This is a genomic window from Magnetovibrio sp. PR-2 (assembly GCF_036689815.1).
In the GTDB taxonomy this organism is placed as follows: domain Bacteria; phylum Pseudomonadota; class Alphaproteobacteria; order Rhodospirillales; family Magnetovibrionaceae; genus Magnetovibrio.
In genome coordinates this window covers 171,755-229,425 of the sequence record NZ_JBAHUR010000003.1, presented here as the reverse complement: position 1 = coordinate 229,425, position 57,671 = coordinate 171,755, and the positions used below count along the sequence as shown (strand labels likewise).

Annotated in this window: 54 protein-coding genes (2 of these 54 running past the window's edge); 31 read left to right on the top strand and 23 right to left on the bottom strand. The window is 54.1% G+C overall.

Translation table 11 applies throughout. The features are described 5' to 3' along the window. Positions 1 to 145: the final stretch of a bacteriohemerythrin gene (locus V5T82_RS05920; protein ID WP_332894690.1), read on the top strand. Its footprint begins 251 nt before the window's first position; the window shows 145 of its 396 coding nt (coding positions 252-396); the start codon falls outside the window, past its left edge; it ends in the stop codon at positions 143 to 145. A 2-nt stretch (positions 146 to 147) separates the two neighbouring features. Here V5T82_RS05920 and V5T82_RS05915 read toward each other — a convergent pair whose 3' ends face one another. Both V5T82_RS05915 and V5T82_RS05910 read right to left on the bottom strand, forming a co-directional pair. Next, positions 148 to 1,083, bottom strand: a complete 936-nt coding sequence (locus V5T82_RS05915; protein ID WP_332894689.1) for a zinc metalloprotease HtpX — start codon at positions 1,081 to 1,083, stop codon at positions 148 to 150. A 46-nt stretch (positions 1,084 to 1,129) separates the two neighbouring features. Continuing rightward, complete coding sequence (locus V5T82_RS05910; protein WP_332894688.1) at positions 1,130 to 1,633, bottom strand: KdsC family phosphatase; 504 nt, start codon at positions 1,631 to 1,633, stop codon at positions 1,130 to 1,132. Between the two features lie 127 nt (positions 1,634 to 1,760). Here V5T82_RS05910 and V5T82_RS05905 point away from each other — a divergent pair, with 127 nt between their 5' ends. The 12 genes from V5T82_RS05905 to V5T82_RS05850 all read left to right on the top strand — a co-directional run bounded on the left by V5T82_RS05905 (position 1,761) and on the right by V5T82_RS05850 (position 14,691). Then, the gene (locus tag V5T82_RS05905) at positions 1,761 to 3,200 is read left to right on the top strand and encodes a sensor domain-containing diguanylate cyclase (RefSeq protein WP_332894687.1); all 1,440 of its coding nucleotides are present in this window, start codon (positions 1,761 to 1,763) and stop codon (positions 3,198 to 3,200) included. Then, on the top strand, positions 3,197 to 3,625 hold the full coding sequence (locus V5T82_RS05900) for a thioesterase family protein (RefSeq protein ID WP_332894686.1): 429 nt from the start codon (positions 3,197 to 3,199) through the stop codon (positions 3,623 to 3,625). The genes V5T82_RS05905 and V5T82_RS05900 overlap by 4 nt, the downstream gene beginning before the upstream one ends. A gap of 38 nt (positions 3,626 to 3,663) precedes the next feature. Next, complete coding sequence (gene pabB / locus V5T82_RS05895) at positions 3,664 to 5,415, top strand: aminodeoxychorismate synthase component I (protein ID WP_332894685.1); 1,752 nt, start codon at positions 3,664 to 3,666, stop codon at positions 5,413 to 5,415. A 92-nt stretch (positions 5,416 to 5,507) separates the two neighbouring features. Then, positions 5,508 to 6,296 (top strand): hypothetical protein, encoded by a 789-nt coding sequence (locus tag V5T82_RS05890; RefSeq protein WP_332894684.1) that lies wholly within the window; start codon positions 5,508 to 5,510, stop codon positions 6,294 to 6,296. Between the two features lie 134 nt (positions 6,297 to 6,430). Beyond that, positions 6,431 to 7,609: an acyl-CoA dehydrogenase gene (locus tag V5T82_RS05885; RefSeq protein WP_332894683.1), complete on the top strand. Its 1,179-nt coding sequence runs from the start codon at positions 6,431 to 6,433 to the stop codon at positions 7,607 to 7,609. Between the two features lie 158 nt (positions 7,610 to 7,767). After that, entirely contained in the window at positions 7,768 to 9,015 is a 1,248-nt protein-coding gene (locus V5T82_RS05880) for a hypothetical protein (protein WP_332894682.1), read from the top strand. Positions 9,016 to 9,142: 127 nt separating this feature from the next. Beyond that, on the top strand, positions 9,143 to 9,541 hold the full coding sequence (locus tag V5T82_RS05875) for a hypothetical protein (RefSeq protein ID WP_332894681.1): 399 nt from the start codon (positions 9,143 to 9,145) through the stop codon (positions 9,539 to 9,541). A 237-nt stretch (positions 9,542 to 9,778) separates the two neighbouring features. Next, positions 9,779 to 10,792 carry a quinolinate synthase NadA gene (gene nadA / locus V5T82_RS05870; RefSeq protein WP_332894680.1) on the top strand — a complete coding sequence of 338 codons (1,014 nt, stop codon included), beginning with the start codon at positions 9,779 to 9,781 and terminating at the stop codon, positions 10,790 to 10,792. Between the two features lie 3 nt (positions 10,793 to 10,795). Next, entirely contained in the window at positions 10,796 to 11,656 is an 861-nt protein-coding gene (gene nadC / locus V5T82_RS05865; protein WP_332894679.1) for a carboxylating nicotinate-nucleotide diphosphorylase, read from the top strand. Between the two features lie 40 nt (positions 11,657 to 11,696). Then, positions 11,697 to 13,334, top strand: a complete 1,638-nt coding sequence (nadB, locus tag V5T82_RS05860) for an L-aspartate oxidase (protein WP_332894678.1) — start codon at positions 11,697 to 11,699, stop codon at positions 13,332 to 13,334. 14 nt (positions 13,335 to 13,348) lie between these two features. Next, positions 13,349 to 14,017, top strand: a complete 669-nt coding sequence (locus V5T82_RS05855) for an SDR family NAD(P)-dependent oxidoreductase (protein ID WP_332894677.1) — start codon at positions 13,349 to 13,351, stop codon at positions 14,015 to 14,017. Further along, the gene (locus tag V5T82_RS05850; protein ID WP_332894676.1) at positions 14,014 to 14,691 is read left to right on the top strand and encodes a D-glycero-alpha-D-manno-heptose-1,7-bisphosphate 7-phosphatase; all 678 of its coding nucleotides are present in this window, start codon (positions 14,014 to 14,016) and stop codon (positions 14,689 to 14,691) included. The genes V5T82_RS05855 and V5T82_RS05850 overlap by 4 nt, the downstream gene beginning before the upstream one ends. On the opposite strand, the gene V5T82_RS18210 is transcribed toward V5T82_RS05850, so the two are convergent. The 5 genes from V5T82_RS18210 to V5T82_RS05830 form a co-directional block, all read right to left on the bottom strand. Next, positions 14,688 to 14,906 carry a DUF2325 domain-containing protein gene (locus V5T82_RS18210; protein WP_503629697.1) on the bottom strand — a complete coding sequence of 73 codons (219 nt, stop codon included), beginning with the start codon at positions 14,904 to 14,906 and terminating at the stop codon, positions 14,688 to 14,690. The two genes, V5T82_RS05850 and V5T82_RS18210, sit on opposite strands and share 4 nt — an antisense overlap. Beyond that, positions 14,864 to 15,367 carry a hypothetical protein gene (locus tag V5T82_RS05845; RefSeq protein WP_332894675.1) on the bottom strand — a complete coding sequence of 168 codons (504 nt, stop codon included), beginning with the start codon at positions 15,365 to 15,367 and terminating at the stop codon, positions 14,864 to 14,866. Before V5T82_RS05845 ends, V5T82_RS18210 begins: the two co-directional genes overlap by 43 nt. A gap of 336 nt (positions 15,368 to 15,703) precedes the next feature. Further along, positions 15,704 to 17,437, bottom strand: coding sequence for a diguanylate cyclase (locus tag V5T82_RS05840; protein WP_332894674.1), 1,734 nt, complete (start codon positions 17,435 to 17,437; stop codon positions 15,704 to 15,706). After that, positions 17,430 to 17,822, bottom strand: coding sequence for a response regulator (locus V5T82_RS05835; protein WP_332894673.1), 393 nt, complete (start codon positions 17,820 to 17,822; stop codon positions 17,430 to 17,432). Before V5T82_RS05835 ends, V5T82_RS05840 begins: the two co-directional genes overlap by 8 nt. A gap of 81 nt (positions 17,823 to 17,903) precedes the next feature. Continuing rightward, positions 17,904 to 20,510, bottom strand: a complete 2,607-nt coding sequence (locus V5T82_RS05830; protein ID WP_332894672.1) for a PAS domain S-box protein — start codon at positions 20,508 to 20,510, stop codon at positions 17,904 to 17,906. A gap of 79 nt (positions 20,511 to 20,589) precedes the next feature. Here V5T82_RS05830 and V5T82_RS05825 point away from each other — a divergent pair, with 79 nt between their 5' ends. Further along, positions 20,590 to 22,518, top strand: coding sequence for a hypothetical protein (locus V5T82_RS05825; protein WP_332894671.1), 1,929 nt, complete (start codon positions 20,590 to 20,592; stop codon positions 22,516 to 22,518). Here V5T82_RS05825 and V5T82_RS05820 read toward each other — a convergent pair. Further along, complete coding sequence (locus V5T82_RS05820; protein ID WP_332894670.1) at positions 22,515 to 22,859, bottom strand: DUF6166 domain-containing protein; 345 nt, start codon at positions 22,857 to 22,859, stop codon at positions 22,515 to 22,517. The genes V5T82_RS05825 and V5T82_RS05820 overlap by 4 nt on opposite strands. A gap of 366 nt (positions 22,860 to 23,225) precedes the next feature. Here V5T82_RS05820 and cpaB point away from each other — a divergent pair, with 366 nt between their 5' ends. From cpaB to V5T82_RS05785, 7 genes are read left to right on the top strand one after another with little or no spacing between them, the layout of a single operon-like run. Then, positions 23,226 to 24,269 (top strand): Flp pilus assembly protein CpaB, encoded by a 1,044-nt coding sequence (gene cpaB / locus V5T82_RS05815; RefSeq protein WP_332894669.1) that lies wholly within the window; start codon positions 23,226 to 23,228, stop codon positions 24,267 to 24,269. Next, positions 24,266 to 25,747: a type II and III secretion system protein family protein gene (locus V5T82_RS05810; RefSeq protein ID WP_332894668.1), complete on the top strand. Its 1,482-nt coding sequence runs from the start codon at positions 24,266 to 24,268 to the stop codon at positions 25,745 to 25,747. The genes cpaB and V5T82_RS05810 overlap by 4 nt, the downstream gene beginning before the upstream one ends. Before the next feature lie 6 nt (positions 25,748 to 25,753). Further along, positions 25,754 to 26,380: a CpaD family pilus assembly lipoprotein gene (locus V5T82_RS05805; RefSeq protein WP_332894667.1), complete on the top strand. Its 627-nt coding sequence runs from the start codon at positions 25,754 to 25,756 to the stop codon at positions 26,378 to 26,380. An 18-nt stretch (positions 26,381 to 26,398) separates the two neighbouring features. Beyond that, entirely contained in the window at positions 26,399 to 27,598 is a 1,200-nt protein-coding gene (locus V5T82_RS05800; RefSeq protein ID WP_332894666.1) for a CpaE/TadZ family protein, read from the top strand. A gap of 55 nt (positions 27,599 to 27,653) precedes the next feature. Continuing rightward, positions 27,654 to 29,189, top strand: coding sequence for a TadA family conjugal transfer-associated ATPase (locus V5T82_RS05795; protein ID WP_332894665.1), 1,536 nt, complete (start codon positions 27,654 to 27,656; stop codon positions 29,187 to 29,189). A gap of 2 nt (positions 29,190 to 29,191) precedes the next feature. Next, positions 29,192 to 30,178 (top strand): type II secretion system F family protein, encoded by a 987-nt coding sequence (locus tag V5T82_RS05790; RefSeq protein WP_332894664.1) that lies wholly within the window; start codon positions 29,192 to 29,194, stop codon positions 30,176 to 30,178. Positions 30,179 to 30,182: 4 nt separating this feature from the next. Beyond that, entirely contained in the window at positions 30,183 to 31,148 is a 966-nt protein-coding gene (locus tag V5T82_RS05785) for a type II secretion system F family protein (protein ID WP_332894663.1), read from the top strand. On the opposite strand, the gene V5T82_RS05780 is transcribed toward V5T82_RS05785, so the two are convergent. From V5T82_RS05780 to V5T82_RS05740, 9 genes are all read right to left on the bottom strand, one after another. Then, positions 31,126 to 32,340 carry a glycosyltransferase family 87 protein gene (locus V5T82_RS05780; RefSeq protein WP_332894662.1) on the bottom strand — a complete coding sequence of 405 codons (1,215 nt, stop codon included), beginning with the start codon at positions 32,338 to 32,340 and terminating at the stop codon, positions 31,126 to 31,128. The two genes, V5T82_RS05785 and V5T82_RS05780, sit on opposite strands and share 23 nt — an antisense overlap. Further along, positions 32,341 to 32,868 (bottom strand): A24 family peptidase, encoded by a 528-nt coding sequence (locus V5T82_RS05775; RefSeq protein ID WP_332894661.1) that lies wholly within the window; start codon positions 32,866 to 32,868, stop codon positions 32,341 to 32,343. A 130-nt stretch (positions 32,869 to 32,998) separates the two neighbouring features. Continuing rightward, complete coding sequence (locus tag V5T82_RS05770; RefSeq protein WP_332894660.1) at positions 32,999 to 33,172, bottom strand: Flp family type IVb pilin; 174 nt, start codon at positions 33,170 to 33,172, stop codon at positions 32,999 to 33,001. 321 nt (positions 33,173 to 33,493) lie between these two features. After that, positions 33,494 to 34,201: a Crp/Fnr family transcriptional regulator gene (locus V5T82_RS05765; RefSeq protein ID WP_332894659.1), complete on the bottom strand. Its 708-nt coding sequence runs from the start codon at positions 34,199 to 34,201 to the stop codon at positions 33,494 to 33,496. An 80-nt stretch (positions 34,202 to 34,281) separates the two neighbouring features. Next, positions 34,282 to 34,692: a PilZ domain-containing protein gene (locus V5T82_RS05760; protein WP_332894658.1), complete on the bottom strand. Its 411-nt coding sequence runs from the start codon at positions 34,690 to 34,692 to the stop codon at positions 34,282 to 34,284. Then, positions 34,689 to 35,477, bottom strand: a complete 789-nt coding sequence (locus V5T82_RS05755) for a tetratricopeptide repeat protein (RefSeq protein ID WP_332894657.1) — start codon at positions 35,475 to 35,477, stop codon at positions 34,689 to 34,691. The genes V5T82_RS05760 and V5T82_RS05755 overlap by 4 nt, the downstream gene beginning before the upstream one ends. A gap of 89 nt (positions 35,478 to 35,566) precedes the next feature. Continuing rightward, positions 35,567 to 36,910 (bottom strand): vWA domain-containing protein, encoded by a 1,344-nt coding sequence (locus V5T82_RS05750; RefSeq protein ID WP_332894656.1) that lies wholly within the window; start codon positions 36,908 to 36,910, stop codon positions 35,567 to 35,569. Positions 36,911 to 36,937: 27 nt separating this feature from the next. After that, a complete protein-coding gene (locus V5T82_RS05745) occupies positions 36,938 to 37,465 on the bottom strand; it encodes a TadE/TadG family type IV pilus assembly protein (RefSeq protein ID WP_332894655.1) in 528 nt (175 codons plus the stop codon). Between the two features lie 2 nt (positions 37,466 to 37,467). Next, complete coding sequence (locus V5T82_RS05740; protein ID WP_332894654.1) at positions 37,468 to 38,022, bottom strand: TadE/TadG family type IV pilus assembly protein; 555 nt, start codon at positions 38,020 to 38,022, stop codon at positions 37,468 to 37,470. Between the two features lie 279 nt (positions 38,023 to 38,301). Here V5T82_RS05740 and V5T82_RS05735 point away from each other — a divergent pair, with 279 nt between their 5' ends. The 4 genes from V5T82_RS05735 to hemN all read left to right on the top strand — a co-directional run bounded on the left by V5T82_RS05735 (position 38,302) and on the right by hemN (position 42,005). Beyond that, entirely contained in the window at positions 38,302 to 38,763 is a 462-nt protein-coding gene (locus tag V5T82_RS05735; protein WP_332894653.1) for a TadE/TadG family type IV pilus assembly protein, read from the top strand. 54 nt (positions 38,764 to 38,817) lie between these two features. Then, positions 38,818 to 39,222: a TadE/TadG family type IV pilus assembly protein gene (locus V5T82_RS05730; RefSeq protein WP_332894652.1), complete on the top strand. Its 405-nt coding sequence runs from the start codon at positions 38,818 to 38,820 to the stop codon at positions 39,220 to 39,222. 24 nt (positions 39,223 to 39,246) lie between these two features. Beyond that, complete coding sequence (locus tag V5T82_RS05725) at positions 39,247 to 40,542, top strand: pilus assembly protein TadG-related protein (protein WP_332894651.1); 1,296 nt, start codon at positions 39,247 to 39,249, stop codon at positions 40,540 to 40,542. 116 nt (positions 40,543 to 40,658) lie between these two features. Then, complete coding sequence (gene hemN, locus V5T82_RS05720) at positions 40,659 to 42,005, top strand: oxygen-independent coproporphyrinogen III oxidase (RefSeq protein WP_332894650.1); 1,347 nt, start codon at positions 40,659 to 40,661, stop codon at positions 42,003 to 42,005. 439 nt (positions 42,006 to 42,444) lie between these two features. Here hemN and V5T82_RS05715 read toward each other — a convergent pair whose 3' ends face one another. The 3 genes from V5T82_RS05715 to V5T82_RS05705 form a co-directional block, all read right to left on the bottom strand. Next, positions 42,445 to 46,332, bottom strand: coding sequence for a type ISP restriction/modification enzyme (locus tag V5T82_RS05715; RefSeq protein ID WP_332894649.1), 3,888 nt, complete (start codon positions 46,330 to 46,332; stop codon positions 42,445 to 42,447). Further along, entirely contained in the window at positions 46,329 to 47,039 is a 711-nt protein-coding gene (locus V5T82_RS05710) for a hypothetical protein (RefSeq protein WP_332894648.1), read from the bottom strand. The genes V5T82_RS05715 and V5T82_RS05710 overlap by 4 nt, the downstream gene beginning before the upstream one ends. Before the next feature lie 87 nt (positions 47,040 to 47,126). After that, the gene (locus V5T82_RS05705) at positions 47,127 to 48,083 is read right to left on the bottom strand and encodes a diguanylate cyclase (RefSeq protein WP_332894647.1); all 957 of its coding nucleotides are present in this window, start codon (positions 48,081 to 48,083) and stop codon (positions 47,127 to 47,129) included. A 183-nt stretch (positions 48,084 to 48,266) separates the two neighbouring features. Between V5T82_RS05705 and V5T82_RS05700 the strand changes: the two genes are divergently transcribed. Further along, positions 48,267 to 49,511: a NupC/NupG family nucleoside CNT transporter gene (locus V5T82_RS05700; protein WP_332894646.1), complete on the top strand. Its 1,245-nt coding sequence runs from the start codon at positions 48,267 to 48,269 to the stop codon at positions 49,509 to 49,511. A gap of 3 nt (positions 49,512 to 49,514) precedes the next feature. Here V5T82_RS05700 and V5T82_RS05695 read toward each other — a convergent pair whose 3' ends face one another. From V5T82_RS05695 to V5T82_RS05685, 3 genes are read right to left on the bottom strand one after another with little or no spacing between them, the layout of a single operon-like run. Further along, positions 49,515 to 50,000: a type III secretion system chaperone family protein gene (locus tag V5T82_RS05695; RefSeq protein ID WP_332894645.1), complete on the bottom strand. Its 486-nt coding sequence runs from the start codon at positions 49,998 to 50,000 to the stop codon at positions 49,515 to 49,517. 25 nt (positions 50,001 to 50,025) lie between these two features. Continuing rightward, positions 50,026 to 51,027, bottom strand: coding sequence for a mitochondrial fission ELM1 family protein (locus tag V5T82_RS05690; RefSeq protein ID WP_332894644.1), 1,002 nt, complete (start codon positions 51,025 to 51,027; stop codon positions 50,026 to 50,028). Positions 51,028 to 51,047: 20 nt separating this feature from the next. Beyond that, positions 51,048 to 52,739 carry a thiamine pyrophosphate-dependent enzyme gene (locus V5T82_RS05685; RefSeq protein ID WP_332894643.1) on the bottom strand — a complete coding sequence of 564 codons (1,692 nt, stop codon included), beginning with the start codon at positions 52,737 to 52,739 and terminating at the stop codon, positions 51,048 to 51,050. Positions 52,740 to 52,860: 121 nt separating this feature from the next. Between V5T82_RS05685 and hspQ the strand changes: the two genes are divergently transcribed. From hspQ to V5T82_RS05660, 5 genes are all read left to right on the top strand, one after another. Next, the gene (gene hspQ / locus V5T82_RS05680) at positions 52,861 to 53,217 is read left to right on the top strand and encodes a heat shock protein HspQ (RefSeq protein ID WP_332894642.1); all 357 of its coding nucleotides are present in this window, start codon (positions 52,861 to 52,863) and stop codon (positions 53,215 to 53,217) included. An 83-nt stretch (positions 53,218 to 53,300) separates the two neighbouring features. Beyond that, positions 53,301 to 53,978: an orotate phosphoribosyltransferase gene (locus tag V5T82_RS05675; protein ID WP_332894641.1), complete on the top strand. Its 678-nt coding sequence runs from the start codon at positions 53,301 to 53,303 to the stop codon at positions 53,976 to 53,978. Positions 53,979 to 54,157: 179 nt separating this feature from the next. Further along, entirely contained in the window at positions 54,158 to 55,144 is a 987-nt protein-coding gene (locus V5T82_RS05670) for a cytochrome-c peroxidase (RefSeq protein WP_332894640.1), read from the top strand. Then, positions 55,144 to 57,480: a DAHL domain-containing protein gene (locus V5T82_RS05665; protein ID WP_332894639.1), complete on the top strand. Its 2,337-nt coding sequence runs from the start codon at positions 55,144 to 55,146 to the stop codon at positions 57,478 to 57,480. Before V5T82_RS05670 ends, V5T82_RS05665 begins: the two co-directional genes overlap by 1 nt. Before the next feature lie 74 nt (positions 57,481 to 57,554). Next, on the top strand, positions 57,555 to 57,671 hold the start of the coding sequence (locus V5T82_RS05660; RefSeq protein WP_332894638.1) for an aspartate aminotransferase family protein. 1,275 nt of this gene lie beyond the right edge of the window; 117 of the gene's 1,392 nt are visible here — the first part of the coding sequence; the start codon lies at positions 57,555 to 57,557; its stop codon lies off the right edge, out of view.

Genomic DNA, 57,671 nt, shown 5'->3' with positions numbered 1-57,671 from the left:
AGAGTTCAAAGACAAGCTCGATGCCAAAGACCTAGACGCCGTGCGCCACTACGTCGAAGTCACGGTGCCCAACTGGTTCATAGATCACTTAAATTCCATGGACACCATCACCGCACAATTTGCGCTGCAAGCCGGCGAGAAATAGCTCTATCGCCACCACCTCAACAACCAGCGGATCGGCACGCCTAGGCCGTAGTCTTGGCTGCCCGGGTAACCGTGTTGGGTGCCGATGAGGGTGCTTGGCAACGGCTCAACACCGGGCTCAAGTTCTGCGATGCGCCGCACGCGTTCGACCGTCATGGGGTGAGACCTCAACAGCGAGGGTTCCGTTTCCGGGTGGCTTGGCACGTAGGCGTGGCGCAAAAAGCCTGTGTTTTGGATTTCCAGCTTCTCCAACGCACCAATGAGCCCCTCTGGGTCGCCAGAGAGACCTATGGCCCCTTCGTCGGCTTCGAATTCACGTAAGCGCGACAAGGTCATCTGCATCACGTAACTGATCAAGGGGGCGGATGCGAGCAAGATCACCACGCCCCACGGCACCTGTGCCCCCACCGTTGCCGCCATGGGCACGTTGAAGATCAGAAAGAATAAGCCCAACAAAGACAGGGTTCGGGTCATGCGCGTCAGCGTGTCCGCCATGGCCATAACCGCCAGGTCGCCCGAGGCGATGTGGCTGATTTCGTGCGCCATCACGCTTGCGATCTCGCGTGCATTCAATCTCTGAACCAAAGACGAGCTCAAGACGATTGAAGCATCATGGGACGACGTCCCCGTTGAAAAGCCCAACATGGTGCTCGCTTCGACCAAATGCAGTGTGGGCGCGCGCTCAATCCCTGCCCGGCGGCTGAGTTCTGCCAGTATTTCATGGAGCACCGGTGCTTGGTCGGGGCGCAGTTTGACCGCACCGATGGCGTGCAGCATCCACTTGGTGGACTGGCTGCGCCCAAACATCATGAACGTCGCCGCAACAAAGGCCGCGATCAACAAGCCTTCGCGCCCAGCCAAAATAAAGCCGATGGTCGCCAAGAGCACCGTCATGGCGAACAACATGAACATGGACTGAAAGAGATTGTGATATTTCATCAGCGCGGCCTCTCTATTTTAGAGATGCGCACTCACAGGCCGGAACTCAAGCGTTCGCCTTCACGATCAGATCGCAGATCTCGCGAACAGCCCCTTTGCCCCCGCCTTTTTGGGTGACATAGTCAGCAGCCTCCAAGGCTTCCTCAACCGCGTCGCAAACCGTCAGGGCAAGCCCCACGGCCTCCATCACAGGCACGTCGGTCAAATCGTCCCCCATGTGTGCAACTTCGTCCAAACTCGCCCCCAAGGTGGAGATGATGTCTTCCAGCTCTTTGATTTTGTCTTCGGCGCCGATGCGCACGTGCTGAATGCCCAAGTGCGCCGCCCGGATGTAGGTCGACGTCTGCTTGGACGCTGAAATGATGCAAATCTGCATGCCAGCCTTCATCGCACGCTTGATGCCCAAGCCGTCTTTGACGTTGAATTTACGAAACTGAACGCCCTCGTCCGTGTAGTACAGCCCGCCGTCCGTCATCACCCCGTCCACATCCAATGACAGCAGTTTGATCCGGCCCAGGCGGTCCTGAACGTCAGCTTTCGAAAGTTTCATTTTCATCGCATCCTTCTGATTCGTCGGATGAATTTAGCATCCCTCCCCCACAAGTGAAAGGGTGACAGATGCAAACCTTAAGCCTATTCTAAACAAGTACTCTGAAAAACTGGGGGCCCAAATGGGCATGCTGACACTGCGTACGAAGCTGATTTCGTTGGTCACGCTGATCTTGATCGTCGGCTTCGGCGCAACCAACTTTTTGAACTATGAAGTCTCCAAAGGGGCGCTGCGCACCTCAATTTTGGAAAATGAATTACCGTTGTCCAGCAACAACGTCTATTCCGAAATCCAAGCCGATTTGTTGCGCCCAATCTTCATTTCTTCGCTGATGGCGAACGACACTTTCGTGCACGACTGGGTCGATGGCGGTGAAAGCAATCCCGAGCAAATCGTGCGCTACCTCTCCCAAATCAAAACCCGCTACAACGCCACCACCTCATACTTTATTTCGGCGCGCACGTTGCGCTATTACCACTTCGGCGGCATTGGCCGGGAGCTGCGCCGGGGCGATCCCGATGATGAGTGGTTCTTTCGTGCCCGCGATCTGCGCGCACCTTATGAAGTCAATGTCGACAACAACTATCAAGTCGATGACAACATCACGATTTTCATCAACTACCGGGTGGAAAACCGTTTCGGTGAATTTATCGGTGTGACGGGTGTCGGCTTGGGCTTGGGCTCTGTCTCGGACTTGGTCAAAACGTATGAGGACCAATTCAGGCGCACCGTTTATTTTGTCGATGAAGACGGCGTGATCCAAGTGCACGGCGACCCAAAAATCAGTGGACAAACCAACGTGCACGAGCTCCCGGGCTTGAGCGAAATCGCTGAAAATGTCATGACCAACAAGCGTGGATCGTACACTTACGAAGCTGCTGACGGTCGTATGCTGCTCACCACACGCTTCATACCCGAGCTCAACTGGTATTTATTCATTGAGCTGCCCGAAGCCCAGGCCTTGACCAAGGTTAAAGTCGGGTTCTTGCGCAACTTGATCATTGGGCCTTTGGTGATTTTGCTGACACTGGCGTTGATCATCTACACCATCAATATCTTCCAGCGCCGTCTGGAAACCCTGGCGATTACGGACAAGCTGACAAGGCTCAACAATCGTCAGCACTTCGATGCGCTGTTGGACCAGGCCATTAAACGCTTTAAGCGCGACAAAGAAGCTTTTTCCCTGTTGATCATGGACCTTGATCATTTCAAAACCATCAATGACACCTACGGACACCTCTCAGGCGATCAGGCCATTCGCCATGTGGCAGACATTATCCGTGAACACACCCGCGACAGCGACGTGCAATGTCGTTGGGGCGGTGAGGAGTTCATGATGATGGCCATGGCCTGCAAGCAAGACGACGGCCGTCGTCTGGCTGATATCATCCGCGAAGCCTTGCAAAACAGCCAGCCGTTCCCCGACAATCCCGACTTCAAAATGACCATGAGCATCGGTGTCAGTGAAATCAATGAGGGCGACACCAAAGATTCATTGATCGGCCGGGCCGACAGGGCCATGTACCAGGCCAAGCAAAACGGTCGCAACCGCACGGACGTCCTATGAAAGACAGCTTAAAACCCGGTATCCGCTACACCCACACCTACCCCGTCCCTTCGGACAAAACCGTTCCGGCTCTTTACCGCGAAGCCCCCGAATTGCAAGAAATGCCCGAAGTCTTCGCCACCGCATTTTGGATAGGCTTCATGGAATGGGCCTGCGTCAAAGCCATTGAGCCGCACTTGGATTGGCCCGAAGAGATGACCGTCGGCACCCACGTGGACGTCAGCCACGAAGCCGCAACACCGCCCGGCATGACCGTCAGTGTGGAGGTCGAACTCATCGAAGTCAGCGGTCGCAAGCTGGTGTTCACCATTGAAGGACACGACGGTGAAGACGTAATCGGCCGAGGGCGACATGAACGTTTCGTCATCAATCGCGACAAATTCAACGCCAAAGTCAGTGAAAAAGGTGCGCGTGCCGCGTCTTGATCCTTTTCATTTACACCTAAGAGCGCTAAATCCAAGGCATGACCTTAAAGCCCCCCTTCGTGCTGATTGACGACGCCCAAACACCGGGCGGCGCAACTGTGTTCACGCAGCCCGTTGATATTATCATCTGTCGGTCTCCTGGCGAGATCACAGAAACATTTGATCGCATTGAAGCTGCTCTTGCTGGGGGGCATTTCGTCGCGGGTTATATGGCTTATGAACTGGGCTTGGCCTTGGAAGACAAGCTCGCCCCGCTTTTAGCTAAAGACCTGGATACCCCGCTGATTTGGATGGGCGTATTTGACAAGCCCCACCCCTTGGACGCAGAGACCTTCAACACCTGGGCTGAAGATGACTATGCCGTCAATAACCTGCATCACTTGTTGTCACGAGAAGACTATATCGATCAGATCGAACGCATCCGCGACCACATCCGCGCGGGCGATGTGTATCAGATCAACCACACCTTCAAACAACGCTTTGACTTTTCAGGCAGCCCATTGGCTCTCTTTGCCCATTTGCGCAAAACCCAACGGGCAAAGTACGGCGCGCTTATAGCAACGGGGGAAGACCACATTTTGTCCTTGTCCCCGGAACTGTTCTTTGAAAGTGACGGTCGTTCTGTACGCACGCGCCCGATGAAAGGGACGGCGCCCCGTCTTGCCAACCCTGAGCGCGATGCCCAGCAAGTGACGTGGCTCAAGACGGATGAAAAATCGCGCGCCGAAAATTTGATGATCGTCGATTTGTTGCGCAACGACTTAGGCCGCATATCACTTGTCGGTTCTGTTCATGTCACTGATTTGTTTGATGTCGAAACCTTCCCCACCGTTCATCAAATGACGTCAAGTATTGAAGCAAAGCCGAAACCCGGAACGACGTTTCGCCATATCACCCAAGCCCTCTTCCCGTGCGGGTCCGTCACCGGCGCGCCTAAGGTCAAAGCCATGGAACTGATCAGCGGGTTGGAGCCAGATCAACGTGGCGTGTATACCGGCGGCGTTGGTTATTCGGGCCCCGGTGGAACGCATCGCTATAACGTCGCCATTCGCACCCTGCATATACGCAATGACACGGGAGAGATCGGCATCGGTGGTGGCATCGTTTACGATTCCGATCCCGCTTCGGAGTGGGAAGAATGCCACATCAAAGCCCGTTTTCTCACCGGGCAGCATGAACCGTTTGATTTGCTGGAAACACTAAAGTGGGACCCGCAAACCGGCTTTGTGTTATTGGACCACCACATGGCGCGCATGAAGGCGTCGGCAAAATCATTTGGCTATCCGTTCGACGAAGACGCCGTCCGACAGGGTTTGGACGAGGCGCTCAATGGCCTGAAGAGAGATCAACGCGTGCGGCTTTTGCTCAACGCGAACGGCTCTGCGCAGGTGGAGACAGAGGATTTAACCGACATCACCAGCCTCACCTTCGAACTTGCCTCGACGCGGATCGACCGCTCCTCACCATTTGTCTATCACAAGACCACCAACAGAGATTTTTACGACAAGCCCCGCGCGGCCTCAAAATGTGATGAAGTCGTTTTCCTAAACGACGCTGGGGAACTCACCGAGGGCTCGTTTACCAACCTTTTTGTAGAAATCGATGGACAATTGGTGACCCCTCCCGTGCAATCAGGAGTACTTGCCGGAACGCTCCGCCAAGAGCTTCTCGAAACCGGGCAATGTACTGAAATGGTATTATTTATCAAAGACCTAGAACGCGCCAACCAAATCTTTTTGGGCAACTCTGTGCGCGGTCTTGTGGTGGCGGAATTCAAAAATGGCGCGTAGTGTGACCGAGGACACAGTCAACCTAACCCAAAGGGCGTAATTTTAGACTTAAACAACACAGAATCTTGCATCTTTGAGGAAAGATCACCGTTATGTCCCCGTCACACGGAAATACGTCAAAAGGATACACATCCGCCAACAAAATCCACAAGGACACGTCTCCACCCGATCTCGATTACGGGGACGATATTCTGTATTACAAATCTGAAGAAGAAAACGCCGCGCCGGCGTGGGTCAAACGCCGCAAAAAGCGCCGCCAACAAGGCAAAGACAACGATTTGACCATGTTGTTAATGTTGTGCCTGTTTGCCTTTTTGATGTTGGGTGGCTTTGTCTTCGTCAAAGTAACACCGGGCGTGGATTTCAATTTTGCCGCCTTGTTTTCCATGGCGGGCGTCAAAAACGATCCGGCTTATCAACTGGGTAACGTCCGCTTGGGCACGACGCTCGATATCCTGCGCAAAGACTTCCCAAATGCCTACAAAGCCATGTCGGCCAATGGCTCCGTCACCATGTCTTTCAGTGACGACGACGGCGATTACACGGTTTGGTACGGTGAAGATGGGCCGATGCACATGGCTTACAAAGTGCGCCAAAACTACAATGCTCAGTCTGTTAGCGAAGATGAACTGGTCAACACAGTCGCCAAACGCTATGGACGGCCTTCGGTATCGGAATGTTCGAAGCGGTCCACCGATGGCGTCCGCGAATGTCGCTACAGCTGGTGGCTGCGCGGAGAGCTTCGCCTGGACATGGTAACACGGTTAAGCCAGCGCGAAGCCCCGGGCATCACCCAAGTCACCATGATGGCGACGGACACAAACATGGAAACCCAAGTCCGCCGTGCAAACTTGGGCACCAATGTGCGCAAACAAAACTAAGGGGTGGCGCAATAGAAAAGCCCGACTTCTTGCTCACCACGGTGGCCACATCGACCACCTACAATAAACTCTCCAAAGGCTAGTCTTCGTCTGGTATCAATGAAACTTACACAGGCCTTGTGGGAGTTTCCTCCATGTCATCAAAACCGCATTTTCGCTGGGAAGATCCGCTGTTGCTGGACGCACAACTAAGCGAAGACGAACGCTTGATCCAAAACACGGCACGCGACTACGCAAACGACAAACTGCTGCCCCGTATTGTCGAGGCCAACCGCAATGAAAGCTTCGATCCCGACATCATGACCGAAATGGGTGCCTTGGGACTGCTGGGCCCCACCCTGCCCGAAGACTACGGCTGCGCCAACACGTCCCACGTGGCTTATGGCTTGGTCGCGCGCGAAATTGAACGTGTCGACAGCGGCTATCGCTCCGCCATGAGCGTTCAGTCCTCTCTGGTCATGTATCCGATCTTTGCCTTCGGCTCGCAAGAGCTGCGCCTAGCTTACCTGCCCAAGCTCGCCACAGGGGAACTCATCGGCTGCTTTGGCTTGACCGAGCCGGACGCGGGCTCAGACCCCGCGTCCATGCGCACACGCGCGAAAAAAGTCGACGGCGGCTATGTGCTCACAGGTGCAAAGATGTGGATTACCAACTCACCCATCGCCGACATCGCGGTTGTATGGGCGAAACTGGACGGTGAAATCCGGGGCTTTGTTGTGGAACGCGACGCCAAAGGCTTCTCCACGCCCAAAATCGAAGGCAAATTTTCGCTCAGAGCGTCCATAACGGGTGAGATTGTGCTGGACGGTGTGTTCGTCCCCGACAGCCACATCTTCCCCGACGTCAAAGGCCTGAAAGGTCCGTTTTCTTGCCTCAACAAAGCGCGTTACGGCATCAGTTGGGGAGCGTTGGGGGCGGCGGAGTTCTGCTGGCTGGCAGCGCGCAACTATACCCTGGAACGCCAACAATTCGGCCGCCCTTTAGCCGCCACGCAACTGGTGCAAAAGAAGTTGGCCGACATGCAGACCGAAATTGCGTTGGGTCTCAATGCCTGCCTGACATTGGGGCGCATGATTGATGATGGAAAAGGTGCCCCCGAAGCCATTTCCATGCTGAAACGCAACTCTTGCGGCAAGGCCTTGGACATCGCGCGCCAAGCCCGCGACATGCACGGTGGCAACGGCATTTCCGATGAGTTCCATGTCATTCGCCACGCCATGAACTTAGAAGCCGTGAACACTTATGAAGGCACTCATGACATCCACGCCTTGATCCTGGGGCGCGCCCAAACGGGGCTCTCAGCCTTTAATTAAACGCCCTCACGGATGCAAAGACCTGCCAGTCAAGCTATCTCTGACGCCGTGCCTAAACGTTCAGCAATAAAGCCATGGAACCAGCTAATAATTTCCGATATCGTATCGTAATATTTAAACCATACGCGTGAAAAATCGATCTGGGAGAAACGGCTGAAATGGGCAAAGCCCCCCTCTTGTCTGTCTTTCTTGGCTTGGTGGCTTTCGTCTCCATTATGGCTTGGAATGTTTGGGTTGGCTTCCAAAATACGCAAACCGCGCTCAAGGCCAATCTGAACCTCATTTTGCGCGACAACAACCTTGCAAATCACGCGGTCCTGCAAGGCAATGTACAAAGCCTTCGGGATCTTTCATTTTGGGCTCAAGACCCAAATCATATGGCTTCGTATAGAGAGCACTGCGCAACAAGCCCTGACAAACATTGCCTGCCCGGGTTGATGACCAGCGCCGAACAGCGCGATGGAGCGAGCGCCCCCGAAGGTCTCAACTGTGGTCAGGGGGAACTTCTGGCCCAGTTATCGAATGCTGATCAAGAAACCTACAAAATTGGCCCCACCAAATGGATGGCGTCTGAAAAAACGATGGCCCCCATTGCCCATACCTTACCGGAGGGCGCGGGTTGGGTTTCCGCTTGTTTTGAGATGGATGCGATCCGCGAAATTTGGCGAAGCCTGGAATTGCCTCAAAAATCTTCAATGGCATTGGTCAGAGCGTCTGATTACCACCTTTGGATCCGCGAACCCTTTAAGCCAGAGCTTTTGGGCCGGGATCTTTCCGACGGTCCTTTGGTTGCTGCGATGATTGACCAAGCGCCGTCTGTGCATGGCATTGCAGATATCATCGCCACAAAAACAGATTTTGTTGCCCGAACCGTTGAGTGGAGCCCCATTGGGGTTGACGACTTGGTTTTGGTTGCGGGATATCCAAAGGATCATTTTATAACGACCTGGATAGACAGAGAGCAGATGAACCTCGTGACCCTTGGGGTCTTAATGCTCTCCCTGTTCGGTTTGGCCGGTTTGTCATGGGTGCTTCTCCAGCGCAGGTTTGAAGAAATTCAACATCTCAACAATCAACTGGAAAATTTGAACGCTGAATTGGAGCACCAAAACGTAGATCTGGAAACCGTCGTATCTCAACGCACCGAAGAACTCGCTACCCTCAACCAGGACCTTCGCGACAACTTGCGATCCTTGGAAGAAAAACTACGCGAAGCAGAGAAGAAACGTCGTGAGTTGGTCGTCACAATGTCTAACAAAGCCCAAAAAAGTGCGGATATGGCGCAGTTCAATGCGCAACTGGTCCATCAACTCCAATCCAATAGTGAAGAAATGGACGTGCTACGCGATCAAATTCGGTATTTTTCCGAAATGTTGGGACAAGACATAAAAACCCTCCACGATTAATCCGTTCAGTCACCTAATACTTTATTTCCAAGGCACTATTCTTTCGCACGATGGACGGAAATGAACGAACGCGCGAACATAAAGGTATGAAGAATTCTCCTCCGCCCCCATAGCTTTAGGACGAGACATGTTAAGCCAATACCCCACCCCCGCGCCCCAAACTGACGCCATTCAAGCTACCTTCCATAATGAAGACGCGCGCGATTTTGTCATCTCCACCGACACAGGAAACCTGTGCTTCAAAATCACGCGCAAAGCCCTGCGTGAGTTTGAAAAAGAAGGCCTTCACGCGATGGATGAGTGCTTAATTGAGTTAAGCGAACGGCTCACCCCCGCAAACGAACCGGAAAGACGCCCCGATCCGCTCACGTTGTTGAGCCAAATCATGATGGATAGCTTCAATACAGCAGACTCCCAAACCATGATGATCTGCGTCTTATGGCTTGGTCACCACTATCCGGCCGTTTGTGGGCTTAAAAAATACAATGATATGTACGAATTCTCTTGGGATAACCCTAAAGTATAATATGCTTTCGTTATGACCCCTTGGGGAAATGTGCCAATGAGCACACTGCCAGACGAACGAGAGCTCCTTGTGGGCTCTCGTTTTTCATTGAAAATCCCCGTTTTTTGCCGTTTTCACTTGCTGCAGTTGCGCACACCCCCTTCCCCAACCATATTGAGAAGGGTAAGATGGCCGTAAAATAAGATTCCCCCACATCACACAAATTCAACAGAAAACGGGTAAACCCCGCAAAACTTAATGACCGATACCGTAATATTGCCGGACAGCACGGCCAAGACCCTTGACGACATTGACCCGCACCTGGATTTGGAAGCGGAGATTGATCGCCTGCGCAAAGAAAAGAACGCCGTGATCTTAGCCCACTACTACCAAGACGGTGAAATCCAGGACTTGGCCGATTTCGTCGGCGACAGCCTGGATTTATCGCGCAAAGCCGCTGCCACTGACGCGGACATGATCGTCTTTTCCGGTGTGCGCTTCATGGCTGAAGTCGCAAAAGTCCTAAGCCCGGAAAAAACCGTTGTCATTCCCGATGCCGAAGCCGGCTGTTCGCTTGAAGACAGCTGTCAGGCCGAAGCGTTCAAAACATGGCGCGATGCCCACCCTGGACACATCTCCCTCACCTACATCAATTGTTCGGCTGAGGTCAAAGCCCTGTCCGACGTGATTGTCACGTCATCCAGCGCCGAGCACATCATCAAGAACCTGCCCGAAGACCAGCCCGTCCTGTTCGCACCGGACCGCCACTTAGGCGCATACTTGGAACGCAAGACGGGGCGCAAGATGGTTCTGTGGCCGGGCACCTGCATTGTGCACGAACAATTCTCGGCGCGCGAAATTTCACGGCTCAAGACCCAAAACCCGGGCGCCCTGGTTGCCGCGCACCCGGAATGCCCCGAAAGCATTTTGGAGGTGTCCGACCACGTCGGCTCTACCAGCCAAATCCTGAACTTCGTCGACACCAACCCGGCCAAACAATTCATCGTCGCGACGGAAACGCACATCATCCACCAAATGGAAAAAGCCAATCCGGATAAGACCTTCTTGCCCGCGCCTGGTGCCGACGGCGGATGCGACTGCGGGAATTGTCCGTACATGGAGCTGAACACGCTGGAAAAAATCTATCTGGCGATGGTCAATGAAACACCCGCCATCACCATGGACGAAGACCTGCGTGCACGGGCGCAAAAACCGCTCGACCGCATGCTCGAACTGGCGCCTGCCGCAAACCCCTCTCAGAGTGCTGCCTAAACCATGATTCAAAGCGACCTCCCCGACACCATCAACGCGGTGCAAGTCACTCAGTTGATCGAAATGGCCTTGTCCGAAGACTTAGGGACGGACGGCGACATCACGTCAAGCTCCACCGTGCCCGAAGACATGCAGTTCACCGGCGTCATGGCAGCACGCCACGAAATGGTCGTCGCGGGTCTGTGGCTGACTGAACGCGTCTTCCATGCCGTTGATACGGCCATCATGTGGACCCCCGACGTCAAAGACGGCGACTTTGTCAAAGCCGGAACTGTTTTGGGCCGGGTGCGTGGCCCTGGTCGCGCGCTTTTGACGGCGGAACGCACAGCCCTGAACTTCCTGCAAAACTTGTGCGGCATAGCGACACTGTCAAAGACCTATGTAGACGCTGTGGACGGCACGGGCGCAACCATTTTGGACACCCGCAAAACCCAGCCCGGGTATCGCGATTTGGCGAAATACGCCACCCGCATGGGCGGCGCCACCAACCATCGCATGCGCTTGGACGATCTGGTCTTGATCAAAGACAACCACGTGGCTGTGGCGGGCTCTATTGAGGCCGCCGTGAACAGCGCCAAAGCCGCCGGACACACCAAGATCGAGGTCGAATGCGACACCCTTGAACAGGTCTGCGAAGCCGTGGCCTTGGACGTGGATGCGATCTTGTTGGACAATATGGGCCTGCGCGAACTGCGCGAAGCGGTCACCATCATATCGGGCCGCGCGCGCTCCGAAGCGTCGGGCGGCGTGACTCTAGACACCGTGCGCGCCATTGCCGAAACGGGTGTGGACAGCATCTCCATCGGACGCCTCACCCAATCCGCCCCAGCGTGCGACATCGGTCTGGACTGGAATGCAGACTGAGAAACCCTTATAACCTTCTGCAGGAATAAGGGACCAAGCGGTGAGTGTAGAAAACCAATTTGATGTGCTGGTTGTCGGAAGCGGGGCTTCGGGGCTGAATTTAGCCTTGGAAATGGCGGATTTTGCTCGTGTGGCGGTGATCACCAAGGCCGCCCTTCACGAAAGCAACACCTACTACGCCCAAGGCGGTATTGCCGCCGTGCTGGACGAACACGACAGCATCGAAAGCCATATTGCGGACACTTTGGACGCAGGCGCAGGCCTGTGCGACGAAGACGTGGTCCGCTTTATTGTCGAACATGGCCGCGAAGCCATCGAAACTTTGGCAAATTACGGCGTTGAGTTCACCACCCGCGACGACGACAAACACGCCGACGAATACCACCTCACCCGCGAAGGCGGCCACAGCCACCGTCGCGTGGTTCACGCCGCCGACGCCACGGGGCAAGCCATCGAGCTGACCATGGAAGAGCGTTGCCGCGAACATGCCAATATCTCTATCTTTGAACACCACAACGCGGTTGATCTGTGGTGCGAGCGCGATTTTCACGGCCGCACAAAGCGCGTCACGGGCCTGCATGCGCTCAACACCCAATCGGGCGAAGTCCGGGCGTTCTCAGCCCCCTTTGTGGTGCTGGCGACGGGTGGTGTGTCGAAAGTCTATCTCTATACCTCCAACCCAGACATCTGCACCGGCGACGGCATTGCCATGGCATGGCGTGCGGGGTGTCGTGTGGCGAACCTGGAATTTACCCAGTTTCACCCGACGTGCCTCTATCATCACAAAGCCAAGTCCTTTTTGGTCTCCGAAGCCGTGCGCGGTGAAGGCGGCAAGCTCAAACGCGCCGATGGCTCGCGCTTTATGGACAGCTTCGACGAGCGCGGCGAACTGGCTCCGCGCGACATCGTGGCCCGCGCAATTGACTATGAGATGAAGCGTCTGGGTGAAGATTGCATGTATCTGGACATCAGCCACAAGGGCGAGGACTTCATCAAAGAGCACTTCCCGATGATCTCCGGCACGGTCGCCGACTATGGCTTCGACATGGCAGCCGAGGCCCTGCCGGTGGTGCCTGCCGCCCACTACACCTGTGGCGGTGTGATGGTGGACCAACGCGGACGCACGGACGTCAAGGGTTTGTACGCCATCGGCGAAGTCACCTACACCGGGCTCCATGGCGCGAACCGCATGGCGTCGAATTCGTTGTTGGAATGTTTTGTCTATTCCACAGCTGCAGCCGATGACATCAAAGAACGCCTGCATCGCGCCAAAGTGGATGAAGAAACCCTGCCCCCCGCGACACCGCCTTGGGATGAAAGCAAAGTCACAGGGTCGGATGAACAAGTCATCATTTCCCACAACTGGGACGAGCTGCGCCGCTTCATGTGGGACTACGTCGGCATCGTGCGCACGGACAAACGTTTGGCCCGCGCACAAAACCGCATCGATATGCTTCAAGCTGAAATCGTCGAATACTATGGCAACACCCGGGTGAACGGCGATTTGTTGGAGCTGCGCAACTTGGCTGTGTGTTCAGAGCTGATTATCCGCGCAGCCCAATCGCGCAAAGAAAGCCGGGGCCTGCATTATACGTTGGACTATCCTGAAATGGATACGACCAAGCCACCCACGCCCACCGTTTTGGTGCCGAAGCGCTATCCCGGCCCGTCGAATTGAGGAACAAGACAAACATGCAAGGACCATTGGACGGAAAATCCGCCCTGATCACCGGGGCCGTCGGCGGCATTGGATTGATTGCCGCGCGCGCGTTGGCGCAAACCGGATGCGAATTGCATTTGGTTGGGCAAAACTTTTCCAAGCTGTACGAAGCCGCCCAAGACATCCGCGAAACCTTTGGCGTCACCGTGGAACAACGCATGGGCAACCCCGCCAGCCCCGTTGACGCCGAAGCCATCGGCATGGCCAGTGCCGATGCCGATATTTTCCTCAGCTGCACCGGCAATTTGCCGCGCGGCACGTTGGAAGACATCGAAGACGGCCAGTGGCGCAAAAGTTGGGAACAAGCCGTTTTCGCACCGCTGAACATGGCGCGTGAAATGACCGGGCACATGAACGATGAAGAACGCGGCCTGATCGTGCTGGTGATTGACGCCCCTGCAAAAACCGACAACGCCGACATTTGCGCATCCGTTGCGGGGGCGGCTCTGAAAACCTTAATCGAAGGCCTTGCACAAGAATTGGTGAAGGGCGTGCGCATCGTGGGTCTGCTGACTGAACGCCGTGTTGACGCGCGCAAGCTGGCTGAAACGTTCACACGCTTGACCCTGAACCAAGAAGACATCGCCACTGGATCCGTGCTGACCTGCGAAGACATTCTCAAAAGCGAAGAAGAAGAATGACCGCTTTCCCAGAACCAAACCGCTTTCCTGAAGGCGCAAGTCTGACCGACGGCGTGTGGACACAAATTTTCACCCCGCGTGCCCAGACCCAAAGCCGCCCGGCCCTGTTTTTAGACCGCGACGGCGTGGTGGTTGAAGAAGCCCACTACCTGCACAAAGTCGAAGACGTGCAGCTCACACCCAACGCCGCAGACGTGATCAAAACGGCCAATGCTAAAAACATCCCCGTCGTGCTTGTGACGAACCAAGCGGGCATTGGCTATCGCATGTTTGAATGGGATGATTTTGTTAACGTGCAAGAGCGAATTATGGTGGACCTCGCCGAAGGTGGAGCTCATTTGGACGGCGTGTTTGCTTGCCCGTTTTCCGCCAAAGGCCAGGACATCTATTTCCACGAAGACCACCCCGCGCGCAAACCCAACGCAGGCATGCTCAACTTCGCCCGCGATTTGATGGGCATTGAACTGTCGAAATCCTGGATTGTCGGTGATCGCGACTTGGATTTGTTGGCCGGCAAAAATGCCGGCTGTGCGGGCGGCGTTCATGTGTTGACGGGCCACGGAAACAAAGACGGCGCGCGCGAAAGTGCCCTCGCCGTCGGTGATGAAACGTTTCAGGCCTTAAGTGCTCAAAACTTGTCTGAAGCGAAGGAACTTCTGAAGGTTCTGGCTTAATTCACCTGGGCTATACCTTGCAAACCGCTCATAAACGCGCCTAAACCTGAAGAACGCACAGGTTTCATAGGTTTACCACTTAGCCGGCATTGGCTTTTGATGTGGTCTACAGCAGCGTGACTGACACAATCGGACGGGAACACCACCACATCGGCCTGCTCCAACAACCCGCCTAAGCGTTCAAAACTTTGTTGTTTTCCGCCATCATGGTGCAGCTTTGCCCAACGAACGTGGGAACTGCGTTTTCCAAGATGAGAGTTTCGCTTTCCAAGTCCTCGAGATCACGTTTCAGGCTTTCGCGCTCGAACTCCAACTGTTCAATCCGCTTGGCTTTACGCGCTAAGGAATCTTGCAAGCCACGATTGATCTTGTCGATATCAGCCAGTGCCTCACGCAGGCCTTCAACGACCGCCTCTATGTTGGAAAAGCTCTTTGCATCACCCCCGTTCGCTTCGAACAGGCTATTTCGGTTTTGACGCTGAAGTTCATCACTTTCGGTCCGCAACCCGGCAATGATGCGGTCACGTGAACAGACATCACACCGCGCGTGTTCCAGATCATCTTTTAAGCTATCAATGGCAACTTCGTTCTTACGCATGGTTTTGAGATCAGAGCGGTACGTTGCGCCAACCAAATGCGACAACATGTGCACCTCACCAAAAGCTTGATCACTCAATTCTTCCGTCAAGTTGGGGGGCGCAAGAACAGCCCAATACGGATTTAAGTCTATAAATTTATTGGGTTTTGTACGGGACAGGGCGAACAGCCCCTTGTGTTGCGAATCGTTCGCATAATCATTTTGACACGCGTTAGGGCAATCTTCACACATAGGCCTGACCTTTATACAAACACGTCATATGAAGTTGACATTTTCGACTAATTATTGCGAATGATTTGCATTTGCATATTTGATCAAGCGTATCCGTTTGTCAAAACCAGGCGTTCGGACACGCCCCGTCCGCACCTCACACAGTTGTGAAGAGCTTCACGCACCAGCTATGGGGAAATGTTTTTAGTCCGCTTTCAGGACCATGTTGCGACCGCCATGTTTGGCGGCATAAAGCGCTTTATCCGCAGCATCGGACAGCTCAGTTGCCGTGTCGCAATGTGGGAACGCCGAAATACCGCAACTGATAGTGACGGAGAACGAAGTTTCTTCCGTGTGGAACACAATTTCGGAAAAGGCTTTGCGGATTTGTTCGAAGACTTTGGCCGCTTCTTCCATTCCACTATCGGGCAAAATCGCGGCAAATTCCTCACCACCCATGCGACCGATAATATCTGCCCCGCGCAAGCGTTGGCGCAGCAATCGCGCCAAGGCCTTGATCACGCGATCGCCAACAGCGTGACCATGTGTGTCGTTGACGTTTTTGAAATGGTCAATGTCCAGCGCCGCCAAAGCCAGTTTGCCGTTGACCCGCTGGGTACGGGAAATTTCAGTTTCCAAGAGCTGCTTGGTGGTGGTGTGGTTGAACAGCCCCGTCATGCTGTCGCGCACCATGAAAGAGCGCAACTTGCGAAACCGGGCGGCGCGTATACGCACGGACGTCACCAAGTGGGTCGCGCGAATGGGTTTGGTGAGGAAATCGTCCCCGCCCAACTCCATAGCAGAGAGTTGCTTATCCTTATCGGCTTCACCCGACAGGAAGACAATGGGGATCCCTGCATATTCTTCGCGTTGACGCACAATGGCCGCGATTTCGTGACCGCTGCAATCGGGCATGTAGAGGTCCAACAGCACCAGCTCGGGCGAAAAGTCGTCCAGTACGTTGTAAATCTTCATCGGGTTGGTGACGATGCGCGTTTCCATGCTGGCACTTTGCAACACCACCTGGGTGTGCATCGCGAGGCCTTCATCGTCATCGACAATGACGACGCGAAACGGGTCTTCTTCATGGCGTTCTGTGACCCGGTCCAAAACATTGACCAAATCCGCCATATCCACGGGTTTGAGGATATAGGCTTTGACATCGGCCCGCACGGCACCCAAACGGGCCTTCATGTTGTCGACTTCCGTGTAGACAACCACGGGAATGTCTTGAAAGTCTGGATGGGCGCGTAAATTTTCCAAGGCATCAAACGCCGCTGTCTCAGCACCGTCAAAGTCCACCCCGGTGACAATGACGTCTAGCGCACCCTTTTCGCGCAGACAGCCCAACATCTTGGACGGATGATCAACAATTTCCACATCAAAGCCAAAATGTTCCAGTTCGATGCAGGCCTGTTTTCGCTGTTCTTCGGTATATTCCATCACGATTAGCAGGCTCATACGCGAACTGTCGTGCAAATCAGGCTGGGGTTCACGCAGCCGATCCTCGCCTTCGCCCTCTTCTGGTTCTTCTGGCTCTTCCGGCTGGGCAGGCTCATCGTGCACACCAACGATGTGTTGGTCGGCTTCATCCACGCCTTTGACTGCTTTGCGAATGCCTTCACATTCCTCCAAAAGCTGTTTAGTGAAGCTTTCGGGCACATGCAGGTCTTGGCCTTCTAAAATGGCAATGCACTTGTGCTCCATATCCCGCGCCAAAGTCGTGACGTCCGGAAAGCCAAAGGTCGCCCCGGAGCCCGCAAGCTTATGCGTCGCGTGCTTCATTTCGGCAATGATTTCGCGCTGTTGTTCGCCGCTGACTTGGGTCATGCGTTTAACGATAGCAATCAGCTCATCGACACGCTCGTCGATTTTGCCGGCATATTGCGCGCGCAGCGCCGCCAGTTTTTCTTCCATGGAAGACTGGCGATCAGCCATCGCATGTGCTCCAAATTTCTTGAATGCGGCCAGCCAAGGTCATGGGATCAAAGGGTTTTGCAATGACGTCAACGGCACCAAGCTCGCGGTATCGCTCAACATCCGACGGCATCACTTTCGCCGTCATGAAAACCGCTGGGGTTTCAGCCAACGCAGCAATATCGCGCAGGTTCACCAATGTGGTGGGGCCATCCATTTCCGGCATCATCACATCCAGCAAGATCAAATCAGGTGCAAAATCAGACGCTTGATCCAAGGCATCTTGCCCGGAACTGCACACACACAGGGTAAATCCCCCCACGGTTTCCAGTGCCATTTGAGCCACGACTTGGATGTCGGGATCGTCTTCAACGTAAAGAATTTTGCTGAGTTCGCCTTCGGCCATCACCAAATCCCATATTCAAAAATCATACAAACAGCATACACATTAACAAGGACTTAGGGCTCTGTCGCCCCCATTTTCACCTTAACTGACGACCAAATTCTTTCGATCAAAATCGAAATAAAAGGTTGTGCCGTTTCCATCTTCAGTCAAGAAATCAATTTCACCCTGCATTTTTTCAACAATCGCCTTGGTAATGCTCAAACCCAGGCCTGTTCCGCCTTTTTGGCGGGTATCGGAGGCATCGGCCTGGGTGAAATGCTTGAAAATCCGGCTTTGAAAGGTTGTCGGAATACCGGGACCGTTATCCGTCACGCTCACACGGATACGATTGTTGAATTCTTCCACTTTAATCATCACCTCCCCGCCCTTTGGTGAGAATTTCACCGCGTTAGAGATCAAATTCGCCATCACCTGCGCAAACCGGACCGAATCGACCTCGATGAAGGCATTGGGGACCGCCCCTTTGCAGATCAGACGGACATCATAGGTATCGGCATAAGCTTTGTTCACCTCCAAGGCCTGAAGCACCAACTCATCAACCACATGAGGATGCATGTCGAACACCATACGACCGGCTTCGAGCTTTTCCACATCCAAGATATCGTCAATCAAGTGCACCAAACGGTCTGAATTTTTCAGCGCGACGCTCAGCAGTGCCGAACACTGTTGGGACAATTCACCCACCGCCCCGCTGACCAATAAACCCAGCGATCCATGAATGGAGGTGAGAGGTGTGCGCAGTTCATGAGAAACGGTAGAAACAAACTCACTTTTTAAATGCTCAGCCGCCTTGCGGTCCGTGATGTCATGGACAATGCCGTTCAAGCGCACGGCCTTGCCCTCAGAATTATAAGTCAACTCGCCTTGGCCCATAACAATGCGCACGCTTCCATCGCCTAAGACAATGCGGTGTTCCAGCATATAGGAAGACTTTGTCGCCATGCTGACTTCGATGGTTTGACGGACATCTTCACGGTCGTCGGGGTGTACGGTTTTGATAAAGGCATCGATGTTATTTTCAAAACTTTTGGGGGAGCGCCCTAAGATGTTGAACAGTTCTTCCGTCCAATAAATATCGTTCGTTTCCAAATTCCAGCTCCACCCACCAATTTTGGCGATGCGTTGAGCGGATTTCAGATCTTCTTCTGAGCGGCGCAATTCTTCTTCGGCTTGCTTGCGATCGGTGATGTCGCGGGTGATGCCGAGAAACATTTTGCGGTCGCGGATTTGCATCTCCGTCACCGCCAAATCCAACGGGAAAAGCGTCCCGTCCTTGCGCACACCCGTAACTTCCCGGCTCACCCCAACTGCAGATCGTGTTTTCTGTGTCAGGTATGTCTGCAAGTATCTATCGTGATCCCCCTTGTCTGGGTCGGGCATCAACATCGAAATGTTATGGCCTTCAATTTCAGTGACATCATAACCAAAGATACGCGCCGCTGAGGCGTTGTAGCTTTCAATCACGCCTGTTTCATTGATGACGATGATGCCGTCCATCACGTTGTCGAGAATGGACTGCAACCGCCGTGCACTTTCGCTCAACCGGGCGCGACCGAAGTTGAACAAGACCGCAAGGCCCACCAACAAGACGGCTGCCAAGATGCTTGCCGCCATCATTTGCCAACTCACGGCAAGGTAAGTCGCATAGGCCTCTGCGTAGAGCATCTCCGTTGCGAGACCGAGCCCCATTTCCTCCACCCATAGCCAGGCCCCCACCACGCGGTGGCCCATGTAGCTTTGATAGCCTTCGATATTGTAGCCGCCTTCCCCTTGAATAACGCCACTGGCCATCAGAGTGAGCCCCCCCTGGTGGTTTGGCGCAATGCGCGCATTCGTTTGGCGGAGGTCTTGCCCCGGGTCGGTAATCTTGAGGTTCAAAATCGAATGGTCACTCTCAGAAATCATGCCGATTTGAACCAAATCGGCATTAAAACGGCTTTCGCTCAACAATGTGCCGTCCACATCGATGGCAAATGTTTCCAAACTGCTGCGTGCACGTCCGCTGGCCAAAATATTCGAAAAATCCTGAACGGGGTCCAGTTCGAACACCAAGATCGCAATAACATTACCGCCGTCCGCCCTGACCGGAGCCGCGACATACTGAGCCAAGTGCTCACGCCCCGCAAATGCAGCGGGGCGGTCCTCATGCAGATCGGAGACCGAACGATACATCGGTTTGGAAATCCGGCTTTTGTCCTCCAAAACACGTGTGACAAATCCTGGAATGGTAAATATGGGGCTGTGGGTGCCAATTTCACGGCTCTGAGAAGACGTCAGCACCCGTCCGTCCAGGCTCACGACAGAATACGCCTGTCCATCCCACCCTTGTAAGGCCGGCGTCAGCAGGTCGCTTGCTTCGCGGTGCAAAAGGTCAGGTGCATTTTCGCCATAGGCGATGAAGGTGCCGATGACGCCGACAATTTCAGAATCCAACGCCCAATGTTCAACGCTACGCCGGCGCAAACGTTCCCATTCAAGCATGCGCGCATGGGTCGCGTTTAAGGTGTCGAGCAACAAGCTCTTGAGCTCATTGCGGGCCGATTTTTGAACCTGTGTGGTGGTATAGCCGCTGATGACCAAAACCAGCAGGGCCGCGATGCTGGCTGCGACAATGTACCATTTTGGTTCGCCAACGCGCCGCGCACGCTCATTTTGTTTCGTTCGCACTGAGGTTTGTTGATCACCCATATGGACAGTCGCCGAAGGCTTCCCCCGCTCTTGAATTTCCAAGTTAGTTTACGGCATCAAACCAAAAGTGCACCAGTTTTTGAAATTGTCAGCATTCGCCCTTCTCGAAGCCATTGAATTCCGTCATGATCCGCCCATGCACGAGCCGATTCCAACCGCTCAACCCTCTTTATTCCTGCGTTTAGGCATCCTGTTCAGCGCGGGCCTGTTTGCCTTTCTGATCATCGCCTTGCGCGCCTATATGAACGAAACCCCGCCACCTTGGGTGGCCGAATGGTTCGTCGGCCCCGACGCTTATATGCGCATGGTGCGCGTACTGGACTGGTGGCAAAACGGCACGTGGTACGAAACCCAATCCCTGCGCAGCAACTGGCCCTATGGCGAAGTACAGCATTGGACCCGGCCTTTGGATGTGGTGATGGTGGCCCTTGCCACACCGCTGTCTTGGGTGCTCGGCGTTGCCAAAGCCCTCTTTTGGGTGGGTGTGGTCATCAGCCCCCTGATCGCGTGCCTGTCTATGGCTGTATTGGTTTGGGGCACACGCGGCGTCTTGGATTTGCGCGGCCAAGCCTTGTTTTTAGTTTTGTTTGCTTTCCAGCCCATCACACGGGCGTATTTTCTCGCGGCTCGCCCGGATCATCACAGCCTCATATTGCTGGGCTATTGTATCGTCTTGGCCATGTTGCTGCGCTTTGCCCTCGCGCCTTCTGCCAATCAACGCCTCATGGCTTGGGCGGGTGCCAGTTCTGCTTTTGGTGTTTGGGTCAGCATCGAAGGCCTCACAACCGAGCTTTTCGCCCTGTTTACATTGGCCCTGCCGTGGTTGCTCCAAGGGCGCGTGGATTGGCTGAAGGGTCTGCGCACCTTCACCTTCAGCAGCGCCGTCTTGTTAACCGTCATGCTGGCCGTCGAACGCCCACCGTCTGACTGGCTCGTGGCTGAAGAATACGACCGTCTGTCCATGGTCCATGTGTGGCTGTTTTGGCTGATTGCAGCGGGCGTGGAATTGATCTGGCGCTTGCAAGCCGCCTGCACCCAAAACAGCGCCAAAAGATGGGGCATATCAGCTTTAAGTGCTGCATTAGCATCACTGTTTATGTATTTGTCTTTTCATGATTTTTTCAAGGGCCCATTTGGCGCAGCTATGGACCAGCGCCTCGATCATATGTGGCTGGAAAAAATCGGCGAACTGCAGCCCCTGGTGGGCCACGATTGGGCCACAAATGTCGGTGGCGTCTTGGTGCTGCTGCCGGTGGTTTGGCTGATCGTTTGGGCGGTCAAAACCCAGCGCGAACGCACGCCCGGCACATGGCTTGACGAGCGCGTCATGATCGTCGCCCTGCCCAGCCTGTTATTCTTCCCCATGGCGATTTTTCAGATGCGTTGGGGGGCGTATTTTGGCGTGACCGTGTCCTTAGCTTGGGCCGCGCTGTTTCAGCGTCTCTTGGACTGGAACGGCGGCCCGAAAATCGGATCTGATCCAGGCACGCCGATTTTGCGCATCCCGGCTGTTTTGGGTTTGGTTATGGGACATGTGGCTGTCGCCATCGCCCTCGCGTTGATTGCCCCCGAGGCCGAAGACGACGGGCCAAGTGCCTGCCAATGGCGAGACCTCGCCCCGCACCTCAACAGCCAAGCCTTCAGTAACGGCAAACCACAAGTCATCCTCAGTCACATTCACCAGGGGCCGGAGATCCTGTACCGCACCCCCCACCGCGTGATCGGCAGCCCCTACCACCGAAACACCCAGGGCATTCTTGACGCCTATCGGGCTGTCACCGTGACCGATCCAGAAACCGTCCGCAACATCCTCGATGCGCGGAAGGTTAACTATTTGATTTTATGTGTTAATTCTGGTGAAGAACGCCACGCCTTGAAGGTGGAAGGCGACATCATGATGCGGCGCTATAGGGAAGGTCGGGAGCCCAGCTGGCTGGTCAAGCAAAGCCTCCAGGATCCTGAGCTGGACCAAGCATTTCGCATTTATCGATACCAGCCGAGCCCTTAAGAGACACCGCGCACTTTGTTCAAAAGCTCTTCCAAGGTCATGTCGACCTCCACCACGCCTTGCAAGGAAAGCTCGATTTGGTCCCCCTCCAGGGTCCAAAAGTCATTTTTCAAGCGCGCTATGGTGTTTTCACAAAATGATCGGTAATTGGCCAGGGCATGGCGCTCGTCCAATTGGTGGGCCAATATATCCAAAGCCAATTGATACGGGCCACTGCCAACATAACCCCATTCATAACCGTCTTCCGACAAACAGCGGATATCCAAACGGGGTTGAAGTGGCACGTCGTCAACAGTGACCTCGATCACATCACCATGCCTCGAACCTATGTACGTTGGCAAAAGCGCTCCTCCATCTTCGCATCGCAAAAGTCAAATTATCACGATTTATTCACCATTTAGAGGCCATCATACAATTTAATGATGAATTTTCGAAATTTGACCTTGTCAGGAAAGTTACAGTTGTTCGGGTGAAAGCTGGTGGTATACTCTGAAGCACATGATTTCACAGCACTTTCGGCTCTCAGAGCCCTGTGGAACTCGGGACCTAATGTGAGGGGGAACTGTTTGAACGCTAAGACGATACGCCTTGATTTTTCCCTTATGCAACAAGACCTTAGTTGCGTAATGGGTTTGTTGCGTCTTGGCGCTGGCGAAGTCGAAACGGCGTTCCCTACGGTCTCCAAAGATGGCAAAGGGTTCTAGAGCATGAGAATCGTCGTCATCGCTTTGGTCTTCGCGGCTATTATTTTGGCTGGTGGAACAGCGTATTTGCTGAACAATTATCTGTCTTCGCGTGAGGCCGATTTTGCGTCCATGGTGCCCAAGGCACCCACAAAAAGCGTTCTTGTCGCCAAAGCTGACCTGTCCATCGGCACCGTGCTCAATGACGGCAATACAGAATGGGTGCCTTGGCCCAACGACGCCGTTCGTCCGCTCTACTTCGTGAAGACCAAAAGCAGCGACCCCTTAAAAGACATGATGAAGGAAAAGACCCTAATCCGCCATTCGGTGTCCAAGGGCGATCCCATCACCAAGGCCAAAGTTTATAAATCCGAAGACCCCGGCTTCTTGCGCGGGGCTCTCGCTGCGGGCATGCGCGCTGTGGCGGTGAAGGCCAATCCCGAAACCACTTCGGCGGGCTTTATCTTGCCGGGCGACCATGTGGATATGCTGCTGACTCACAAGTTGGTGCGCAAAGCCATGGAACAAAGCGAAGAAACCGAAACGCAGCCCATCGCTTTGGACGTCACCACCGAAACGATTTTGGAAAACCTGCTTGTGATCGCCATCGATCAAAAGGTCAACGAGTTTGAAACCGGTGCTGTTTTGGGGAAAACCGTGTTGTTGGAAGTGACCCCAAAACAAGCGGAAATCATCAGCACGGCGAAAGATATGGGCAAGCTATCTTTGGTGCTGCGCGCTGCCGAAGCCGGTGAGCCCCGCACGGAACATCTGTACACAACCGACATCGAGGTGAGCCCCCTGCTCAGTTCCTTTGATGGCATGACCGCCGCAGGCAACACCGCCGGGGACTACGAAGAAGATATTGACGGCATTTCCCCTCCCGGTGTATCCGCCTTACCTGTTGCGCCGAGACCCAAAACTTTGAAGACGCCAGCCGTGGCCCCAGCCCCTGCCCCAATCCCGGCCCCGGCAGCACCACAGCGTAAAATCAAAGTTTATCGTGGAACGGCCCTTCCTGCGGCCGATGAAGCCGAAGACACAGGCGATGAGGAGGTGATCGAATGAGCGCACAATTGCTCTCGCGTCTCTCCAAATCTTTCATCTCCAAGTCCGTTCTGGCTGGGGTTTCTCTGGCGATGCTGGGCAGCGTGTCCAGCGCGCAGCAGTTGCCGGGCACTTCGGGCGGTAATGGCAGTCAAACGCTGGGCACCATCTCAGCGCAAAACACAAATGCCACGCAAAACCAAGATGCTGAGTGGCAGATGCACGGCACCAGCGAAGTCGTTCGCGTGCCCTTGGACAAAGTCGTATCGGTGCGCCTGCCCGCGCAAATCCAAAACGTCGTCGTCGCCAATCCTTTGGTCGCGGACATCATCTTGCCCCAAGACGGCACTGGGGCTCACGCCTACATTTTGGCACGGCAAGTGGGTTCGACTTCGATCATCTTCGAAGACATTGACGGCAACATCTTGTTCCAAGGCGACATCCAAGTCGACGTCGATGTGGCAGGCATTCAATCAGCATTGAAAGAGCTGCTGCCCGATGAACTGATCGAAGTCAGTTCACAGCGCAACGGTGTGTTCCTCAAAGGCTTTGTGCGCGATGCAAGCACCTCTGCGCATGCCGTCAATATTGCCCGTCGTTTTGTGCCCGACAGCTTGAACATCATCAACAATATGGAAGTGCTGGGCAGCCGTCAGGTGATTTTGCAGGTCCGTGTCGCGGAAATGAAGCGCACCGCCATCAAAAAGCTGGGCCTGGATTTGACGGCGACACTGGAATTTGGTCCTTTGTCGTCCATTTCCTTTACCCCCGCCTACGCGGCGACTGCGGTTGATTCCGCCTTTGCGACCGGCACGGTCGTGCCGGGCATTACCGGGTTGGGCGATATTTCCTACCGCGTGATGGAACAAACGGGTCTTGCCAAAACGTTGGCCGAACCGACATTGACCGCCATTTCCGGTGAAACCGCGACTTTCTTGGCCGGTGGTTCGTTCCCCATGCCAACCGCGGTGGACGACAACGGCACGGTGACCTACGAACAACAAGAATACGGCGTGCGCCTCAGCTTCACCCCGACGGTCATGGGCGAAGGCCAAATCAGCCTGCACTTGGCAACCGAGGTTTCTGACCAAGACACCACGGTTGCGGTCAACGGTTTCCCGGGGCTGTCCATGAAGCGCACCGAAACCATCATTGATTTACCGTCTGGCGGTTCCATGATGATTTCCGGCCTGATCCAAAACGATGTCAGCAACACCATCAACGGTGTCCCCGGTTTCAAAGAACTGCCGATTTTGGGGCAATTGTTCCGCAGTGAAAACTTCCAAAACGAAGAAACGGAACTGATTGTGACCGTCACGGCCTACTTAGCAAAATCCGTTGGCAATGATTCACGTCTTGCCTTGCCCACGGACGGTTTTGTTCCGGCCAGCGATTTGGATATGTATCTGTTGGGTCACTTGCACAAGCAATACACCCACACCAACCTGCCCCCCTACGCCGCGCCTTTGGCGGGGACGTTTGGCTACATTATGGAGTAAGCGGTTATGACACCATCAATCGCAAAAGGCTTTCGCCGGTTCACACTCCTGAGCGCTTGCACACTCGCAATCGCAGCCTGCACCTATGGACCGGATGCCGGTAAGGGCGGCGACTATCGCCAAAACCACCCGATTAAAGTCGGCAGTGAGCCCGTGGCCTTAACCATTGCCCTGCCCGTCAATGGCGGTCGCTTGAGCCCTGGCGATAAAGCGAAGTTTCACGAGTTCTTGCGCACCTTCGTGAGCCGCGCGGCGACCGCAGTCAGTGTCGAAACCACCCAACCGGACGTGGCCCGCAAAACCCTGTTGCAAAACGGCCTGCGCGAAGGCGAGTTTATTGTGATTGAAAGCGATGCCATCAAAGCCCCCAACGCCGTGATGAGCTTTAAGGCCGCAAAAGTCGTGACCCCGGAATGCGGTGATTTTAGCAGCCAATCGGGTTTTACCGGGTCCAACAAGCTGCACGCAAACTTCGGCTGCTCGCTCCAACGCAACACGGGTGAAATGATTGACGACCCCAATCGTTTGATCACCTCTTCACCGCGCACAGGCGGCAGTTCCAGCCGGATCGATGCCGGTATCTTCACCCACCAATCCGGCACGGTGAAACCACGCCTGCTCGACGGCAATTAAGGATAGGGAGAGGGTGACTTGATTCTCAGGATCAACATAGGCGCTTTTGTTCTGACCGATGCCGTTCGTGACGCCGTTGACGAGCTGGGTGCGGATCGTGCGTTTTTGCGTTCCAGCGTCAACGTGACCGAAGGCGGCATGGCGGCTGCGCTTGATTTTTTGTCGCAACGCTCCACGCCTGAACTGCTGATCATCGAAACCACTGCCGAAGACCAAGCTCTGTTTGATGAGCTCAACGCCCTGGCCGACGTGTGCCAGCCGGGCACGCGCGTGATCTTGATCGGCGCTGAAAACGACATCAACCTGTTCAAGACCTTGATCGACCAAGGCATCAGCCAATACTTCCTGCGTACCGTTTCGGGTGAAGAACTGATTGCGTCCGTTATCGATGCATTTGCAGAAAAATCGGCTGCGGACAAAAGCCGCACCATTGCCTTTTATGGTATGCGCGGCGGGGTCGGCAGCTCTGAAATCGCCCACAACGTGGCCTTGGAACTGGCCACCAAATACGACGAAGATGTGATCTTGGTTGATTTGGACATCCCCTTTGGCACGGCTGCGTTAAGTTACAACATCCAACCGGCCCAAACCGTTGCCGACGCCGTCGCCCAAGCCGGATCCATCGACGAGCCGTTGATGATGCGCTACCTGGAAAACGGCGGCAAAAACGTGTCTTTGCTGTGTGCGCCGGGTCATTTCAACAGCGGCATTGAAATCAGCTCCCAAGCGTTGGAAATGGTGCTTAAAGTCGTCAAGCAAATGGCCAGCTACGTGATCTTGGACGTTCCCCACGATTGGAACCCTTGGATCCAAGAAGTGCTGGTCGACGCCGATGACACAGTCATTATCGGCACCCCTGATCTCTATAACTTACGTGATGGCAAAAACCTGTTTGAATTCTTGGCCCCGAACCGGGGGCTAGAGGCACCGACGCGCTTGGTCTTAAACAAAACGGGAATGATCAAAAAAGGTGAGCTCAGCGAAAAAGAATTCACAGAAGTTCTGGGCACAAAACCCAACCTGTCCATCCCGTTCGATGGCGAAGCGTTTGCTGCGGCCATGAACAATGGCGAACTGTTAAACACCGTCGCCCCCAAAGGGGAAGCGACGGCTGCGGTTCAAAACTTGGCCCGTATGGTCAGCGGTAAAGAAAGCCGCACCAGTTTGGAAAAAGAATCCAAAAGCGGCGGCCTGCTATCGTCGCTGTTTAAGAAATAGAGCCATCTGGCTTTAAACACATAAACACTACATCTGACGGACAAAAGACCGAAACATGTTTGGACGACGCGGATCATCAGGAGGAGGCTCCCCCCCACCCAAGTTAGGCGGTGGGGAAAAGAAAGAGGCCGCGCCTCAACCCAAACCTGCGCCTGCACCTGCGCCAGAGCCTGCGCAAAAAGCTGACCAGGCACCTGAACCTGCACCCGCACCGGAGCCCAAAGCAGAAGCTGCGCCCAAGCCGCAGCCCAAACCCATCGGCAAGCCTGCAGAGCCGGAACCGCAAGCCAAAGAAGACGCCAGCCTGAGCGCCGAAGCCAAAGAGAAGCTCGACGAAATCAAGGTCAACGTCTTCAACGATTTGATGGAAGCCGTCGACCTGTCTGAGCTGAGCTCCCTCACGCCCGATCAGGTGCGCGAAGAAATCAACGATATGGTCAGCGAGATCATTTCCATGCGGGGCTTGGTGCTGTCGTTACAAGAACAGCAAACCGTCATTCAAGACATCTGCAACGACATCTTAGGTCTTGGCCCGTTGGAACCCTTGCTGATCCGCGACGACATCGCCGACTTGATGGTCAACGGCCCCGACGTGACCTATATCGAGGTCAACGGCAAGATGGAAATGACGGACGTAAAATTCCGCGACCAAGCGCAATTGATGAACATCTGTCAGCGCATCGTGTCCGCTGTGGGTCGTCGTGTGGACGAAGCCAGCCCCATTTGTGATGCGCGCTTGGCGGACGGTTCTCGTGTCAACGTCATCGCGCCGCCACTGGCCATTGACGGCACCGCACTCACCATTCGTAAGTTTAAGAAAGACAAACTGACGCTGGAAAACTTGCTGCAGTTTGGTTCCATCACCCCGGAATTGAAAGCGGTGTTGGAGGTGATCTCCGCCATTCGCATGAACTGCTTGATTTCCGGGGGTACGGGTTCGGGCAAAACCACCCTGCTCAACTGTATGACGGGTCACATCGATCCGGCGGAACGCATCATCACGTGTGAGGATTCCGCCGAGCTGCAATTGCAACAGCCCCACGTGGTGCGTCTGGAAACCCGCCCGCCAAACTTGGAAGGCAAGGGTGAAATTTCCATGCGCGACTTGGTCAAGAACTGCCTGCGTATGCGCCCGGAACGCATTATCGTGGGTGAGGTTCGCGGACCCGAAGCGTTCGATTTGCTGCAAGCCATGAACACGGGCCACGACGGTTCCATGGGCACCGTCCACGCCAACAACCCGCGCGAAGCGATTTCGCGTGTGGAAAACATGATCATGATGGGCGGCTATAACCTGCCGTCCAAAGCCATGCGCGAACAAATTTCCGGCGCGGTTCACATCATTGTCCAGGCCGCCCGCCTGCGTGATGGCTCGCGTAAAATTACCCACCTTACCGAAGTGGTCGGTATGGAAGGCGACGTGGTCACGTTGCAAGATCTCTGCGTCTATGAAATTGAAGGCGAGGACGAAAACGGCAAACTGGTCGGTCGCCACAAGTTCACAGGCATGCGCCCCAGTTTTTGGGACAAAGCCAAGTACTATGGACAAGAACCGAAGCTCGCCGAAGCGATGCAGTTCACAGGGATCTAACCATGCCGTTCGGATTGGACATCTCAACCTTATTGATGATCTTGGCCGGGGGCATCGGGGTGATCGTCTTGGGTGTCGGCATCACCATGTCCATCGTCATGAAGCCCAAGGTCCGCCTGAAACAACGCATGGAATCCATCGGCTCCGTCACGTCCAGCGGCAGCGTCTCGGCCAAGGCTGAAAGCCGCCGCCAAAAACGCATTCAAGACAAACTCAAAAACATCGGCGATGACCAAAAGAAACAAGGCGTTGGCGACAAGATCAAAGCCGCACTATTGCAAGCCGGCCTGCAGGTCGAAGTGCCCATGTTCATCATGATTTGCATCGCGTCCGGCATTGCGGGCTTTGTCGGCGCATTTCTGGTCGGCGCCCCGCCTCTTGCCATACCGGCAGCCGGCATTGTTGGGGGCGCGGGTCTGCCCAAGCTGGTCTTGGGGCGCATGGCATCGCGCCGCCAAAATGCGTTTACGTCAAACTTCGCCGAAGCCATTGACGTGATCACACGCGGCATTCGGTCCGGTCTTCCCGTCGGCGAATGTTTGAACGTGATTGCCCGTGAATTTGAAGGCCCCGTGGGCGAAGAGTTTACCATGATCGTCGAAGGTCAACGTCTGGGCATGTCGTTGGAAGACATCATGTCCCGCGCACTTCAACGCATCCCCACGGCTGAATTCAAATTCTTCGCCATTGTTTTGCAAATTCAAAAACAAACCGGCGGCAACTTGGCCGACACATTGGAAAATCTGTCTGAAGTTCTGCGCGATCGCAAACGTATGAAAGACAAGGTTAAGTCTCTCAGTTCCGAAGCAAAGTCTTCCGCCGGCATCATCGCAAGCTTGCCGTTTTTGGTGTTGGGCATGCTGTCAATCGTCAACGCCGAGTACGTTCACACACTGTTCACCGAAGGCCTTCATCTGGTCTTTATCGGCTTGGGCATGATGGGTGTCGGCGTGTTTGTGATGGCACAAATGATTGATTTTGAGGTGTAAGACGATGTTTGGAATCCCGACACCAACACTCATTGTTTGGATGGCCGTGCTGGCAACCATCGCCACTGTGATCGGTCTTGCCCTGCCCTTTATGGTCGGCGGAGGGTCGAACAAACGTGTAAAGCAAGTTGCTAATCGCCGTCAGGAATTGTCGCGCCAACAAATGGCCGAAATGGAATCCAAAGGCAGCGCCATCCGCAACCGTCGCGACCAAAGCAAGACCGACTTGATGAAGAAAGTTCTTCATTCTCTCAAGTTGGACGAAGCCCTTTCGAGCAAAGAGCTGAAAGAAAAGTTGGCGCAAGCGGGCTATCGCAGTCCGAACGCTTTGGTGGTTTTCACCTTCACCCGGCTAGCCTTGGCCGTTGGGGCCTTTGTCGTTGCGTTGATCATTATATCGGCAGCCAAGGACTTTCCCTATCCGGTTCATATCAAGTTTGTGATTATGGGGCTCGCTGCTGTCGCTGGGTTCTACCTTCCCAAACTGTTGGTTTCAAACACAGCCCAAAAACGTCAAACAGAGCTGAACAAGGGCTTTGCCGACGCGTTGGACTTGATGGTGATCTGCGTCGAAGGCGGGCTTTCCGTGGAAGGCGCGTTTGACAGGGTTACGCAAGAAATCGGTGAGAACTTCCCCGCTCTCGCACAAGAGTTCGGCCTCACGTCGGCGGAACTTGCCTATCTGGGCAATCGCCACAAAGCCTATATGAACTTTTCGGATCGTACAGGCTTGCCTGCGATTAAATCCTTGTCGACGACGCTCATCCAGTCGGAAAAATACGGCACGCCCGTGGGCCAAGCCCTGAAAGTCCTGTCCCAAGAACGGCGCGAAGCCCGCATGGCCGCTGCGGAACAAAAAGGTGCTTCGCTGCCTGCCAAATTGACCGTGCCGATGATTTTGTTTTTCCTGCCGCCCTTGTTCATGGTCGTGATCGGCCCCGCTGCCATCAAGATTTCCGGCGGCGGCTGACGGTTGTCGACCGCACATCGTGGCGGGCATGGGCGACAATCAGCACCATCAACACCACCATCGCAATGACCCCAATTGGCAACATGACCGCTTCTGCGGCAACGCGAGAGATAAGCGGCGCCCCCCACACAAACGCCAAAGCCGTTTTCTCCCACGCTAGAAATGACGTTTGCAGGCCATGACGGACCGTCCAGGCAATGGCCAGCGCCAAAAGGACAAAGTCGTAATCCAAAACGTATGGCGAGACCAACAGCGCGGCACACACCAGGCCTGCGGACTTTAAATCTTGGCGCACCGGCTGTTTCCACAGCCACAGTGTCGCAGCCCCAGCAACGACCAACGCGACGGCTTGCGCGGCATATGCGGCCACCATCCCCCCACCCCACAAACGCACAGCACCGAAAATGCTTTGTTGTTTGAACCAAGGCAATGCGCCGCCTTCCAAGACGACTTCCCGGGTGAACGTGGTGCTGTCGAAAAAGGCCGGCCAAACCTGAACGCCAAACAGGGCGGTCACGACTGCGGATAAAACCAACACCGTTACCGTCGCTGCTGAAAACGTCCGCCAGCGACCGCTTAGAGCCAAAACCAGAGGTATCAAAAGGCCAAAGTGGGGCTTATAGGCCAACAGGCCAAAAGCAATTCCCGACAGAACAGGACGACGGTCCAGTTGAATAAGTGCGACCCCAAACAGCCCTGCGGTTATAAAGCCGTTTTGCCCATGAATAACGTTGATGGCAACAGCTGGAAACGCCAAGGCCGACAGGCGCGCCAAGTCATCCGGCAAAATCGCGCGGATGACGGATACGTACAGCGGCAAGCTCAGCGCCATCCAAACGCCCAAAGCCAAGGCGTAGGGCATCAAGGCCAACACGGCGGCGATCATCAAAAAAAATGGGGGGTAATGCCAGCCGAAATACGGAACGTCCGGGTCCTGGAAGACCCGCTTTTGCACGTCATGATGCGCGGTAATATCGTAAGCCCCGGCCCCGTTCCCGCTCAGCGCCAATTCGCCCGCCGACCAAACGTTGGAAAAATCCGAACCGATGGGCCGCCCGCTGAAATCCAGTAAATTGGGCGATGCCGTCAAGATCAGACCGCCGATCCCCACACACCACAGAACGATCAACATCCACGAATAGACGCGGATGCGCTCTTGAGTGATCCATGCGCCGGTACGAAGAATTTGCATCTAACCTACGATCACGTCCCAAAGCTCAAGCCACCCCGGCGCAAACAGGTCGGCGCGCGGGAATACCAACAGCGCCCCGGCGGTGATGGCGATCCCGTAAGGTACGGCGGCGTTGGGTTCGAACAGGCCTTTCAGGTGGCGCACCAGCCAATCGGGCCACAGCCCCAAACCTTTGCGCAACAAGATCACGGCGATGGACAACACACCGCCGATTAAAACCACAGCCGCCAACAACCAAAGGACTTGGTCTATACCCAACCACAGTGCGCACACGGCCAACAACTTGGCATCCCCGCCGCCCAACAATCCGATGGCAAACAAGACAAACCCCGCCACCAGAACGGCTACGCCTGCGCCAAAATGCCACGCAATGGCTTCCATGGGCAAACCAGCCGCCAAAACCGTTGGAAAAAACACCACCAACAAGGTCATGGACAGCCAATTGGGAATTCGCAAAAAGCGCGCATCAGACCACGCTGCGTAGAGCATCAAAACAACAAAGACCAAATCGAAAGCAAATAGCAGCATGAAGTTCCACCCTCTTAAGCCTAAGCACAGTCTACAAAACTTGACGCGTCTTGGACATAAAAGAACCGCCTATGTCCCGAAGAACATAGGCGGTTCAAAGCTCACGCTAATAGCGTGAAGCCAGCGGTGCTTAGTTCAAGCTGTTGCTGACTTCGTTGAACTTGGTTTCCAGGGTCGTACCCAGAAGAGTCAATGCGCTAATGATCACCACAGCGATCAAGGCTGCAATCAAGCCATATTCGATGGCGGTCGCGCCAGATTCGTCATTCTTAAAACGGGTCATCAGCTTAGAAAACTTAGCCATTGTCACAACTCCTACGTCTTGTTCAAGGCCATTAAATAAAAGACCGGACACTCCAATCAAGTTTGGCTAGAGTGGCCTAACGAAACACGGAAGTCAAGCTTCCGTATCCAAATCTTCTTTTGAAACCAAGCCGTTAACTTTTCGTTAGCCGTCAGCCTGGCGTGCTGAATGAAGATTTGGCCTTCCCTCACTGCAAAATGAACGGATTTGCAATCAGTTGGAGTACGGAGACAGCTCCTCGGTACACCCCTCAACCCCTTATGTCAGGATTAATTCTCTTCACAGTTTAACTGCGTCCTTGCGCCTATCATATGACGAACATCACAGATTGAGCAACATCTGTAATCGTCCATGATCCTTAATAATCAAAGATTTGTGCTTGCGCCCCACGATGCCTTCACGCGCCAAGTGGCCGATGGCCATGGCGACATCTTCACGCGATGTGCCGCTCCAGCTCGCAATTTCTTCATGTTTGGGGAGGAAATGGATCAACCAGGTGCCGTCGCCCTGGGCATTGGGCTCGGACATGCGCAAGAGTTCGTAATAGACGCGCTGATGCGGGCTCAACGTACTCAGGGACGTCACCCGGTTGTTCAAGGTCCGGATCAAACCCGCAAAACGCTTCAACAGCATGATGGAAATGCCTGGGCAATCCATCAATAAGCGTTTGAAATCACTAGATGTTAGGGCAGCAAGAACACTTTCTTCCAACGTGCTGACCCGCGCCGATCGCCGCGATGCGTCTATGGCCGACATTTCGCCAAAACTTGACCCTTCTGAGAGCTCTGCCAACAAAATTTCTTGGTCGTTGGCCAAAAAGTCCATGACTTTGACTTGGCCTTTAACAATGAAAAAGACTTCCGTGCTTTCGTCGTCGCGGTCGACAATGACCTCGTTGGCGGGCCGCTTGATCCAGCGGCACTTTTCTTCCAACTCGCGCACAAGTGCAGGCGGGGCTTCGGTTAATAACTCGATGCCTTCCAACTTACGCTCGTGCGGTTCAACGGTTAGCTCTACAGGTTCGCTCATAAGGGCTCGGATTCTGTCTGGACCAGTGTCATCATGGCAAAGAAAGCCTTGCGTATCAACGAACTTGATTGGAAATCACATCAATCGAGAACATCTGAAGGTTCGCCTTCCGTGTCTTCGCGGGCGGCATGTTCGTTGGCAATGCGCCAACGGTTCGGCATGAGGCGCTTCAAAACCACCCGGCGGCGCAATTCCGGATCGGAAAAAGTCATGCCGACGATGTGTTCACCCGGCTGAGACCACGCAATCTCACCGTTTAAGGCTTTGTAATCAGACAATCTTTCAAAAACCAACTGTACCGGCTGATCATGCAAAAGCGCATTGTAATGCGTTGGGTCTTTCACTTTGATCTTTGCCCCGCCCGCAGAGACATCCGAAACCGTGCACGGGTAAGCCTTACCAAATTGGCTGATTCGGCCGCCAAATACGGTCGTTAGCCGCACATTATGACGGCGTTTGGCGAGTTCTTCTTCTGTCGGGCGATCCGTCATCTGGGCGAGCCCTCGAACCGGCGATAGAACGTGAGGTTGGTTTCCAGCTCACCCTTGTCCAAATCCATGGCTGCCAAAGCCTTGGCACGGTCCATATTGCCGTTGATGGCATAGAGCAGCGCTAAATTTTGCCGGATTTGGGTGTTGGAGCGATTGACCACTGCCGCGCGTTCCAACAAATCGATACCGTCGCGCAAACGTCCAACCATGGCATAGGACATGGCCATATTGTTCATCACAACCTCATTGTTGGGCGACAAGCGCAAGGCCGCTTGATAGGAATCGAGCGCTTCGTTAAAGCGTTCCAAAGAATCAAACGTGATGCCCAGCGCAGAATGAACCCGCCAATCGTTGGGCGCTTCATTGCGCAAAGCCGCAAGTTCGTCCAGAGCATCCAAGTGCTGGCCCGCCGCCAACAGGGCTTTTCCCTTCTCAAACCGGACCTCGGGGTCCGTCAAAAGAGAGGCATCCACATTGGTTCGCAAATAGTCCAGCCCCTGGTTTGCATAACCGCTGTAGCGCAAATTGCGCAGAAGGCTCGCCAAAATCTCCGGGTCTTGAGAGCGATGCTCCATCAAGCGGGCATAAGCACTGGCGGCCAAATCGTACTTATTCGTCATCTCCGCTTCGCGGGCTGACTGAAACAAGGTTTGTTGAACCCCGTCCATAGGCTCGTCTTTGGGCTTGGCGGCGCCGGTGGTTTGACAAGCGGCCAACACAAACAGCAAAGCACCGATGATGGCGCTCTGCACGATTGGTGGTTGCGGGTTTGGTTTGTGTTGCATGCTCAGAATCCCAATGGTCGGATCAGTCTACAACAAACGCCCCCGACACTTCCACACAGCTTTGAAAAATAGAGCCATACGGCGCCGCATCAGTTGACGATGTGCAGTTGTTTGAGCTCTGAAGCAATGGAGCGGAACGTGCGTTTCAACTCATCCGTGGTTGGGGAGTCGTAGTATTTGTCTTCATCGGTGGCGCACGCTTCAAAGATGGCTTGCGTTGCGGCATCGTTCGTCCCAAACGTAATGGTATAAACCGTAACGCCGACATTTTTGATGTTGGTGCAGATGGTTTCCAAACGGTCATCGATTTCATCTTCGACCTCGCTCACCGTGTTGATGCCGCTTCCTAACAGCTCATCTGAAGGATAACCAAAGGCATCGTAAACGAAGTCGTAAGCCGTATTTTCCCCATCCGTCAAAATAATAACAGCCTTGTTGTTGTCGCTGGCATTGTAGGCTTGCCCTTCGGCAAACGGTTCGGTAGGTGAAATAACACGCCAGCCCCAAATTGCCCCCAGGTTGATGTGCGTCCCGCCAAAGGCATCCATATTATTGACCGCCGTTTGAAGAACCGACTTGTCATTGGTCAGGGGCGTGATGGCGCTGTCGACGCAGTACTTATTGGGGGAGCGTGACGAGGTGTTATAGTATCTCCCACTGCTATACCAATTGTTGTTTCCGTCATCATCCCACCACATGACATCCCACGGCCCTTCGAAATCATCCTTGGTGTCTTCATCGTTTGTGGTTTTAGCCATGACGCAACCGCCCCAGGACGTAATCCCCCAATTGTAAGCGGTCGGGTCGTTCACATATGCTGTGTTACTGGTGCCGATGTTGACGTTGTTGGAAAACGGCACAAGACCGACAGACACCTGTGACGACACTGTTGATGTGCCAAACAAGATATCCAACAGACTATTGGAGGCGTCCTTCAAAGCCGTCATCCGGCTGCCGTCCATGGAACCGGAATTGTCCAACACCAAAACGACTTCCATCGTGTCTTCAGATCGCGTGACGCTTGAACTTGCTGCAACGTCTAACGAATCAATACTGACGATGGACATAAATGTGGTGTCCACACTGGCCGTGAGCGTCACGTTCACATCTGTGTCCACATAAGAATACGTCCGCGAAGAAATAGAGGTATAAGAATTGCCTTCGTAATTTGCATCCACGAAGTCATTGAGAATCTCTGTGAGTTCTGCATCCGTTGAAAAGTTATCAATCCCCGCCGCAATGGCGAGTGCAGCGGCATCCGTCGTTTGCAGCAAACGCTGCTTAACGATGTAGGCCCGCCCAATATCCATGGAGATTCCAGCTGCCAACATCAAAGGGACCATGGCGAGCGCCACCATAATGGCAACAGCGCCGCGTTCGGCCGTGCGAAACGCGTTGATAACGCGTTGCAGACGGTTTTGGATATGGGACATGGTGAACATCATTTCTATGTGCTCCTGTCAGTACAAGCCGACATAGTCGATATAACGGGGACGTGTTATCGCTGTTTCTTCGAGCGTATACGTGCCCGACATCACCAATGAGAATAGCGGTGTGTAGGTGTAGTGTGCAGTGACAATAATCACACTCTCGCCCGCATCGCCCATGCCCGTCGCCAATGTTGTCGCGCCGGACACGGATCCAGAGTTGTAATTCCCCGTCCAATCCACACTGGGATCGCCTGTGGTGTCATCAAATCGCACGCTGGATACACCAAGTGTCAAATTGGTATCGTCCAGGGGGTGAATGACTTTGCGCGAAGCCAGCAAAAGCTCGCTCAAATTTGAACTGGTGATATCCGTTTCTTGGGCAATCAGGTCGGCTGCTGTGAACGCCGCTGCTGCCGTTTTGCGCGCTGCAGTCATATAATTGTTGAGCTCCGCCACGCCCAACAAGACCACACACATGAACGGGGCCGTCAGTGCAAATTCAATGGCCGCGACGCCGCGGTTGTCAGACCAGAACCGTTTGAAGAACGTGATCATCATCTCTACTCATAAGGCTCGTTACGAAACACGACGGTGGTATACAGCGACATTTGACTATCCGCACCACCCATCAATTCACCGATCAGCGGCGTGACAAAATCCCAGGTGTAAATCACCCGCACGACGCTGATGTCACCTGCCCCACCCGGCGTGTATGACGCGGTGTACAAGACATCGTTATCGTCATCGTTGTCGCCATCGTCATAAACCAAATCACCGTTTCCGTTGATTTTGATGGCGGGGATGGACACGGCGGAAAAACTGGCGAAGGTGGTGACATCCGTAGTGATGTCATCGCAACTGTAGACGTTGGTGAGGCTATCGCACATTTCGGTCAAGAACGCGCCTTCGGAATCGCCCGAAGTCTGCGCGGCACCCGTGCGGATCAAGCGTGCTGCCGATTGGGCTGCACCATCGACGACGGCCGCCGTGAACAAGACGCTTGAGACTTCCAAAATGCCAAACAGAAGATACAAAAAAACGGGCGCAATCAGTGCATATTCCAAAGCAACGGCGCCAGAGCTGCCGCGCCGCTTGGAACTCAAAAATCGACGCAAGATCTGAAGACCCCATGGTCCCATCTGAAAAGGTAGACGTCTAAACATTCTGCTCACCGCACGATAAATCGAACACTATGACCATTCTATAGAAATCATTGGCCTTTTCAGTGATGCGCATCACTCCCAGCCTATACGAAGGAACAGGTCGATACATACTTTCGGAGTATTGCACAAATGGCTGCGAAATTGCGATACAGATATAGGTAAAGTTATTGATATTATTAAATTTTAACATATAATATGACGTTTAAATCAAAGGCCACCGAGGCCCATCAGATGTACGTGCTAAGTCAGCTAAAGAAATATGTTCAAGATGTGCGTGGCGCTGCTGCGGTCGAGTTCGCGTTGATCTCGCCGATTGTCGCCATTGTCATTTTGGGCGTTGCTGATTTTGGCTTCCTGACGTTGAAAACGACACAGGTCAGCTCTGCCACCCGCGCCGGCATTCAATTCGTCATGACGGACCCCGACGACTATGCGGCCAACATTACGACGGTTGTGACCAACTCAACCAATCTTGACGCGGACAACATGACGGTTACGACATCTGAAGGGTGTCGCTGTTTAGGCTCATCCACGGCTGTCGATTGTTCGGCCGACAACTGCAGCGGCAACACCCCGCCGAAATACGTCACGATCACCACGACATACACCCACGACATGATCATGGGATACCCCGGTGTAGACAATCCCTACACCGTGACAAAGTCAGCTGTTATCCGAATTCCCAACAGCTAACACAGCAAAGGAAGGCATTCAGTTTTGAACTGGACGCAAAAGCAAGATTACAACATGTCCCTGAAAAACACCTTCACCAAATGGAGAAGGTGCAAAAAAGGTGCGACCGCTGTTGAAATTGCTTTGCTGGCCCCGGCGCTGTTTTTGATGGTTTACGGTGTCATCGAAACCGGGCGTGCACTTTGGATTTCCAACACCCTGCAACGCGCCGCAGAAAGTGCTACACGTTACGCCGTGGTCAACAGCGACGCCAGTGATGCACAAATCACCACGCAAGCACAAACCGATGCAACGGGTATGAATTCAGGCGATCTGACGGTCAACGTCACCCATGACGCCACGGGCGGCGTCAACTTCGTGACCGTCGAAGTGACGTTTGATTTCTCTGTGATGTCCGGGGTCGTGCCCATTGACGATGTAACCCTATCTGGACGCTCACGCGTGCCGTTCAACAACTGACCTCCCCCATGCTGGAGACATAAAATGCTGACACAACAGATCATCCGCTTTCACAACAACACCCGTGGCGCTGTCGCCATTTTGTGGGGGTTGTTGTTGCCGGTCATCGTCGGATTGTCAGCGTTAGGCGTTGAAGTCGGCTTGTGGTACGGCCAACAACGTGATTACCAAACGGCCGCAGATGCCGCCGTCTTGGCCGCAGCCTACACCGTCAGCGAAGGCGGTGATTCGACCGACATGGCCACCGCCGCCCAGGAAGAAGCCGAAAATAATGGCTTCGCGGTCAGCGGCAACAACACTCTTACGATTTCAACACCGCCAAGCAGTGGCTCGTATGCAGGGAACTCGGACTATATCGAAGTCTCAATGACGGCGCCGTCATCATTGATGTTTGCATCGTTGTTCTTGGACAATGACGTCGAAATCACGGTGCGCGCCGTTGCGGTTGTTTCCGCCTCCGCCGGGAGTGGTGACGCCTGTGTTTTGGCCCTGAACAATTCCATGGAAAAGTCCCTTTTGTTTAGCGGCAATGCCAACATGGATATGTCGGGGTGCGTCGTCGCTTCAAACTCAACGGATTCAAATTCCATTCAAATTTCGGGCAGTGCAACAGTGACAGCCGAAAGCCTGCAAACCGCTGGCGACTACACCACGGTCGGCGCCGCATCTCTGACCACGACGACAGATCCCACAACAGGCGCGGCAGAAGTGACAGACCCTTATGAAGATCTAGAAGTGCCTGCATATGCCGGATGTGATGAGACAGAGTACAAGGTCAAACCAAACCAAAACAAAACCATCTCACCCATAGACTCGAGCACACCCTACGTTCTGTGTGACGGTTTAGACGTCAAGGGCACCCTTACACTGGACCCCGGCATCTACGTCATTGATGGCGGGACCTTTAACGTCAATTCAACAGCATCCCTGTCGGGGAGTGACGTCACCCTCATTCTCACAAGTTCATCGGGAAGCGATCATGCGAAGTACACCATGAACGGGGGCGCTTCCATCGACTTAAGCGCGCCGTCCAGTGGCGACTATGCTGGTGTGTTGATGTATCGCGATCGCGATGCATCCGACGAAGACAACACGATGAATGGGAATTCTTCTGCCGTGTTCAACGGCGCTTTGTACTTCCCGTCTAGCACCATGAAATTCGCAGGCAATAGCGATGCAGGCGGTTCGGCTTGCACCCAATTGATTGCCGACAACGTTCAAATCACAGGCAGCACGTCCATTACGTCTTCGGGGTGCGAAGCCGCTGGGGCGACCCTTGCGACGCTGAGCGGCAGCTCTTCCATTAACCTCGTCGAATAAGGCCACATTTTCACCACACGCGCAGCACAAGATCGTGAAATGCCGCCGCTTGCACTTGGAGCGCGCGCACCTTAGGTTATGCCCACCGGGTAACGAGACGGAAAGTCCTAAACAGCATGAACGACCTCATCAATAAATACGACCTGCGCGTGCCGCGCTACACCAGCTATCCCACCGCGCCGCACTTCAACGACAGCGTGGATGGTGAGGTCTACAAAACATGGCTGTCCGAACTGGACCCCAAAACACCCCTCTCGCTCTATTTCCACATCCCGTTTTGTGACGAAATGTGCTGGTTTTGCGGGTGTTACACCAAAATCGTCAAACGCTACGATCCGGTGAAAGACTACCTGAACACGCTCCTCAACGAAATCGACTTGGTGGCCGACGCCCTGCCTGCACGTATGACGGCGAAGCATCTGCACTGGGGCGGTGGCTCACCCACCATGCTGAAGGGCGAAGACTGGATGGCGATCATGACCAAGCTGCGCGAACGCTTCGACGTGTTCGACGACGCCGAAATCGCCGTGGAGCTCGACCCGCGCACCGCCACCGAAGACTACGTCGCCGAGCTGGAAGCCGCAGGTGTAAACCGGGCCTCCATCGGTGTTCAGTCCTACGAAGCCAAAGTCCAAGAGGCCATTCACCGTATTCAGCCTTACGACATGACCAAGCAGGTCATCGAATGGCTGCGAAAGCACAACATCAACCACATCAACATGGATTTGATGTACGGCCTGCCCTACCAAGACACGGACGAGATCGAACGCATGATCGACCTCACCGTGGACCTGCAACCCAACCGCATTGCGTTGTTTGGTTATGCCCACGTGCCGTGGATGCAATCGCACCAAAAAATGATCAAGGAAGAAACCCTGCCCGATGCCAACGAACGCTGGCAGCAGTTCACCTTGGCGGTGGAGCGTTTGAAAGAACGGGGCTACGTGCAAATCGGGTTCGATCACTTCGCACACCCCGACGACAGCATGGCCAACGCCGTCCAAACCGGCGAACTGCACCGCAATTTCCAGGGCTACACCACCGACACGGCCCCCGCCATGTTGGGTTTTGGGGCGTCGGCCATCGGCTATTTGCCGCAAGGTTACGTGCAAAACGAACGGCCCTTAAAGGCCTACCGCCAAGCCATCGACAGCGGTATTTTGCCGGCGATTAAAGGCATCGGACTGAGCCCGGACGACAAGCTCCGCCGTGACATCATTGAAGACATCATGTGCAACCTGACGGTCGATTTGCACGCGCGGTGTGTCGAGCACGGCGTGCAGGTGTCAGACTTGGACGAAGACATGGCAAAGCTGTCAGAACTGGTCGAAGACGGCATTTGTTCCATTGACGGCAACACCATCACCGTCCAAGACGACGGCCGCCCCTTCATCCGTCTGGTCGCCAGCGCCTTCGACACCTACTTCGCAGCCGGCGAAGCGCGGCATTCTAAGGCGGTTTAGCCAAAGCGCTCCCCCTCTCTCCACCGTCATTCCTGCGCAGGCAGGAATCCATGGGCGGGTGCTCAGGCGTGAGCGTGAGAGACTTTAAGCCGTAAAGCCCATAGGCTCCTGCCTACGCAGGAGCGACGGGAGGAATTCAGGCTTAAAACTTTGAAAACAAAATAAAATATGTCATGGCGAGCGCGTTCGTCACCGACTTCCCGTCGGGTGTCGGGCGGCATTCTAAGGCGGTTTAGCGCGCGACAAACATCTCCCCTCTATCGTCATGGCCGGGCTTGACCCGGCCATCCACGTCTTTGCCTTGCACAAGCTCTTGGCGTTCAGACGTGGATACGCGGGTCAAGCCCGCGCATGACGGTGTGGGCCGTCATGGCGAGCGTCAGCGAAGCCATCCAGAATTGCCTGCGTCAAGCACAGCCTGGCTGGATTCATGGCTTATTCACTCCTCAGACTTCGGCCACGCATACGCATTGTCGCGACACTGCTTGTAGTTCTCGTCAAGTTCGGGCTCCATCAAACACAAGCGCGTCAAGCGCTGAACCACGTCCGTGAAATACCGGGCTTCTGCGGTGGTGATGGGACGCCCCAAAATGTCCAGTTCACGATAGCTAAGCCACTTTTTCAACACCTGATAGCCGCCGATGCGGTACTCCCAAACCTTCGTGGGAACGTTTGCCCAATAGGCGGTGTCGTTGAGGTGGATGTTGACGCAGTCATGCCCGAGAAGGTCATACACACCCTCACCATGATCCTGTTCGAGCTTGTCGGCGACACCATCAAGCCACGACGAAGGACGAACGTCCCCACGCCCCGGCATGACACCACCTTGTTGATGACGCCCCCATTTTGCTGTGACCTTAAGATCATCGGCTTTTAATTTCCCCCAACCGCTAAGTATAAAGGGGCCAATTGATTTCTCGTAATAAAGTGAAGGCCGCTTTCTACCTGTGTCTAACAATATGGATACTTGCGTGCCGAGCCCAGCCGATAATCGCAAGGCCTCAAAACTGTCTGGAAAAGGTATGCGGGGCCAATCCGTTTTCACACCATCTTCGTTTTCCAACAAATACAAAGGGGAATACCCTATAGCTAAGGCATGGTGCCAAATTCTTTCTGCCAGCTCAATGTCGTCATCAGAATTTTCCCATCCAATTCTCTTGAGAAAGGATCTTGCTGATTCTGACAAATTTTCTGTTTCTATGAATGATCCTGCCACAGAATCTGCGCCCATTGCATCCAACATATCAGGTGCATCCACTGAAGCCTTTTCTGACACAATCTTATTGCGAAGGAAAAGCGGGAAGCATGCCGCATCAGGAGAAAGGAGGTGATCATCTGTTAATGCATTCGAAAAAAAGAATGGAACCCCCTCATTTTTCACAGAGGCTCCAACCCGACTGATAAAAAAAGAATTCCCCTTCCAATTTTGTTCCCAATGTTTAGGGCGAGGCTCATTCCAGAGAGGTCTGATTGAAGAGTAATAGCACCATCGCGTATCAAACGGCCTAACGATATATGGACGCAAGTGATCAGGATTATAAGATTCTCCAGCAAGTACTTTCTCGCGTGTCTTTTGAGGATCGAACCGTGCGGCTTTTTTCGTCAGTCCCGTTTCCAATGCTTCAAGATCAAGCCACGACACCTCTTGGTCGTAATATAATTTCATGCGTGCTTTTAGACGGTCTGGCTCAATGTCGATCAAAGCCCCACTACGTTTTTCCATCAAACCATTGCTGGGCGGCTCAGCACACAAATCTGTCACCTTCGGCCAATTCAAGTAATCAGGTGAGATATTCAACGGACGGAAGGAAAAACGGTTGTCTTTCGTTGGCGAAACCGCCTCGTACTCTGGCGTATTCAGCTCGCTGTCCACATCCAAGCTCTCCATCAGCTCGCGCCGTTTGTCTGTGCCCCAGAAGTGGCGGAAGTGGACCGACGGCTTCTCTTCGCGCGTTTGTTTGCGCACCAGCGTGCCGATGGCGGTGCCGACGCGGATGCCTTCTTTGTTGAATTCGGTCGAAAAGATCGACGGATCCGGTGTGCCGTCCGGTGTCGTCTTGCCGGTTTCGCGGCTGTCGCCGTTCAGGCAATCGAACCACATGCGGTCGAACCCTGTCATGAGACGCTCGCGCATCACCGTGAACGACGCGCCGCCTAAGTAGGAGAAGTTGGAGATGAAGCTGACAACCCCCTCGCCGTTCATCTCCGCGATTTTGCGTTCCGCCATGCGGAAAAACCGCACATACAGTTCATCCAGATTGTATTTTTTAACGCCCCATTTTTTGGCAAGGCCTTCCTTGTAGACCTCGACCAGATCGCCTTCTTCCGTCGTGGTTGTTCCGGCATAGGCGTTGTAGGGCGGGTTGCCGATGATCACGAGAATGCGCTTGTCGCGTTTGACTTCGCGGGCATCGTCGCGTTCGTTTTCCAACTCGGGATACGGCAAGTGCGGGGCTTGCGGGTCGGGCTCTCCCCAGTCCGTCAGCGCGTTGGTAAAGTACACTTTGGGCCGTTCGAACTCGCCGCCATACCAGGTGTGTTTCCAACCGAGCTCCACGCCGAGGTTTTCCAAATACATGCCGATTTGCACGTGCGCGACAACCAGCGGTGCGGGCATGATTTCAAATCCGTAAAGGCGTTCCAACGCTGCTTTTTTGAGGTCTTCACCAATCAACGCGTCATTGCCCTTGGCCCGCAAAGTCTTTTCGATGCGTTTCAACACGCCAAGCAGATACGACCCCGTGCCCGTACACGGGTCCAAGATCAACACGTTTTCGTCGGCTAAGCCGTCTTCGATACCAAGCTCTTCACGCAACGCCTGATCGACACGCTCCACCTGATAGTCCACCACTTCTGTGGGGGTGTACCAAACGCCCAAGTCCTTACGCAGACCAGGGTCGAAGGCTTCCAAAAACGGTTCGTAAAAATATTGAACGGCATGGTCTGTGCGAAAGCCCGAATAAAACGCCTTTGCATCAATGCGCAACAACGCCATGGACGCCCATTCCATGATTTCATGCAGATTCAACGCGCCCAAGGCACCGGGCATACACGCTTGATAAAACAAGGCTTGCAGAACCGGGAGTTTCAGCTCCCCCGCAGCCGATTGATGGGTGAAGTCACCGCGCGACGATGCAGGCTTGCGCGACCACACCACCCAAGCGGAAAACAGTCCATAAAACAACGTTTGCACAAAGGTAGAATGGAAGAAATGATCGCCCTTATCACCTTCGAATCTCATCCCCAAAGCCCCTTCTAAAGCTTCGCGCACGGGAGTTAATTGAGCGGGCTCGTCACGGCTTTCAATGCGTGCCAACGCGTCGCGGGCGTAAGACGCCAAAAACCACGCGACGTCTTGCGGGCGTGTGAGTGTCGCGTTGTGGAGCAAAATGCGTTTGACGAATTCCTTAAAGCGAATGCGCAACCCCGCTTCAACGGCGCTGGGCTTGGCCGCCATATCCCAAAACTCTTCTTCGCTCGACGCGAGATCGAACCGTTCCAGATTCACCCGACGCCCTAAGGCATCGCGCCCCACCAAAACGAACTGACGCATATTGGTGCACACGACCAAGCCGTACCGATCGAAATACTTCGTCACCTGATCGGAGCGCGCCAATTCGTCCACACTGTGGCCCAAGCTTTTGACCTCCACCACGCCGCGTTCAGGAAGCTGGCCGTCGAGGGCCTCATCAACATCGAAATCGCGCAGTTGAGGAGCCGTAAAGAACCCCAAATCCGGGTGCCCTGCACCGAGGTTTTTGAGCTCAGCGATACAGCGTACCGAGGGGCTCAACACCTCTCCCAGGGCGCTGAACAGCTCTTGCAAGGCCCGAATGTATGAACGTTCTTTGGTTGCAGCTTTGCTGGCGCGGACCTCTCTCAACGCGTCGAGATAGAGCCCTAAGGCGTCAATGCCATCATCACTTTTTCCCGTCAACGGTTGAGCTGGAGTAGACATTGTTTGCTCCCACTGTGGGGAAGCGTTTTCCATTTCTAAAGAGGAACTTGCCGAGCCTTCCTTCGATGCATCGTCTGTTGCTTCCGCCTTGTCCGTAATGGCCTGGGACAAATCCACACCAACCCATTTGGCAGCATCGAATTGTGCCCCTCTCAAATCCGTGCCTGTCAAATCGGCGTGGGAAAAGTCGAAGCCTCTGAGGTCGGCTCCGCGCATGTCCATGTCCGTCAGGTCCGCGCCAACAAAATCGGTTTTGGGATTTAAGCCACCGACTTCAACCAATTCAACAAAGGTGTCGGTGCCATGATCCAAAACGGCTTTGATCTGTTTGTCCAGGAGGGCGTCCTCCCCCCCTTTTTTGACCGTCATTGTGCGTCCTGTCCTATACGTGCGAGTTCAATGTTTTGACGCCCTTTCCCAAGAAGCAACAAACGCAAAAATTTTCTCTTGTTGGCCGATAGGCTATCGGGCCAAGATTCTTTGGTAAATTGGATATCTTTGGTCCAGTAGGAAAACGACAACGACAAGCGCCACGCACCTTCGTTCAATTCAACCGTCCCTAGGGAATTGGCAATGACCTTACCTTCAAGGTGATTTTCATGATCCAACGCGTAAATGGACCATTTCGGCTGGGCCAATGGACCGAACGGTTTGATGTGGTAGTCTATAATCTCGTAGGTTTTGTCCAGCCCATCTTCGTGATTGGTTTCGCCAGACATAGCGACTTTTCCAGAAGCCTTTTTCGTCTTTTTCGATTTCTCTTTTGACAGCTCACCAGTGACTTCTGCTGACTTGTTCTTTTTGCCGCCCTTTTTGGAAGCCACCTTGACGCTGGTCACAGGAGACATATCGATTGTGGGCGTTAAAGCTTCGGAGCGTGCCGTCATTGTGCAGTTGTCCATCTGGACTTCTAAACGGCCTTCCCGCACGGCGTATTCCCAGGTCCCGTACCATTTGTCTATGGTTTGAAACCCGCATAATACTTCCGCCAATAACTCAAAGCCCGAAACCGTCTTTTGAGCTTGACTTAATTCAGCTGAAATCAAATTAGAAACAGGATTTTGTGCAGCAGACATACAAAACACGCAAAAAGTGTCATCAAATCGCGATGATTGTACGGGCGTAACGCGTTAAAGAGCAACAGAAAAGCGTGATCTATAACATCACGAATAATACGCAAACGGGCGGAAGGCTTCTTTGTCTTGCGTCTTGCGTGACTGGGCCTGGGTCAGCGTTTTTTTCGCATAGGACTTCAACGTTTCCAGGGTTTCACTGTCATCGGGGAATGTGGACGCGCCGACGGAGGCGCCGATCTTCAGGGTATAGCCATTGACTTTATAAGGCTTGGATGAAATCAGCCCCGCCATTTTGCCGGACAACACATTGACCACCTTGGGCGATGCCACCTTGGTGAGAATGGCGGCGAACTCATGATCGTTGACCCGCGCCACCACATCGGTGCCGCGAACTTGTGTGGAAATCCGCTCGCCCACTTGGCGAAGAACCATATCGCCAACTTTAGCCCCATAGTCTTCTTGAACCGCGTCCATACCTTCGATACCGATCATCAACACCCCAACCTTTTCACGATTGCGCTTCGCCAGCGCTAAGGACTGGCGCAAGTGTTCGTCGAACATGGGCGTGGTGGACAGGCCTGTGACCTGATCGCGCATGATTTTGGCTTCCAGCTCGATCTCGCGACATTTCCAATAAAGCGCATAGGAAACACTTTTTGCCACGTCAAAGTCCGACATGTGGGACTTAACGATGAAATCCTTCGCGCCAAAGCTCAATGCGCGCAGCGCCGCCGTTTTGCAGGGGCGGTCGGCGATAAAAATCAAAGCCGTCATGAGTTTGGGCATGCGCGCAATCACAGGACTGTCGAGGCCGACATCTTCAGCCAGCGCGTAACTCAGCAAGCACACATCGAAGCTATGGCGCTCGAGCATATGCTGCGCCATTTCAATGGTTTCAGACACATAAACAGTAGAAGACGTACCACACGCCTTCACCACCTGATGACGCATTTGGTCAGCATAATAGGCATCGTCATCGACAATAAGAAATTTTAGTCCGTTTCCAGAAACGGACTTGCCAGATGGTTTTGACTGAACGCCCAATGCGCCCTCCTGAGGATTGAGGAAGGCAACCTTCTGTTCCCTTAATACTATAGTTTTAACGATTCTAATTACACATACAATAGTGCTATCCGATTAAGCGCATGGAATTCACGGTCAAAAATGTTCATAAGTCTACCCATATCAGCTAAAGTCTCCCTGTTTTGAATTCCTTAGGGGGAAACCATGGAAATCGCACAAAGCCTCGTCGGATTGGTCGTTTTGACCGGATTTGCCTGGTTGATCAGTGAAAACCGCCAATCTTCCGCCGCTCGCGTTGCCCTTGTGGGCTTGACCGTACAGTTGGTGCTCGCGCTGATTCTCTTAAAAATGCCCTTCACGCAGCAGCTGTTTATGGTTCTCAACGACGGTGTTTTGGCGTTGCAGGATGCGACCAAGGCCGGAACCTCCTTTGCGTTCGGTTATTTGGGGGGCGGCGATTTACCGTTCGAAGAACCCTTCCCCGGCGCTTCGTTCGTCTTGGCATTTCAGGCCTTGCCGCTGATTTTGATGACCAGCGCCCTCTCGGCCTTGCTGTTTTATTGGGGCATCTTGCCCAAAATCGTGCAGGGCTTTTCCATCGTTTTGCAAAAATCAATGGGCGTCGGTGGCGCGGTGAGTGTCAGCGCGGCCGCCAACGTATTTGTCGGCATGATCGAAGCCCCGCTGTTCATCCGCCCCTATTTGGAGCGTTTGACACGTTCAGAGCTGTTCATGGTCATGACGTGTGGCATGGCGACCATCGCGGGCACCGTGATGGTTCTCTACGCAACCTTTTTGACAGGTGTCATTGACGGGGCCATGGGCCACATTCTGAGCGCCTCCATCATCAGCGCGCCTGCCGCCATTATGGTCGCCAAACTGATGATCCCGGACGATGGTGTACAAACCGAAGGCGAAGTCGTTAATCCGTCTCCGTCACACAGCTCCATGGACGCCATCACGCGCGGCACCTTGGACGGTGTTGGCTTGTTGATCAACGTTGTCGCCATGCTGATTGTATTTGTCGCTTTGGTGAGCTTAGTCAATTCCATCCTGGGCCTTCTCCCCGACATGATGGGCAGCGCCTTGTCCTTGGAACGCCTGTTGGGTTGGGTTATGGCGCCGGTGGTTTGGCTGATGGGCGTACCGTGGACGGAAGCCACCACGGCGGGTTCGCTCATGGGCACCAAAACGGTGCTGAACGAACTGATTGCGTATCTGCAGATGAAAGGCCTGCCTGACGGCGCTTTGTCAGAGCGTTCCAAACTGATCATGACTTATGCCATGTGCGGCTTTGCCAACTTCGGCAGCCTAGGCATCATGTTGGGCGGCTTAACCACCATGGTTCCCGAGCGCCGTTCCGAGATCGTCGCGCTCGGCATGAAATCGATACTGGCCGGCACCATCGCCACATGCCTGACGGGCTGCTTTGTTGGGATATTGATGTAGAGGTTAGTCCATAACCGACTCATCTAAGTGATCTTTGTAGAGCTCTTGCTGGTTTTGCCAGAGCTCTAACTGTGCGTCGATGTTGTCCCAAGAAAAGCCGCCGCCCACGTGCACATACCAAGACAGGTACGTGAACTCGTCATCGCGAAAGCCGCGTGCATGTCCGACTTTGAGGTTCCAGTCGTCAAACGTTTTTTGTTTGATGGGAAAGCCAGGGCGCTGATAGGACCAGTATTCATAGCCCGCACAAGCCCGGATCAGGAAATTCTCTTCACCCTCAACACAATTCATCAGGCGCATGGCGAAACGTTTGGATGGGTCGTCTTCATCCACACCCGGCGGTGTGACCAATAATTGCGGATGGTCGTACTCGTCTTCATGCAAAAAGACTTCATAGCCCTTTGCCTTCAAATGCGACTTCAGGGCTTTGGCGGTGATGTTTTGCACCATCTCCCCTGCTTGTGCAGGAAGTGCAATCATCAGAGCCACAGCAAACAATCCCCCTCGGATCATCTTACGAACTCCCATCACTGAGATTGAGGCGTTTGCGCAATTCCGCGGCAACTTCAAGTGCAGCATTCAGCGGATCATGCGACCAGTCTTCCAACGCGTCGGCACTTTCCAAAGGCCTTGCGAAGCCGCGATCATATAGATCAGAATGCAAACGACCGTGTTTCAAGGACGTCAGCTTCTTCGGTGCATAAATATACACCGGCACCCCCGTGGCGCACACTTCGGAACACATGGACATACTGTCCCCGGTTACGATGATGTGATCCGCTAAGGCCAAGTAGCCCATGTAAGGGTTTTCCCCTTCATCGCCCCACTTGAAGATATTCGAAGGCACGTCGCCCAGAGCTCCGATTAAAGCTTGGGTGGCTTCCGGTGAAGAGCGGCGCGATGTTGTGATCAGCAAACTGCCACCAGCCTCACTGGCCAGTTTTGCAGCACGTTCACCGAGTTCTTGCGCCATGGCAGGGCTGAACTTTTTACGCTTGGTATCGCCGCCGACGATCAGGGCGATATGTGGCTTGGGCAAAGTGTCGAACTTACCGCCCCACTGCATGCGGGCTTCGGCCATGGTCTCTGGCGTCACACTGTGTGGCGATCCTGTCATGGTAAAGCGATTTTCTGCTTCGCCCATGCCGTCGTGACGCGGCACGGCGATGAGCGAGAAATCGTCTTCCCCGCTGGAACCTGGGTGCATGATCTGAACTAAGAACGCTTTGCCACCCGACAGTTCCTTGATCCGGCGCGCAACGGGGGCCGTGCGCCGTCCGGCTGCAATCACGATGTCCGGCCAAGGCGCGGCCAAGTTCACACGGCTGGACTGGGTCAGCATGGAAAAGGACGCCATCAGCATATAGTTTGGCAAGGCCGCTGCAGCTGTATAAGCGATTTCTTTAATCTCAAACGGCAAGCCCAAAGCCCGGGCAACACCCAAAACCTGTGACTTGTTTCCCGCGCGGTCATCAATCAAAAGCCATACGCGTGCGTGGTCGCCTGAAAAGGCCATAAAGGATTTTCCCTGTTTTCTTATTGTTTCTCGGCCGCCGAGCGAATGGCGTCCAAGGTTGTTCGGGTGGTGATGATATTGGCATCGAAGCGCACGTCAAGTACGCCGACGGTTCCAGACGCCAAAGCGCTCTTGACGGCGGGTAAAAACTGTTCCGTGCGCTCCACCACATCCCCATAGGCGCCATAGGCCCGCGCCAGCTCTGCAAAGTCGGGATTGTGCAAATCCGTGGCGATTGTGCGCCGGGGAAAGCGCCGTTCTTGATGCATGCGAATGGTGCCATAAATGCCATTGTTGAAGACCAAGATCAGTTGGCGCAGCCCCTGCCCCACAGCCGTTGCGATTTCTTGGCCGGTCATGCCAAAGCCGCCGTCGCCGACAAACGTCACGCATTGACGGTCTGGAAAGGCCGTTTGCGCCGCCACACCGCTGGGCACACCGTAGCCCATGGCCCCGTTGGTCGGGCCTAAGAATCTGCGCCCCTTGGCAAAGGACAAATAGCGCTGTGCCCAGCCGGAAAAGTTACCCGCGTCGACCGTGACGATGGCGTCGTCATCCAACGCTTCATCCAAGTCTGCCATGCACTGGGCCAAGTCCAAAGGGCCCGCGATGGAATGGGGCCTGCGCCACGCGTCTAGGTCCGCCCGCGCCTGCGCGCGCCACCCGGCCCAACTGTCATTCGTCTTCGCCAGATTTTTAGCCGCCGCCGCAAAGGCCGCAGGCCCGCACCCCATGCCGATGGCAGGTGGAAACACACGGCCCAACTCAGCCTGGTCCACATGAATATGAACCAGTTTATGCTGCGCAGTCTCTGCGTCCAAAAGCGTATAGCCCTGGCTGGTCATTTCGCCCATGCGCGCGCCCACAACCAACAACAGATCGCAGTCGTTGATGCGTTCCACCAAGAGCGGATTGGGCGCAATGCCCATTTCACCGACGAAACAAGGGTGTGCATTGTCAAACACGTCCAAGCGGCGCATGGAACAGCACACGGGCAAGTCCATGGCCTCGGCAAAGGCCACAATGTCTTCACGGCCCTGAGCGGTCCAGCCGCTGCCCCCGACCATGACCATGGGACGCTTTGCCGCCATCAAACGGTGATGGACACGCTCCAAATCGCCTTCGTCCATGAACGGCTGGGAGACGGGTTTTACAGGTAAAACCGTGACGCCCGCCTCCTCGCGCAAGACGTCTTCGGGCATAACCAAAACCACGGGCCCAGGACGTCCGCTTTGCGCCTGTTCAAACGCCCAGGCCACGTCACCCGGTGCATCTTTTGCAGATTTGATCATGCGCACGGCCTTCGCCAACGGGGCGAACATCTGTTCAAAATCGACCTCTTGAAAAGCTTCACGGCCAATGTCTTCGCGGCGCACATGGCCCACCAAATAGACCATGGGCGATGAATCCTGAAACGCGGTGTGCACACCGATGGAGCCGTTGCACGCTCCAGGCCCCCGCGTCACCATGCACACCCCGACAGAGCCGGTGAGCTTCGCATAGGCTTCGGCCATAAAACTCGCCCCATTTTCATGGCGGCACGAGACCATCTGCAGCGTGTCCCGGCGGTCATAAAGCGCGTCCAAGACCTCCAGATAACTTTCACCCGGCACGCAAAAGACCTTTTCGACGCCGTGAGCGTCCAATGCGCGGGCAATGAGCGCTCCGCCGTTGGCAGTTTCTGGATTCGAGGAAGGGGTCGTCTCGATCATAAGCTCTCCTGAATTTGCGCCAGTATATCAGAACCCTAAAAATGAGAAATGTCATGGTTGACCGCAAACGATTTTCGCGGGAAGCTTATGGAAAGTAGACACGGAACAGCTGGAGCCTTAAGTGCCTCACAATACGTCCAAACCCGACTTACCCATACGTGATCGTGCCAAATTCGCGGTTGGGCAGTTGATCCACCACACGCTTTTCGACTATCGGGGCGTCATCGTTGACGTTGACCCTCAGTTCCGTGTGGGGGCGGAGATGAAGGCCCAGGACCAAAAACCTAAGATCCTCCAAGCGGATACACAACCGTGGTATCACGTGCTGGTCGATGGCACCGCGAACCGCGCGTATGTCTCCGAAGAAAATTTAGAGCCCGACTTCGAAGGCGGCCCCATCGACCACCCCGACGTTATCGACTATTTCGGCAAATTGACCCAAGAAGGCTACGTCAGTCATACCCATAAAGTCCATTAAACCCACTGCCCAATCCCTCCCTTTACTTTGACACGCAGCAACGCCATAAACGCGTTCAAACCCACCGAATTTGGAGACTTACCGTGAGCGTAAAGCGCAATCCCGCAGGCTTGGAAGCCGCAAAAATTCTTTTGGATATCGAAGCCGTCAATTTCCGCCCAGAAGAGCCCTATACGCTGACCGCTGGCTGGGCTAGCCCGGTCTACATCGATTGTCGCAAATTGATCTCGTTTCCGGTTGAACGCACGCGCATGATGGAACTCGCCGTCGAAACTTTGCAACGCGATAGCGATCTCGGCGCTGTGGACGCCGTTGCCGGTGGTGAAACTGCTGGAATCCCCTATTCCGCCTGGATTTCACACCTCACCAACAAATCCATGCTGTATGTCCGCAAAAAGCCCAAAGGCTTTGGCCGCAACGCCCAAATCGAAGGCCATATGCCCGAAGGCAGCCACGTCTTGCTGGTCGAAGACCTCGCCACCGACGGCGGCTCTAAAATCAACTTTATCAATGCCTTGCGCGATGCTGGGGCAACCGTTTCCGACGCATTTGTGGTGTTTTTCTACGGCGCGTTCCCAGGTGCTTTGGACACCTTGGAAAAAGAAGGCGTCACCATGCACTACTTGGCCACCTGGCAAGACGTCTTGGAAGTCGCCGAAGAACGCCTAGCTTTTTCACCCGAAGCCATTCAAGGGGTTAAGGATTTTCTGGCCGATCCCATTGGTTGGTCGGTTGCGAAAGGCGGCAAAGGCGCTGATTAATCTTACTTTTTAACTTAGAGGGCCTTCAACCTTCACAAATTTGACATTTCACATGGCCTTTTGGGTGGAAACTAACTAAAAAGGACTAAGTAAAAAGGAACAAATCGAGGGCACTTTTGATACGAAAAACCTGTGATTGGTTTTCGGCGCACTATGGGGGAACCTCTGTTGGGGTTTGGGTGCAAAACTGGAAGCCTCTGGCTCTAAGCTCAGTGGTGGTGGTGATTGCGATGTTTGGTGTGGTTCCAACTGCACTGGCGACGCAAGACTTGTGGCGTGGCTCAGCCCTGTCACCGCTTCCCGCAGCCCCTAACAATATAGATTTGCGCAAAGTCCGTCTTGGCGAAGAAATGTTCCACGACCCGCGCTTGTCTGCTGACGACACCATCAGCTGTGCGAGCTGCCACGACTTAAATGCGGGTGGCGCAGACGGTCTGTCCAAACCTGTCGGCATCGGCGGCACAAAGGGGGGCATCAACACCCCGACCGTGTTCAACAGTGCTTATAACTTCAAACAATTTTGGGATGGCCGCGCAGAAAGCTTGGAAGAACAAGCCGCAGGCCCTGTGCACAATCCAGCTGAAATGGGCTCCAACTGGCCCGAGGTCGTCGACAAACTGAACCAAGACGAACGTATCCGCGAGCTGTTCCAAGAGATTTACCCAGACGGCATCACTGGCGACAACATTGTCGATACCATCGCCACGTTCGAACGCACTCTGGTCACCATCGACGCCCCTTTCGACCGTTATTTACAAGGCGACCAGGACGCGATATCCGAACAAGCCGCACACGGTTATGAGCTGTTCACGTCCTACGGATGCGTTTCCTGCCACCAAGGCGTCAACGTCGGTGGCAACATGTACCAGACCATGGGCATTTTGGCCGATTATTTCCGGGATCGCGGCAATATCAAAGCCAGTGACATGGGACGCTTCCAAGTCACAGGGCGCGACGAAGACCGTCATGTGTTTAAGGTGCCGAGCCTTCGCGTGGTCAAACACACCGCCCCCTACTTCCACGACGGCAGCGCCAAGACGTTGGACGAAGCCGTGAAATTTATGGCCAAATATCAATTGGGCCGCGACATACCCGATGCGGATGTTAAGGCTATTGTTGCGTTCCTCGAAAGCCTTGCTGGCGAATACATGAGGTTCGATCCTTAATGACACCGATCTCGCGCCCAGTGCCGTACATGATGTTTGCTGCAACCGCGTTGCTTGGCTTGCTGTTCTACGTGCAAACGCAGCAATGGGATTTGAACCGGCACAACCGCGCGGCGCAAAACATCATCTTGCTCAAACAGCTCGACACACGTTTGAACGAAGAAACACTCCGTGCGTCGGCTCTGCAACTCAGCAACTACGATTCCATTGTGCGCATCATGGAAGACATGCAAGCCGTTGGCGCGCGTCTGCACAACACCGAAGAAGGTCTGTATGGGTTGATCAACCCCCACATCGACAAGGGGTTGAATACATTTCAATCGTTGATGTTGAAAAAATTCGATCTGGTGGAAAGCATCAAATCGCGCATGGCGATCGTGCGAAACTCCATTAACTATTTACCTCTGGAAGTTGGGCGCATCACCGAAGGGCGTACCGACCTCGCCGCGATTTCATTGCAACGCCTCATCAATGCCATGTTATCTGCCAACTTGATCCCCTCCGCCGACAATCAAAGGGCTTTGCTACACCAAGTCGGGCAAGCCGAAAGCTTAGCCCCCAACGAAGAGGATGCAAAAAAGATCAAGGCTGTGCTATTGCATGTCCGTGCAAATATCGACGCGCGACAAGCGACCGTGCGTTATATGAACGACTTCGTCAGTCAGCCGACCATCTCCACACTCGACAACATTTTTAATGAGCATCTGGCCTTCACGGTTGAACGCATCGAGTTCGCGAACATCATGCGTATTGTCTTGCTGGTTTTGGCCGTCGTGCTGTTTGCCGGATTGTCCATAACGCTCTACAAGCTGCGCGTCGCCCACGATCAAGCCCGCATGACATCACGCCAATTCCGCGATGCAGTGGAAAGCATCAACGAAGGCTTTGCCTTCTTCGATGCCAAGGGACACTTATCGTTCTGGAATTCAAAGTTTGCCGACTTGCACAAAGGCCTTGGCGAGAAGCTCAGCAAAGGGATCACTTACGAAGAATTCTATTCGCTGTGCAGCCGTGAAAAAGTCTATCAAAGCTTTGAGCATACAGACGGCCAAATCGACACCGACTTTTCTCAAGGCATGAGCCGGCCATACACTGTTAAAGCCGCAAACGGTCTATGGTTTATGGCAAGCGATAGCCGCATGGCTGACGGTGGCATGGCATGCGTGCGTGTCGATATAACCGACACCAAACGCTCCGAAGACGAATTGCGCCAGCTGTCACGCGCCGTGGAACAAAGCCCCGCAAGCGTGATGATCACCGACACCTACGGCCATATTTCCTACATCAACCCCAAGTTCGAACGTGTGTCGGGCTACAGCTATACAGAGGCCGTGGGGCAAAAAGCGAATTTGCTGAGCTCTGGCGAAAAGTCACCCACCGAGTACGCCAACCTTTGGCAAACCATTTCCAACGGTGAAGAATGGCGCGGCGAGTTCCACAACAAGCGCAAAGACGGCACCTTGTTTTGGGAATACGCTTCAATCTCCCCCGTCAAGGACGAGCACGGTAAGATCACGCACTTTCTCGCGGTCAAAGAAGACATTACCGAGCGTAAACAAGCCATTTCAGAACTCATGCGCGCCAAGGAACAAGCCGAGCTGGCGAGCCATGCCAAGACACAGTTCCTGGCCAACATGTCGCACGAACTGCGTACACCTTTGAACGCGATTATCGGGTTTTCCGAGATCATCAAAGAACAAATGTTCGGACCGCTGGGTAATGATAATTATATCGAATACAGCGCCAACATCTTGGCGTCCGGCCATCACTTGTTGGACGTCATCAACGACATTTTAGACGTCTCTCGCATCGAAGCGGGCACTATGACCATTCGCGAAGATGTGGTGGACCTGGGCCACCTGTGCGACGAAAGCATTGAAATGGTGTCCCCACAAGTTGAAATGGCGAAGCTGGAACTATCAAAGTCTGTCCAAGACAGCTTGCCGTTATTGCGTGGCGACATGATCCGCATCAAGCAAATCATCATCAACTTGCTGTCTAACGCCATCAAGTTCACCCCCCAAGACGGTAAGGTCGAATTAGTTGCCGCTGAGAACAAAGACGGCTCCGTGAGCTTGATCGTTCGCGATACCGGCTTTGGCATCCCCATCGACAAACAAGAAAAAATCTTGGAACCTTTTGAACAGGTCAGCGACATCTATAACCGCAACCACGAAGGCAGCGGGCTGGGCTTGTTCTTGGTCACCTCGTTCGTAAACTTGCACGACGGCACACTGACCATTGAAAGTGAAATTGACCAGGGCACCACCATCACAGTGACCTTTCCCGCCACGCGCAAAGCAACACTGAACGCCGAAGAGCTCTACAGCTCTTAAAAAACGATTGCTTGAACGAGTGTGATGTCCCAAGCTTAAATCTCAATACCAATTCCAACAGCACAGAGGCATTGATGTCTTCTCCCCTGTCCAATTCCACGGCTGAACGCGATGTGGAAAGCCTGATCCACCCCTACACCAATCTGAAAACGCATTTGCAGCGCGGGCCATTGGTCATTTCACGCGGCGAA

Coding starts and splice junctions, on each gene's coding strand:
- V5T82_RS05805 (WP_332894667.1), top strand. CDS start 25,754: ATGACACCATCAATCGCAAAAGGCTTTCGCCGGTTCACACTCCTGAGC.
- V5T82_RS05830 (WP_332894672.1), bottom strand. CDS start 20,510: ATGGGTGATCAACAAACCTCAGTGCGAACGAAACAAAATGAGCGTGCG.
- V5T82_RS05770 (WP_332894660.1), bottom strand. CDS start 33,172: ATGGCTAAGTTTTCTAAGCTGATGACCCGTTTTAAGAATGACGAATCT.
- V5T82_RS05710 (WP_332894648.1), bottom strand. CDS start 47,039: ATGTCTGCTGCACAAAATCCTGTTTCTAATTTGATTTCAGCTGAATTA.
- V5T82_RS05795 (WP_332894665.1), top strand. CDS start 27,654: ATGTTTGGACGACGCGGATCATCAGGAGGAGGCTCCCCCCCACCCAAG.
- V5T82_RS05885 (WP_332894683.1), top strand. CDS start 6,431: ATGTCATCAAAACCGCATTTTCGCTGGGAAGATCCGCTGTTGCTGGAC.
- V5T82_RS05900 (WP_332894686.1), top strand. CDS start 3,197: ATGAAAGACAGCTTAAAACCCGGTATCCGCTACACCCACACCTACCCC.
- V5T82_RS05750 (WP_332894656.1), bottom strand. CDS start 36,910: ATGTCCCATATCCAAAACCGTCTGCAACGCGTTATCAACGCGTTTCGC.
- V5T82_RS05790 (WP_332894664.1), top strand. CDS start 29,192: ATGCCGTTCGGATTGGACATCTCAACCTTATTGATGATCTTGGCCGGG.
- V5T82_RS05890 (WP_332894684.1), top strand. CDS start 5,508: ATGTCCCCGTCACACGGAAATACGTCAAAAGGATACACATCCGCCAAC.
- V5T82_RS05780 (WP_332894662.1), bottom strand. CDS start 32,340: ATGCAAATTCTTCGTACCGGCGCATGGATCACTCAAGAGCGCATCCGC.
- V5T82_RS05745 (WP_332894655.1), bottom strand. CDS start 37,465: ATGATGATCACGTTCTTCAAACGGTTCTGGTCTGACAACCGCGGCGTC.
- V5T82_RS05690 (WP_332894644.1), bottom strand. CDS start 51,027: ATGGCCTTTTCAGGCGACCACGCACGCGTATGGCTTTTGATTGATGAC.
- V5T82_RS05760 (WP_332894658.1), bottom strand. CDS start 34,692: ATGACGGATCGCCCGACAGAAGAAGAACTCGCCAAACGCCGTCATAAT.
- cpaB (WP_332894669.1), top strand. CDS start 23,226: ATGAGAATCGTCGTCATCGCTTTGGTCTTCGCGGCTATTATTTTGGCT.
- V5T82_RS05875 (WP_332894681.1), top strand. CDS start 9,143: ATGTTAAGCCAATACCCCACCCCCGCGCCCCAAACTGACGCCATTCAA.
- V5T82_RS05765 (WP_332894659.1), bottom strand. CDS start 34,201: ATGAGCGAACCTGTAGAGCTAACCGTTGAACCGCACGAGCGTAAGTTG.
- V5T82_RS05700 (WP_332894646.1), top strand. CDS start 48,267: ATGGAAATCGCACAAAGCCTCGTCGGATTGGTCGTTTTGACCGGATTT.
- nadC (WP_332894679.1), top strand. CDS start 10,796: ATGATTCAAAGCGACCTCCCCGACACCATCAACGCGGTGCAAGTCACT.
- V5T82_RS05850 (WP_332894676.1), top strand. CDS start 14,014: ATGACCGCTTTCCCAGAACCAAACCGCTTTCCTGAAGGCGCAAGTCTG.
- V5T82_RS05855 (WP_332894677.1), top strand. CDS start 13,349: ATGCAAGGACCATTGGACGGAAAATCCGCCCTGATCACCGGGGCCGTC.
- V5T82_RS05785 (WP_332894663.1), top strand. CDS start 30,183: ATGTTTGGAATCCCGACACCAACACTCATTGTTTGGATGGCCGTGCTG.
- V5T82_RS05910 (WP_332894688.1), bottom strand. CDS start 1,633: ATGAAACTTTCGAAAGCTGACGTTCAGGACCGCCTGGGCCGGATCAAA.
- V5T82_RS05905 (WP_332894687.1), top strand. CDS start 1,761: ATGCTGACACTGCGTACGAAGCTGATTTCGTTGGTCACGCTGATCTTG.
- V5T82_RS05840 (WP_332894674.1), bottom strand. CDS start 17,437: ATGGCTGATCGCCAGTCTTCCATGGAAGAAAAACTGGCGGCGCTGCGC.
- hemN (WP_332894650.1), top strand. CDS start 40,659: ATGAACGACCTCATCAATAAATACGACCTGCGCGTGCCGCGCTACACC.
- V5T82_RS05915 (WP_332894689.1), bottom strand. CDS start 1,083: ATGAAATATCACAATCTCTTTCAGTCCATGTTCATGTTGTTCGCCATG.
- V5T82_RS05755 (WP_332894657.1), bottom strand. CDS start 35,477: ATGCAACACAAACCAAACCCGCAACCACCAATCGTGCAGAGCGCCATC.
- V5T82_RS05735 (WP_332894653.1), top strand. CDS start 38,302: ATGTACGTGCTAAGTCAGCTAAAGAAATATGTTCAAGATGTGCGTGGC.
- V5T82_RS05775 (WP_332894661.1), bottom strand. CDS start 32,868: ATGCTGCTATTTGCTTTCGATTTGGTCTTTGTTGTTTTGATGCTCTAC.
- nadA (WP_332894680.1), top strand. CDS start 9,779: ATGACCGATACCGTAATATTGCCGGACAGCACGGCCAAGACCCTTGAC.
- pabB (WP_332894685.1), top strand. CDS start 3,664: ATGACCTTAAAGCCCCCCTTCGTGCTGATTGACGACGCCCAAACACCG.
- V5T82_RS05715 (WP_332894649.1), bottom strand. CDS start 46,332: ATGACGGTCAAAAAAGGGGGGGAGGACGCCCTCCTGGACAAACAGATC.
- V5T82_RS05880 (WP_332894682.1), top strand. CDS start 7,768: ATGGGCAAAGCCCCCCTCTTGTCTGTCTTTCTTGGCTTGGTGGCTTTC.
- V5T82_RS05725 (WP_332894651.1), top strand. CDS start 39,247: ATGCTGACACAACAGATCATCCGCTTTCACAACAACACCCGTGGCGCT.
- V5T82_RS05730 (WP_332894652.1), top strand. CDS start 38,818: ATGTCCCTGAAAAACACCTTCACCAAATGGAGAAGGTGCAAAAAAGGT.
- V5T82_RS05685 (WP_332894643.1), bottom strand. CDS start 52,739: ATGATCGAGACGACCCCTTCCTCGAATCCAGAAACTGCCAACGGCGGA.
- V5T82_RS05665 (WP_332894639.1), top strand. CDS start 55,144: ATGACACCGATCTCGCGCCCAGTGCCGTACATGATGTTTGCTGCAACC.
- V5T82_RS05835 (WP_332894673.1), bottom strand. CDS start 17,822: ATGGCCGAAGGCGAACTCAGCAAAATTCTTTACGTTGAAGACGATCCC.
- V5T82_RS05810 (WP_332894668.1), top strand. CDS start 24,266: ATGAGCGCACAATTGCTCTCGCGTCTCTCCAAATCTTTCATCTCCAAG.